The sequence below is a fragment of the Lentzea sp. NPDC004782 genome, from assembly GCF_040609115.1.
GTDB lineage: Bacteria > Actinomycetota > Actinomycetes > Mycobacteriales > Pseudonocardiaceae > Lentzea.
Genome location: NZ_JBEXJN010000027.1, coordinates 56,292 through 112,563, shown reverse-complemented (window position 1 = coordinate 112,563; position 56,272 = coordinate 56,292). Strand labels below are relative to the sequence as shown.

Below are 56,272 nucleotides of genomic sequence, written 5' to 3'. Positions count from 1 at the left end.
CTCGGGCATCCTGACCTCGATCGACGTGGCCCCCGAACACCAACGCGCCGCCCGCGAGGCCTACGCGGCGGCAGGCATCTCGCCCTCGCGCACCCGCCTGATCATGGGCAAGGCGCTGGACGTGCTGCCCCGGCTCACCGACGCGGCCTACGACCTCGTCTTCGTCGACGCCTACAAGCCCGAGTACCCGCAGTACCTCGAACACGGCGTGCGCATGCTCCGACCGGGCGGCGTCATCGCGTTCGACAACGTCCTGTGGCACGGCGCCGTCGTCGACCCCTCCAAACGGGACGAGTCGACCCAGGCGATGCGGGACATCGCGCGCCTGGTGAAGGAGGACGACCGCCTGGTGCCGGTGATCCTGCCGCTGGGCGATGGGCTGCTGGTGGCCGCGCGCAAACCCTGAGTGGGCCGATAAGAATCGACGTTGGACCACCTGAGTGATGCGGTAACAACGCATCACGGCAATTCGACATGCCCTCCGCAGGGTCGGGGATCGCCCATTCCCCGAAAGGGGCTCAGGTGAAACTGAAAACAGTGCTCGCCGCGATGACGGCTGCCTTCACACCGATCATCGGCCTCGTCACACCCGCACTGGCAGACGGCCCATGCTGGGGAAATGGCGACGAAATGGTCGACTCCGCATGCGGCAGGGACACCTACATCATCGATCCCGGAGTCCACACCGAGCTCACTCCACAGAACATCCAAGATGTCGCGAGTCACTACCACGGGCGCGAATTCGACCCCAATTTCATCTGGTACACCCAGTCGACAACGTGAAGAAGGAGGGGCTGATCCCGGTCGCGATCCTGTCCACGGCCGAGTTCAACGCGGTGACGCAGGTCGACCGGACCAGCCTCACCTTCGGGGCGACCGGCCTCGAACAGAGCCTCGTCCGCTGCGGATCACCCGGTGAGGACGTCAACGACGACGGCCGGCGCTTCGAAGGTCAGGACGACGTGAAGCTGACGGGCTGCTGACAGCGAGGCCGTCTCCAGAAGCGCACGCGGGGAGCTTTCGTGCACTCCGAGCGCACGAAAGGGCCCCGCGTGCGTCGAGCGAACTGCTAGTAGGCCCGGACGCCCTTGCCGAGGACCGTGACGCCGCCCGCGGAAACGGTGTAGCGCTCACGGTCCATCGGCGCGTCCACGCCGATCAACGCCCCGTCCGGCACCACGACGTTCTTGTCCAGAATGGCCCGTCGAACCACGGCGCCCTTCCCGATCCGAACCCCGGGCAGCAGCACCGACCCCTGCACCACGGATCCGACCTCGACGACCACATCGGACGAGATCACCGACCCGTGGATCTTTCCGGAGATGATCGAGCCCGGCCCGACCATCGAGTCCTCTGCGGACCCTCCGGCGATGAACTTGGCGGGCGGCAACGGCGGGGTGGCCGTGCGGATGGGCCACAACTGGTTGTAGAGGTTGAAGATGGGATGGACCGAAACGAGGTCCATGTGCGCGTCGTAGTAGGCGTCGATCGTCCCGACGTCACGCCAGTACCCGCGATCCCGGTCGGTGGCACCGGGAACCTCGTTGTCCTGGAAGTCGTAGACGTGGGCCTTACCGCGGTCGACCAGCATGGGGATGATGTCGCCACCCATGTCGTGGTCGGAGTCGGGGTTCAACGCGTCGCCGCGCAGGGCGTCGAGCAGCGCCTCGGTGGTGAAGACGTAGTTGCCCATCGAAGCGAAAGTTACGTCGGGGTCGTCCGGCACGTGCGGCGGCTCGGACGGCTTCTCCAGGAACCGGGTGATCTTCCCGGACGCGTCGGAATCAATGCAGCCGAAGGCCTTGGCCTCGGTGCGCGGCACGCGGATGCCGGCGACGGTCACGGCCGCGCCCGACTCGACGTGCTGCGAGATCATCTGCGACGGGTCCATCCGGTACACGTGGTCGGCACCGAAGATGACCACGTGGTCGGGCTTCTCGTCGTGGACCAGGTTCAGCGACTGGAAGATCGCGTCGGCGGATCCGGTGTACCAGCGGGGGCCCAGGCGTTGCTGGGCCGGCACCGGTGTCACGTACTGACCGAGCACATTGGACAGGCGCCACGTCGTCGAGATGTGACGGTCCAGGGAGTGCGACTTGTACTGCGTCAGCACGCAGAGCTTCGCGAGCCCCGCGTTGACCAGGTTCGACAGCACGAAGTCGACCAGCCGGTAGTTGCCCCCGAAGGGCACAGCCGGTTTCGCGCGGTCGGCCGTCAGTGGCCACAGGCGCTTGCCTTCACCACCGGCAAGCACAATTCCGAGAACGTGCGGCTGCCCCTTCACGGTATGTGACCCTATCTGTGCGATCGAGCTTCAACCAGACGCAAAGTGCTTTGTCCCAACAAGTACCGCCGTGATCTACGGTGGGGGCGTGCGAGTTGCGGTCATGACGCGGGAGTACCCACCTGAGGTCTACGGCGGCGCTGGTGTGCACGTGGGTTTCCTCGTGCCCCATCTCCGCGAGCTCGTCGACGTCGACGTGCACTGCTTCGGAGCACCCCGCGGCGACGCCATCGCGCACAACCCACCGCACAGCCTGGAGCAGGCGAACGCGGCGCTGACCACGCTCGCGGTGGATCTTGAGATGGCCGCGGCGGTCTCCACGGCGAACCTCGTGCACTCGCACACGTGGTACGCCAACATGGGCGGTCACCTGGCCAAACTCCTGCACGGCATACCCCACGTGGTGACGGCTCACTCCTTGGAGCCGCGCCGGCCGTGGAAGGCGGAGCAGCTCGGGGGCGGGTACCGGATCTCGTCGTGGGCCGAGCGGACCGCGTACGAACACGCCGACGCGATCATCGCCGTGAGCGACGGCATGCGCGCCGACGTGCTCGACGCCTACCCCGCGCTGGACCCGGCGAAGGTGCACGTGGTGCGCAACGGCATCGACTCCACGGCGTACCGCCCGGTGACGGAGACGGACGCGCTCGTCGCGTACGGCATCGATCCGGAGAAGCCGATCGTGGCGTTCGTGGGAAGGATCACCCGGCAGAAGGGCGTCGGTCATCTCGTCGCCGCCGCGCACGAGATCGACCCGAGCGCCCAGATCGTGCTGTGCGCCGGCGCTCCGGACACGCCGGAGATCGCCGAGGAGACCCGGCTGGCGGTCGAGGAGCTCGCGCGGAAGCGGTCCGGGGTCTTCTGGATCCAGAAGATGCTGCAGCCCGCCGAGGTGCGGCAGATCCTCAGCCACGCGACGGTGTTCGTCTGCCCGTCGGTCTACGAGCCGCTCGGCATCGTGAACCTGGAGGCGATGGCGTGCGGCACGGCGGTCGTCGCGAGCGACGTCGGCGGCATCCCCGAAGTGGTCGCGCACGGGGAGACCGGGCTGCTCGTGCACTACGACGAACGTGAATTGTCGACTTATCGACACGGCCTCGCCGAGGCAATAAATGAGCTTGTCTCAGATTCTGGACGGGCCCGGCGTCTCGGCGCCGCCGGACGGCAACGCGCTGAACAGGAGTTCTCCTGGTCGACGATGGCCAAGCAGACAGTAGAGGTCTACCGCAGCGTGATTTGAGTCACACACCCTCGGGGCAACCCCAAAGTGTGAACGCCGCCTTTTACCAGTAGTGACGTTGTCGTTTCATCTGGTGAGGGGCGCGAGGACTGTGCGTGGTGCGGTGCTGGGTCTGACGGTCCTCTTGGCAGTGACTGGATGCGCCACAGCCCCGAAGACACAGCAGGCGGCGGTCCAGCTGAGGGTCGACGGACTGAAGGTCGCCGACGCCTCCGACCTGCAGGCACAAGCCGAGGCCCAGTTCGCCTACACGCTGGAGTACGGCTACGTGGCACGGGCGGGCGCGGCGGCGGTCAGCTGCTGGTTCGCCAGAACGGGCGTCGAGTCCGAGGTGGACAAGCGACTCTGGTGCGGACCGGTCCAGGTGCCGGGCACCGGCGCCGGTACCGACTGGGTGCCCGTGCCGCTGAAGGAAGTCACCAAGACAGGTGACGAGGTCCATTACGAAGTGCAGTCGCCGCAGGTGCCGGAGAAGGGCAACCGCAGCACGCCGCTCGGCAAGCTCGTGCGCACCGACGGCCGGGAGTTCGACCCGTCGAAGCAGCAGGACCTCACCGCCGGCCGCGACTTCCTCGCCGTGCTGCCCGACGACGGCAAGCGCTCCAACGCCGACCTCGGGCTCGGCAACGTCGACCTCAAGCTGCGCGACGACCTGCTCAGCACCGCCGTGACCGGCTGGGCGGACCCGGACATCTGGTACACCTCGGAAGGCACCCTGAGCGCCGAACCGGGCTCACGGCTGCGCGTGATGCGGATGAAGGTCGAGAAGCTCTTCGAGACCGACAGCGGATTCCGCCGCACGAACTGGCAGGGTTTCGCCCCGCAGCCGTCCGAGCTCGCGCTGGAGGTGCCCGGCAAGCGCCAGCTGCTGCCCGCCGAACGGCTCCCGGCCAACGGCTCGGTGTTCGTCGTCTACACGGTCCCGGACCCGAAGGAAGGTGCCGAGACGCTCACCCTCGGCTCGCTCGGCGCCAAGTCGCTGGAGCAGCGGGTCGAGATCCCGTCCGGCAAGCGCGCCGACAACCCGCCGCGCGTGCTGCAGCGCGCCGCCGCTCCGGCCCACTTCACCGAGTCGACCCAGAAGCTCCGTCTCGGCGGCAACGCGATCGGCATGAAGATCACCGGCGTGCGGCTCGGCAGGCAGCGCCCGATCAAGTTCGGTGAGAGCCAGTACGACCTCGCCACCATCTCCGCACCGGACAAGGCGCTGCTGGAGGTGCGGATGGAGGCCACCGGCGACCTGCCGGACACCGCGGGTGGCAGCGTGACCAAGGACCTGATCACCGTGACGCTGCCGGACGGCTCGAAGGCCCCGCAGGTCGGTGCCCGCTACGACGGTGGCCCGCTGCCGTTCGCGGTCGTCGTCGAGATCCCGGCGGACACCCGCTCGGTCTCGGTGGGCCTGGTCGAGGGCGTGGTCGAGCTGCCGAGGATCGGCCGCACGCTGATCTCGCCGGTCGACTCGCGCGTCACCCTGGCGTTGGAGTTCTGAACCAGCATGGCGGCCAGCGCGAGCCAGCCGAGCACCACCAGCACGAGCCCGCCCCAGCCCCACTCGCCGTACGCGGTGCTGCCGGACGTGCCGCCGATGCTGCTGCCCACGTAGAACCCGCACAGGTACAGCCCGGACGCGTGGCCGCGCGCGTTGGACGGGGCGCGCGAGCCGACCCAGCTGCTCGCGACGGCGTGCGCGGCGAAGAACCCGGCCGTGACGATCGCCAGGCCCAGCGGCACCCACACCAGGCTCGCGACCGTGCCCAGCGCCACCACCCCGATGGCCACGAGCAGCGCGCGCCCGCGGCCGAGCCGGTCGGCCGTCCTGCCCGCGAACGCCGCCGCGGTGCTGCCGAACGCGTAGAACCCGAACACCAGCGACTCCAGCCACGACGGACCGGTGAGCTGGAAGCCCGCGACGTTGTAGAACGACACGAACGCGCCGACCATCAGCACGGCGACCACGTACAGCGCGAGCAGCACCGGGTCCGTGAGCGCCGCCTTCATCCCGCGCGGCGCCCGCTTCGGCGCGGCGTGGGCGCGCGGCAGGAAGAAGACCACGACGAGCGCGGCCGCGAGCCCGACCACGCCGGTGAGCAGGATCGACCCGCGCCAGCCCAGCCAGTCGACCGTCGTGCCCGACAGCAGGCGGCCGAGCATGCCGCCCACGCTGTTGCCGGCGATCATCGCGCCCATCGCGGCGCCGAGCTTCCCGCGGGGAAGCTCGTCCGCGAGGTAGGCCATCGACGCCGCGGGCACCCCGGCCGCCGCGACGCCCTGCAGCACCCGCAGGCCCAGGAAGACCTCGTAGTTCGGCGCGAACGGCAGCACGACGCCGAGCAGACCCGCGAACAGCACGCCGGCCACGATCACCGGCCGACGCCCCAGGAGTTCGGACAGCATCGCGATCGGCACGACGACCACGGCCAGCGCCAGCGTCGCGGCGGACAGCGCGAGCGACGCACCGCCCGGCCCCAACCGGTATTCCGCGGCGATCTGCGGCAGCACCGGCTGCGGTGCGTACAGCAACGCGAAACACGCGAGGCCGGAGGCGGCGACGGACGCGGTCAACCTGTTCACGCATTCGACGCTAAGCCATACGTCCAATACGGAAATGCGTCAGAATCAATTCGTGGATGAATTGGAGCTGGCCCCGAAGCTGGCGGTGCTGAAAGCGCTTGCCGCCGACGAGCACGTGACCCGTGTCGCAGAGCGCGTCGGGCTGCCGCAGCCGACGGTCAGCCGCTGGCTCGCCGAGATCGGCGAGCAGCTCGGCGCACCGGTCGTCGTGAAGACCGGCCGCCGGGTCCGGCTCACCCGCGCCGGCCGTCTCCTCGCCGACGCCGCGGCACGGTCACTGGCCGCGCTGGAACCCGGTCTGCGCGAGGTCGAGGAGGAGCTGGACCCGGAGAAGGGCCGCGTGGTGCTGGGGTTCCTGCACATGCTCGGCCGGTCGCTGGTGCCGGAACTGGTCCGCGGGTTCCGCGCCGAGCACCCGCACGTGCGGTTCGGGCTGATCCAGAACGCCCGCGCCGCCGTCGTCGAGAAGCTGCGCCAGGGCGAGATCGACCTCGCCCTGGTCGCTCCACCGCCTGAGGGTCCCGAGTTCGGGTCTGCGGTCCTCTTCGAACAGGAGCTGATCGTCGTCGTGCCGTCCACGCACCGGTTGGCCACCACGAAGTCGGTGCGGCTCAAGGACTTGGAGCACGAGGACCTGATCCTGCTGGAACACGGCTACGGCCTGCGGCAGATCACCGACGACATGTTCGCGGCCGCCGGGATCACCCCGCGCACCGCCTTCGAGAGCCAGGAGATCGAGACGGTCCGCGGCCTGGTCGCGGCGGGTCTCGGCGTCGCGCTGCTGACGCGCGCCGAGACCACACCGCCGGCGGGGCTGCGCGAACTACCGCTGACCCCGCGGGCGAGCCGCGTCTTCGGACTGGCGTGGTTGAAGGACCAGCCCCTGCCGCCCGCGGTCCGCGCGTTCCGCGAGCACGCGCTCAGCAATCACGACTTCCAGCGCTGAGTCCCCGACCACGTCCGCAGGTACGACTCGGCACCGCCGAGCATGTCCCGCACGAGCTGGTCACCACCGGCCTGGTGGATCTGCTCGATCCAGTCCGGCAGCAGGCCGACGTGCGCGCCGCCGTCGGTGTTGATGTCCCACACGCGGTCGCCGGTGCGCTGCCGGTCGACGAGCGGACCCGCCGGGTAGGTGCGGAACGGGTAGGTGACGCCGGTGCGCGGTGCCGGGTGCGAGCCCACGCCGTTGAAGTCGCTGCCGAACCCGATGCCCACGTCGTACTTGCGGCGCAACGGTTCGGCCGCGGCCGCCTGGGCGACGTAGGTGGGGGCGTCGTTCTCGTAGCCCGCCACGAAACCGCCGAGCTGGTAGACCTTCTCGGTCCACTGCGCGTCCATCCAGCTGTGGCTCGACAGGATGCCGGGGTAGTGCGCCTGGGCGGCCAAGTCCAGCGTGCGTCCGGCGGCCTTCACGCTCATGTGGTCGATCTCGATCATCATGTGCCGCTTCATCATGCCCTGCACCGCGTACTCGCCCAGCGACGTCAGGCCGCGGACGTTGCAGCGCTTCTGCTCGTCGTACGTCGGCGCGACGACGTTGGCCGGGATCAGCGCGTTCGGCCCGGCCACGCCGATCGGGTTGTCCTGCTGCGGTCCCGCGCACTTCTCGGTCTTCCACCACGTGCCGGTGCGCAGGAACTGGCCGGCGTTGAGCACGCCGCCCTGCACCCCGGAGTCGAACCTGACGCCGCACAGCGCGTTGTCGAACTTGTGGCACAGGAAGGCGCTGCGCACGCCGAGCGCGTAGACCTCGTCCAGGCCGCGGTCGATGTCGCCCTTGCCGCACAACGGGAGGTCGAGCAGCTGGCGACAGCCGAACAGCTCAGAGGTCTCGATGCCCAGCACCACCGCGAGCTTGCCCTGCTCGATCACGTCCCGTGCCTGCTCGGACGAGGTGACGATGCGGAACCAGCCCTTGCCGGGACCGCCGAACTGCCTGTCCACGAAGTCCTGCAGCTCGTAGGTCCGCTTCGCCTGCAGCCGCACCGACGTCATCTCGTCGCACGGCTTGTCCTTGAACGGGTAGATCACGCACAGGGTGGCGTTGCTGGTCAGGTCGGTGACCAGGACGCGCTGCCCGCCGCGCCACGCCCGTTCCAGCCAGGCGTAGTAGTTCTGCTGGTGCGAGACCGTCTTGTAGGACGGCCAGTCCTTGAACGTCGGCCAGCCCACCGGGTCGTGGCCGTCGAAGTCGTTCGTGACGATCGCCTCGAACAACGCGCCGATGCCCGCCGGGTAGTGCTCGGGGCAGTCCTTGAGCGCGGCCTGGGCACCCTGCTCGTCGAACTCCTCGCCGCAGATCAACCGGCCGCCGAACGCCTGGTCGGTCATCAGGTGGTTGTGCGCGTCGACGAACCCGCGCACCCGGCCCTGGCCGTCCGTGCCCTTGAAGGGCTCGCCCGTGACGTTGACCTGCGAGTCCTGCGCGGGCCGGGCCACCGGTTCCCACCAGGGCGTGCTCGCGGTGGCGGGGGTCAGCGCCGCCAGTGTCAGCGAGACGGCGAGAGCCAGGCGAAGTAACACGAGCGCTCCTCTACGACGGTGTGAAGGCGCTCACATCATGCCGTGGAACTTCGCCGTCTCGTATGGCCGATCGTAGGTACTAACGCGAATATTTTTCGGCCAGCTCGACGAGCGTCCGCGCGCCGAAGCCCGTGGCGCCCGCGACGACCTCCTCGTAGACCTTCTCCGAACGCGCGGGGCCCGCGATGTCGAGGTGCGCCCACGGCACGTCGCCCGCGAACTTCTGCAGGAACAGCGCCGCCGTGATGCCGCCGGGGCCGGGCGGGCACTGCCGGTAGTCCGCGATCTCGCTGGTGACGGCCTCGACGTGCTCCTCCAGCAGCGGCATCCGCCACCACTTCTCACCGACACCGGCACCCGCCTCGATGACGGCCGCGGCGATCTCGGCGGACGGCGTTAACACCGCGCCCGTGCGCAGGCCGAGCGACACCTTCATCGCGCCGGTCAGCGTCGCCACGTCCACGAGCAGGTCCGGCTCGAGGTTGCGCACCGCGTACGCCATCGCGTCGGCCAGCACCATGCGACCCTCGGCGTCGGTGTTCTGCACCTCGGTGGTCGCGCCGCCGTAGTGCCGCACGACGTCGCCCGGCCGGTAGGACGAGCCGGAGATGTGGTTCTCCGCACACGCCACGAGCCCCGTGATCCTGATCGGCAGCTGCCTGCGGGCCACGGCCATCAGCGCGGAGATCACCGCGCCGCCGCCCGCCATGTCGGTGCGCATCAGGTGCATGCCGTCGGCGGGCTTCACCGAGATGCCGCCGGTGTCGAACGTGATGCCCTTGCCGACGAACACCAGGTGCGGACCGGTCGTGCCGTACGTCAGCTCCAGCAACCGCGGCGGCCGGGCGCTTCCGCCACCGACCGCCAGGACGCCGCCGAAGCCCTGCTGCTGCAGCCACTTCTCGTCCCGCACGGTCGCGGACAGGCCGTCGATCCTCTCCGCGATCTTGGCGGCGGTGGTCGCGAGCCAGCGCGGGTCCTTGACGTTGGACGGGGTGTTGGCGAGGTCACGGGCCAGCGAGGTGGCGGTGGCGAGCACGTGGGCCTTCAACGCGGCCGAGGTCAGCACCTCTTCGAACCCGGTGTCACCCGTCACCAGTCGCAACGAGCCGACCCGCTTCGGGGCCTGTTCACCGGTCACCTTGAAGCGGTAGCCGCCGAGCGCGGCACCCAGCACGAACGCGCGCATCTTCTCGGCGTCGAAGTCCGGGGTCAGCAGCACATCGGCGGTCTTGGGGGCGTCCTCGCCGCTCAACGCGCGCACCAGGGCCGCACCGGCCGTGCGGTAGTCGCTGTGGGTGCCGGTGCCGACACCGAGCGTCCAGGTCTCGTCGTGGCGGACGGTCTCACCGGCCTTGCCCGTGAGGTCGGAGACGTCGATGCCGTCGCCACCCGGCCCGAGCACCGGTCCGGTGGACGCGAGCACGACCGCCGGAACGTCGCGGCGCGAGGTGGTGGCCACCTCGACGTCCACGAGCTTGGTCGGCACTGACGGAACCGTCGACCCCACGACTGACCCTCCCCTGACGCATTTACGACCGTTCAGTCTTCACCACGGTCGAACGAAGCGATGCCCCGGCCTCCACTGTGGAACACAGCGGAAACCGGGGCTCGGTGCTTCTCGTGCTCCTCGCCGGGTGCCTCAGCCGGCGGCGGCCTTCAGCGCGTCGCCCAAGGCGCTGGCCTCGTCCGCCGACATCTCGACGACAAGGCGCCCACCACCCTCGAGCGGCACGCGCATGACGATGCCGCGTCCCTCCTTGGTGACCTCGAGGGGACCGTCGCCGGTCCGGGGCTTCATGGCCGCCATCGCGTGCTCCCTCCGTCAACATCTTCCCCGTCCGGCCAGGCCGGATCTGCTCCATTCTCCCCTATCGCGACTCAGGGGCGAAACCGAACCGATCTTTTGGCGAGTTCGGGTGACATTTGTTGATCTTGTTTTCATCCTGATCAGTACCCGTTTTCACGACAAGACAACACTTTCGGCGGTGGCGGACTCGGCGTGGAAGACTGTGCCGGGTGCGAGCCCGTTCCGCGCTCTTCGACGTCTACGGCGGCCACCTGCGCGAACGCGGTGGCGCCGCCACCATCGCCGCCCTCGTCCGGCTGCTGGAGCCCCTGGGATTCGCCGCACCGGCCGTGCGCACCGCTGTTTCCCGGACGGTGCGGCAGGGCTGGCTGCAGCCGACCAGGCTGCCCGACGGCCCGGGTTACGCGATGACACCTCGCGGGGAACGGAGGCTCGACGAGGCCGCGGCCCGCATCTACCGCACCCGGCCGTCCACCTGGGACGGTCGCTGGCACGTGGTGGTGCTGGAGGAGATGCCCGGCCGCGACTCGCGCGACCACCTGGCCTCGGAGCTGCAGCTGCTCGGCTACGGCGCGCTCGGCCCTGTGACGTGGATCGCGCCGCGGCCGTCGCCGGAGCTGGCCGACGTGCTGGCCGCGGAAGAGGTGTCCGCACGAACTTTTCACGGTTCACACGACGGTCCGGACGTCGAGCTGGCCGCGAAGGCCTGGGACCTGGCCGAACTGGGACGCGACTACGCCGCCTTCGTCGCGCACTGGCGGCCGCAGGTGTCCGTTGTGGACGAAACCGACGACTCTGCGGCGTTCGCCGCGTCACAGCAGCTGCTGCACGCGTGGCGGAAGTTCCTGTTCCGCGATCCCGGTCTTCCTGCTGAACTGTTGCCACCGGACTGGCCGGGGCACGCGGCAGCGTCGTTCTTCGACGAACAGACACTGCGGCTGGCACCGGGCACGAGTCGGTTCGTCGACGAGTGCCTGCGGCCCGTTCGCAACGTTTCCACTGCTTGATGGAGGTTCAGTGTCCGAGCTCCTCGTCGACGACGCCGATGGTGTGCGCACGTTCACGTTCAACCGCCCCGAGTCGTTCAACGCCTTCACCATCGCGCTGAAGGAGTCGTTCCTCGCGGCGCTGAAGGACGCGGCGGCCGACGAGTCGGTGCGCGCGGTGGTGATCACGGGTGCGGGCCGGGCGTTCTGCGCGGGCCAGGACCTCAAGGAGCACATCGGGTTGCTGCAGGCCGGTGATCCCGCGCCGCTGCAGACCGTGGAGAAGCACTACAACCCCATCGTGCGCGAGCTGATCGGCATGCCGAAGCCGGTGATCGCCGCGGTCAACGGCAGCGCGGCCGGTGCGGGCGCGTCCTTCGCCTACGCCTCGGACCTGCGCATCGCGGGCAGGTCGGCGAAGTTCCTGATGGCGTTCGCGAACGTCGGTCTCACCGCGGACTCCGGCGCGTCGTGGACGTTGCCGCGGCTGATCGGGCACGGCCGCGCGATGGAGATGATGCTGCTCGCGCAGCCGGTCGGCGCCGAGGAGGCGTTGCGGATCGGCATGGTCAACCAGGTCGTGCCGGACGAGGAGCTGCAGGAGACCGCGCACCTGCTGGCCGCCAAGCTCGCCAAGGGCCCGACGACCGCGTACGCGAAGATCAAGGAAGCGCTGGCCGCGGCCGCCGACGGCACGCTGGAAGACGCGCTGGAAGCCGAACGCCGCACCCAGGCCGACTGCGGCGCCACGGAGGACCACCGCGAGGCGGTCGACGCCTTCGTCAACAAGCGCGCCCCGAAGTTCACCGGCCGCTAACCCGGCCCGCTTCGAGCTTGATGAACGGCGCTTTTGTCCACCTCAAGTGGACAAAAGCGCCGTTCATCGTTTTACCGAGGCGCGGAAGCAGGTTGCGATGTGGTCGTCGACCATGCCGGTGGCCTGCATGAGCGCGTAGCACGTGGTGGGGCCGAGGAACTTGAAGCCGCGGCGCTTCAGCTCCTTGGCCATCGCCTTGGACTCCGCGGTGATCGCCGGCACGTCCGCGATCGTCGCGGGCCGCACGTGGTCGGCGGGTGCGAACGACCACAGCAGCTCGTCGAGGTCGATGCCCTCGGAGACGATCACGCGCGCGTTGTGGATCGCCGCGTCGATCTTCATCCGGTTGCGGACGATGCCCGCGTCGGCCATCAGCCTTTCCACGTCGGCGGGCCCGAACTGCGCGACCAGCTCGGGATCGAAGTCGCAGAAGGCCGCGCGGAACGCGGGACGCTTGCGCAGGATCGTGATCCACGACAGTCCGGACTGGAACGCCTCCAACGACATCCGCTCGTACAGGGCCTCGGTGCCGTGCAGCTCCACGCCCCACTCGGTGTCGTGGTAGTCGACGTAGTCCGGCGTGGAGTCACCCCACGGGCAACGGACGATCACCGGTACTCCTCCGCGAACCGGGCGAACCGCTGCAGCGATCGGCGCAGCATCAGCACGAAGAGCGGCTTCACCACCGGGAAGAAGAACGGCACGTCGAGGCGTTCCGTCCACACGAAACGACTGCCGCGCACGGCGAACACACCGGTGCCGCGCACAACGCGCCCGAGGTGGAGAACCTCGACGGCGTGCGGCGGGTCCCAGCGCGTGATCCGCATGCGGTCCGAGACGCCGAACGTGACCGCGTCGATCTCGCTGCCGACCGACTGCCCGTCTCCGGCCACGACCGACACGCGGGTGCCGAACACCCACTCGGACTGGCGTTCCCAGTCGGTCATCGCGCGGAAGATCGTGTCGGGCGGAGCGGCCACCTGGACCATCAGCTCAAGCTCGGTCACTGCTCTCCAGTTCCTCCACGCGCGCCCGCAGCGTCTCGACCTCGGTCGCGAGCCGCTGCAACGCCCAGTCGACCTCACTCATCTTGTAGCCGCGGAACACCTGCTGGAACTTCAGCTCGCGGACGTCCTCCGCGGTGATGTCGTCCGACGGCAGCCGCGTCGGCGAGGCGCCGGGCGGCAACGGGGCGAGCTCCTCGCCGCGCCCGAACACCAACGCCGCGAGCAGGAACACCACTGCCGCGACGGCCACCATCACGATCAGGTAGATCAGGGCGTTGGTCACACGACGATCGTGGCACAGCTCAGGCAGCGGCGAGCGAGCAGACCGAGCCGGACGATCACGGCCCACGTCGCGAAGCTCGCGACGCTCATCGGGAACGACTGCACGAGCCGTTGCGGATCCAGGCCCCAGGTCGCGCCGAGGATGGCCACGTTGCCCAGCACCACGACCAGCAGCGACAACAACGCGACCGACGCCGCGAGCCTGGCGAGCAGCTGCGCGTCGAACCGGCGGGCCAGCACGCGGCCCAGGACGAGCGCCACCAGCGCGATGCCCGCGGAAACCCCGCTGGTCATGTCGTTGGCCTTGGCGACCCACATGTACCAGGACGGCACCGGGCCGCCGAAGTCCTGCCACGGCCCGATGAAGTACATCCGGCCCATCTCCCACAACGCGTGCATCACGGGCAGCACCACGGCGAGCAACGCCAGCGTGCGCGCGCCGTACGCGACGGCCAGCTCCGCCTGGTACTCCCCGGCGATCTCGCGGACCGGGCCGAACTCCTCGACGGCCTTGCGCTGCGCGGCCTCCTCGTCGAGACCGCGGTCGAGGTGGGCCTCGACGGCGTCGCTGAGGCTGTCGCGGGTCTCGGTGAGCAGGTCGCGCACCTGCCTGCGGGAACCCTGCAACCGCGACCCGAGGTCCGTCACGTAGTCGTCGATCAGGCCTGTGCCCACTTGCCGTCACCTCCCAGCACGCCGTCGATGACCGACGTGAACTCGCGCCACGCGCTGCGCTCGGCGCGCAGCGCCCGTTGACCGGCCGAGGTCAGCTTGTACGTGCGGCGCTTGCGCCCGCCGACCGTGCTCCAGTCGCTGACCACGTGCCCGGCGCGCTCCAGCCGTCGCAACGCCGGGTAGACCGTGCCGGTCGGCAGGTCGAGCGCGCCGCCGCTGCCCAGCTGCAACGCCTCGATGATCGCGTATCCGTGCAGCTCCCGGCCGTCGAGCGTGGCCAGCAGCAACGCGTCCAGGTGGCCACGCAGCGCATCGGGCTTCATGAGTAGTCACTCTACTCATGCCGGCGCATCGGGGGAGCCCTGAGATCTCCCCCATATCTCGTCGAAACGGTCGATGAGTAGCTGGGCTACATATAGCCTCCCTACTCATGAACGCCTCCGACCTCGCCCGCGTCCAGTTCGCGACGACGACCTCGTTCCACTTCCTGTTCGTGCTGCTCACGCTCGGGCTGGTGACCCTGCTCGCGATCATGCAGACCCGGTTCACGCTGACCAGAGCACCGGTGCACGAGCGGATGACCAGGTTCTGGGGCCGGATCTACGTGATCAACTACGCGCTGGGGATCGCCACCGGGATCGTGATGGAGTTCCAGTTCGGGCTGAACTGGTCAGGCCTCGCGACCTACGCCGGCGACGTGTTCGGGGCGCCGCTCGCGCTGGAGACGCTGGTCGCGTTCTTCCTGGAGTCCACGTTCCTGGGGCTGTGGATCTTCGGCTGGGGGCGGCTCAACCGCTGGGTGCACCTGGCGTTGCTGTACCTGACCGCATTGACCGCCTACGCGTCCGCGTTCTGGATCATGGCGGCGAACGGGTTCCTGCAGCACCCCGTCGGTTACCGCGTCGACGGGAACGTGTTGCGGCTGGAGGACTTCTCGGCACTGCTGAGCAACCCGACGTTCGGGACCGCGTTGATGCACGTGGTGTTCGCCTCCCTCACGGTCGGCGGGGTGTTCCTGACCGGCGTGTCGGCGTACCACTTCATCAAGCGCACCACCGAGATGGACTTCTTCCGACGGTCGCTGCGAATGGGCGTGATCACGACCGCGCTGGCCACTCCCGCGCTGGTCGGGGCCGGCTTCGCGCAGTTCCCGATCCTCAAGGAGTTCCAGCCCGGCAAGCTCGCGGCCGGACCGGGCCCCGCACTCGGGTTCATGATCATGATCGGGATGACGCTGACGACGGTCAGCTGGCTCACGCTGCCGCTGCTGGTCAAGGATCTGGTCATCCGGATGCGCTTTCCGTTGTACCTCATGGTGATCGGGATTCCACTGCCCTTCGTCGCGGCGATCCTCGGGTGGGTGTTCCGCGAGGTCGGCCGGCAGCCGTGGCTGGTCTACGGGCTGCTGCGCACCGACGAGGCGGTGTCGCATGTGGACTCGTCGCAGATCCTGTTGTCGCTGGTCGTTTTCTCGTCCCTGTTCGTGCTGCTGGCGTGCGTCGACTGGGCGTTGATCGCACGTGCGGTCCGCCGCGGCCCTGACGTCACGCCCGCGCCTGTTTCGCCACTGGTGGTGACGCTGTGATGGAAATGCTCTGGCTGGTCGTGCTCGGTGTGCTCGTCGTCGGCTACTTCGCGTTGGCGGGCTTCGACTACGGCACGGGGTTGCTGCTGCCGTTCCGGCGCCGCGACGAGACGCTGGGCCGGATGACACCGTTCTTCCTGGGCAACGAGGTGTGGCTGGTGGCCGCGATCGGGGTGCTGTTCGCGGCGTTCCCGCGGCTGGAGGGCGAGCTGCTGTCCGGGGCGCATTCGGTGTTCACGCTGGTGCTGGCCGGGTTGGTGCTGTTCATGGCGGCCGTGCAGCTGCGGTTGTGGTCGTGGCTGGTGTTCACGGGAGCGCTGACGGTCTCCGTCGGCTGGGGCCTGTTCCTGGCGCACCTGCTCAACGCGCCGTGGCCGGTCGCGCTGGTGATGCCGGTGCTGTTCGCCTCGCACGGCTGGGTGTTCCAGACCCGGCGGTGGACGCTGTTCCCGTTGACCGGACTGCTCTGCGCACTGCCGATCCCGCTCGCGTTCAGCTCGATCGACGTCAACGGGCTGATGGCGCACGCGAACACGCTCGGCCTGCTCGCGTGGGTCGCGATCCCGATCATCCCGCTGGTGGTGTTGGTGCAGTGGTCGATCGTCGCCATCTCCTCGCGCTGATCCCGGTCCCGTTCCTGGTGCTCGCCCAGGCCGAACTGCTGGCGTCGGTGCTGAGCGGCGGATCCGGTTTTCTCCTGCTGTGCCTGGTGGTCGGCCTGCGGGTGCTGGTGTGGTGGGTGCACCGGGCGACGGCGCATCGTGCCGCCGAACGAACCCGAGCACGACTGCGCGAGGCCTTCCTGCGCAATCCGGGAACCAGGGCGGGCGAGGTCGCGACGCTGGTGACCCGCGGCGTGCACGACGTGACGCCGTACGTCGTCGGGTATCTGCCGCAACAGGTTCTGGCCGTGGTCGTCCCCGTCGCGGTGGTCATCAGGCTGGCGTTCGCCGACCTGACGGCAGCGCTGACGATCCTGCTGACGCTGCCGTTGGTCCCGATCTTCGGTGCCCTGGTCGGCGCGCACACCCGTGAGCGGACGGCTCGCCAGTGGGACGCGCTCGCCACGCTCGGCGGGCACTTCCTGGACGTGGTCAAGGGCATCGGCACGCTGCGGGCGTTCGGGCGGGCACAGGCGCAGTCCACGACGGTCCGCAAGCTCGCCGCGCAGCACGTGGCCGAGACGATGTCGGCGCTGCGGGTGGCGTTCCTGTCGGCGTTCGTGCTCGAACTGGTGGCCACGATGTCGGTCGCGACGGTCGCGGTGCCGGTCGGGCTGAGGCTGCTGACCGGCGGAGTGCCGCTGCACACGGCGTTGCTCGTGCTTTTCCTCGCACCGGAAGCGTTTCTGCCGTTGCGTGCGGCCGGGGCGCAGTACCACGCGAGCGCTCAGGGCCGTGAGGTGCTCGCGAAGGTGCCGCCGCACACCAGCGCCACCGGTGTCGAGCCGCCGGACCTCGCCCACGCCGACATCGTGTTCGAGGACGTGACCGTGCGCAGCCTCAGGAACTTCTCGCTGCACATCGAACCGGGCGAGCGCATCGCGCTGGTCGGGCCGAGCGGTGCGGGCAAGAGCACGGTGCTGGGATTGCTGCTGGGGTTCGTGCGACCGGACGCCGGCCGGGTGCTGGTCGGTGGCGTCGACCTGCGCGAGATCGACCGCACGGCCTGGCTGGAGGCGCTGGCGTGGGTGCCGCAACGACCGACGCTCGTGCCCGCGAACCTGTCGTCCGGTGAGCAGCAACGGGTCGCGCTGGCCAGGGCGCTGGACCGGCGCCACGCCGGGTTGTTCCTGCTGGACGAACCGACCGCGCACCTCGACGCGGAGACGGAAGCGCTGGTGCTCCAGGCGGCGCGCGACTTCACGAAGGGCCGGACCGCGGTGATCGTGGCGCACCGGCCGACGCTGCTGAACGAGGTGAACAGGGTGGTCCAGGTATGAGACTCGCCATCTTCGTCGGCGTCCTCGCCGAACTGGCCGGCGCCGGCCTCACCGCGACGGCGACCTGGTTGATCATGCGGGCCGCCGAGCACCCGCCGATGCAGGCCCTGACCGTGGCGATCGTCGCGGTCCGCACGCTCGCGCTGGCCAAGGGCGCGCTGCGCTACCTCGAACGCCTGACCAGCCACAAAGCCGTGCTCAGCGAGGCCGTCGAGCTGCGCGGCCGGGTCTACGACGACCTGGCCGGCCGCAGGCACGTCCCGTCCGGCACGGCGCTGACCCGCATCGTCACCAACGTCGACCAGCACCTCGACACCAAGCTGCGCGCCACCTTGCCGTGGATCACCGCGGCCGTGGTGAGCGCAGTGGCGGCGGTCTTCTCACTCCCGCTCGCGATCGGGTTGCTGATCAACGTCGCACTGCTCCCGTGGCTCGCCATCCGCAAACCGGAAGACCTCACACCGTTGCGCGCCAAGCTGACCGAACAAACCACGGAACTGGTGCACAGCAAAGAAGAACTGATCGCCTATGGCCTGTTCGACGAAAAGCTCTCCGCAGCGACCGAGACCGCGAAGGCGTTGTCCCGCAAGGAACGCACCCGCGACCTGACCCCGCTCGCGATCGCCGTCCAGTTCGGCACGGCACTGCTCATGCTCACCCAGCACGAACCGGCCTGGCTGATCACGGCCGCGATCGCGACCTTCGAGATCACCGTCCCGCTCGCCGCCCTCACCAGGCCGGCCCCTGAACCGACCGGCGAACCCGAACCGGCCCATGTGCCGAAACCTCCAGTGCTACAAGGCAAAACAGCGATCGTCGGCCCCAGCGGCATCGGCAAGACCACCCTGCTCAACGCCATCGCTCACCGGTTGGAACCGAGCAAGGGCGCACTCGCCGACGCACACGTCTTCCACACCACGGTCCGCACGAACGTCCTGCTGGCCAAACCCGATGCCACCCAGGAGGAACTCGACCGGGCGGCCGAGATCACCGAGCTGGACCTCGACTGGGACCGGGTCGTCGGCGAACGCGGCGGGGAGATCTCCGGCGGTCAACGTCAGCGCCTGATCCTCACCAGGTCAGTGCTGGCCAACCCGGAGGTCCTGCTGCTGGACGAGCCGACGGAAGGACTCGACCCCGAGCAGGCCGACCGCGTGTTGCAGAAGGTCCTGGACAACTGCCAGGGCACCGCACTGGTCGTCACCCACCGCGAAGAGCAGCTAGCGCTCTTCGACCACGTGCACCATCGGGGGCCGGTCCGCGACGAGCACGTCGGTCGAGTCGGGTAGCCACTCGCCGTCGACCTGCACGAACTGCGTCAGCGGTCCGGAGTCGAAATCGACCTGACAGCGAGCCAGGGCCGTGCCCATGATCTGCGACGACATCACGCCGAGCTGCAGCAACGACCGGTTGCGGTGCTTGCGCACGCCCAGGTTCACCTGAGCCAGCGCGGACAGCCCGTAGATCCGGTGCGCGTCCAGCAGCAACCCGATCTCCACTCCGTACCCGGCCGCGAACGGCACCGACTCCAAAAAGGACCGGGTGGCCGCGTACTCGCCGCCGAGCGGTTGCACCACACCGGAGAGCTCCGGCCGCAGCGTGTTCAGCAGCGGTCGCGCCACCAGTTCGGTGACCCGCCCGCCACCGGAGCTCTCCAACCGCAACGGCCGCCGGTAGAAGCCCTTGACCAGGTGCACGTCCGGAACGTCGAGCAGCGGCCCGAGCAACGCCGTGACGAACGCGGTCTCCGGCTCCACCAGGTCGGAGTCGAGGAACACGATCAGGTCACCGGAGGTCGCGGCGAGCGACCGCCACAGCACCTCGCCCTTGCCGGGCAACGGTTCCAGCCACGGCACGACGTCCTCGCGCCGCACCACCCGCGCCCCGGCGGCCGAGGCGACGTCGGCGGTGCGGTCGGTGGACCCGGAGTCCATCACCACCAGCTCGTCGACGAGCGTGCCGAGCAACGGCCGGACGACACCGACGACGTCGCCGACGGTCTCCTCCTCGTTCAACGCGGGCAGCACGACGGAAACGGTCCGGCCGCGCTTCGACGCCACCAGTTCGCCGACCGTCCACGTGGGCTGCTGCCAGGTGTGCGTGGCGAACCAGGCTTCGACGGAGGGCAGCATCAGGCGAGCGCCCGCACGGCTCGGGCCGGCGGACGGGTTCCCGTCACGCTCGCGACCATCTCCACGACCTTCCTCGCCTGCCGCACGTCGGACGCACGAATGGCGCGCACTCCGGACATCGCGGCCACTGTCGCAGTCGCCAGGGTGAAATCCTCATCCCCTGGGGGAATCGTCACCACGTCCAACGTTTCGGTGAGCGACGACAATTCCAGCTCACCGTCGAATTCCACGACATCCGCGCCGTCAGCAATGGTCTGGCCCAGAGCGTCCGCGCTGGTCAGATGCGCAACGACCAGCACGCGATCTTTCGGCAGCTCAGTGACGCGGAATCGGTTCATGCCACTCAGCGTAAAACAGTGAGCTGGCTCACACGTCTTGCTACCGACGAGTAGCCCTCTGCTTTACTCCTCAGTAACAACCCTGTGTGATCTACGTCATGGTCAAGGAGGACCAGCGTGCGACGATCACTTGTTCTGGTACTGGTACTCCTCACATCCCTGCTCGGTGCTCCGGCCGCCGTCGCGGCGCCCGGACACCGGATCTCCTACGAGTCGATCTCCGGCGTCGGCGGCACCACCCTGAAGGCCTTCGTCGTCGAACCGACCGGACAGGGCGACGGCCCCTTCCCGTTGCTCGTCATGCCGTCCAGCTGGGCGGTGCCGAACATCGAGTACGTCGGCGCGGCGGCCAAGCTCGCCAAGGAATCCGGTTACGTCGTGGTCAGCTACACCAGCCGCGGCTTCTGGGACTCCGGCGGCGAGATCGACATGGCCGGTCCGGACACCGTCGGTGACGTCAGCAAAGTCATCGACTGGGCCATCGCCAACGCCCACGCCGACGGCACCGAGGTCGGCGCCGCCGGGATCTCCTACGGCGCCGGGCAGTCGTTGCTGGCGGCGGCCAACGACAGGCGGATCAAGGCCGTGGCCGCGCTGAGCACGTGGACCGACCTGGCCCGCTCGCTCTACCCGAACAGCACCGTGAACAAGCAGGCCGTCGACGTGCTGCTCGCCGCGGGACACGTCACCGGACGTCCCGGTCCCGTGCTCGACGAGGCCGAGGACGCCTACCACGACGGCAGGTTCTCCGAAGTCCTGCCGATCTCCGCGGGCCGCTCGGCCGCCTCGAAGATCGCGCAGATCAACACCAACGGCACCGCGGTGCTGCTCGGCAACGCCTGGAACGACGGCGTCTTCGCGCCGGGCCAGGTCGCGGACTTCTACGCGAAGCTGACCGGTCCCAAGCGGCTCATGCTCTCGCCGGGTGACCACGCCACCGCCGAGCTCTTCGGCGCGGCCGGGCTGCCCAACGAGATCTGGGAGTCGGTCGGCCGCTGGTTCGACCGCTACGTCAAGGGCACGGCCAACGGCATCGACACCGAACAACCGGTGCAGCTCAAGCCCAACAACGGCGGCACGTGGCGGACGTTCGGCGCGTGGCCGTCCAGCGCGGGCGACACGATGCAGCTCGACGGCAAGAAGATCCACGCCGGTTGGAACACCGTGGCCGACAGCGGCACGATCCTGCTCTCCGGCGCACTGCAAGGGTTCCTGAACATCCCGACCGGGGTCTCGCTGCCGTTCGTCGACCGCAATCTCGCGGGCGTGTGGAACGGACCGCAGTACCCGAACGGCGCAACGCTCGCGGGCACGCCGAAGCTCCGGCTGACCGTGACGCCGAGCGCGGAGATCACCACGTTGTTCGCCTACCTGTACGAGGTCGGGCCGCTCGGCCTGGGCTCGCTGATCACGCACGAACCGATGAAGGTGACGGGTGCGGGCCGCACGCAGACGCTCGACGTGGAACTGGAGCCGACCGTGTGGAACATCGGTGCCGGTGACCGGATCGCACTGGTGATCGACACGGTCGACCCGCGCTATGTCACGGAATCGACACGCGGCTCCACCGTCACGTTCGGACCGTCGAGCTTGACGGTGCCGAAGGCGTAAGAATGTCCGGGTGGACTTCACCCGGCAGCAGGTGCTCTTCCACCGGATCCACCAGCACGAGCTGGACCGGCGGGTCGCGGACGCGGCCGAGCTGGCGGTGTTCTCCCTGGGCGTCCAGGACAACACCTCCGGCTCGGCCCTGCTGAGCCTCGCCGCGCGGCTGCACGATCCCTCGGTGGACGAGTTCACCGTCACCTGGTCCGTACGAGGCGCTCCCCACCTGCACCGCGCCGGTGAGCTGAAGGCGTTCGCCCGTGCGCTGTGGCCGTGGAGCGACGCCGACGCACGAGCGCGTGCCGCGCGTCCCAAGGTCGACGACATGGTGGGGTCGTTGCGGCACATCGCCACCGCGATGCGGTCGATCGTCACCAAGCCGATGACCAAGGGCGACGTCAGCAAGGCGCTGACCCCGTTGGCACCCAAGCAGACCGTCGAACCGTGCCGCGGCTGCGGAACCGAGCACGTCAGCGACCCGATCTTCCGCCTCGGCGCGCTCCCGGCCGGTCTCCGGATCATCCCCGAGGAGAAGACCGTGACGTTCGAACGGATCCACGGCTGGCCGGGCGTGCCGCGCAAGACCGCCGGTTTCCACGAGCTGGTGCACCGGTACCTGAGCCTGCACGGACCGGCCGGACCGTCCGAAGTGGCCAGTTACTTCGGCACGACCACCCGCGAGGTCAAGAAGCGGTGGCCGGCCGAAGGCCTGGTCGAGGTGACCGTCGAGGGCCAGAAGGCGTGGCTGCCGGAGGACGTGGAGGTCGTCGACGCCGAACCGCCGGACGTGCGGTTGCTGCCGCCCACCGACCCGTACCTGCAGGCACGTGACCGGGACCTGCTGCTGCCGGACAAGGCGGCGCAGAAGGACGTCTTCCGCATCCTCGGCCGGCGCGGGGCGATCCTGGTGGACGGCGAGATCGCGGGCTCCTGGCAGGGCAGGGTGGTCTCCGGCAAGCGGTTCGAGGTGACGGCCACGCCGTACCGCCCGTTGCCGGATCTCCTGCCGGAGGCCCAGATCCTGGCTCAGGCCAAGGGACTAGCCGACGCAAGCGTCAAGAGCAACTGACACGTCGTCGGTCACCACGAGCGACCTCAACGCGGCGTGCGAGACGAAACCCTTGTCCCGCAACTCGGTCAGCCACTCGACGAGTCCCTTGTAGTGGTTGTCCACGTCCAGCAGCACGACCGGCTTGGCGTGCATGCCCAGCACGTGCGACGTCCACACCTCGAAGAACTCCTCGGCTGTCCCGATGCCGCCGGGCAGGGTGAGGAACGCGTCCGCCTTGTCGTCCATCATCTTCTTGCGCTCGCGCATGGTGTCGACCACGTGCAGCTCGGTCGACTCCCGGTCGGCGATCTCCCTGGTGGCGAGCCCCTTGGGGATCACCCCGTAGGTGTGCGCCCCACCGGCACGGGCTTCCCGTGCCACCGCACCCATCATCGACGTCTGCCCGCCGCCCCACACGAGGTTCCAGCCGCGTGCCGCGATCTGGCGCCCCACCTCGGCGGCGAGGTCGATGTAGCTCTGCGGAACGGTCGACAGGCTGCCGCAGTACACAGCTACGTACATCAGTGCGCGTCCGCCCATGCCTGGTGCGCGTCCTTGACCACGCGCACCGCGTCTTCGATGTCGTCGGTGAGGTGCAGCAGCGCGAGGTCCTTCTCGCCCACCTTGCCGCCCTCCAGCACCGAGTTCTTGATCCAGTCGTAGAGGCCCTGCCAGTAGTGCGTGCCGAACAGCACGACCGGGAACTTCGTGACCTTCTTCGTCTGCACCAGCGTCAGCGCCTCGAACAGCTCGTCGAGCGTGCCGAACCCACCCGGCAGGCAGATGAAGGCCTGCGAGTACTTGATGAACATCGTCTTGCGCACGAAGAAGTAGCGGAAGTTCACGCCGAGGTCGACCCACGGGTTGAGCCCCTGCTCGAACGGCAGCTCGATGCCGAGCCCGATCGAGAACCCGCCGGCCTCCGAGCACCCGCGGTTGACCGCCTCCATCGCACCCGGCCCGCCACCGGTGATCGCCGCGAACCCGGCCTGGGCCAGCGCCGCGCCGAGGTCGCGCCCGATCTGGTACTCGGGGTGGTCCCTGCCGGTGCGGGCGGAACCGAACACCGTCACCGCGCTGGGCACCTCGGCGAGCGCCCCGAACCCCTCGACGAACTCGGCCTGGATCCGCAGCACCCGCCACGGATCCGTGTGCACCCAGTCAGAAGGCCCGCGCGAGTCCAGCAGGCGTTGGTCAGTGGTGGTGAGCTCGTCCCGGCGTCCTCTGCGCAGCACGACCGGCCCGCGCATCTTCTCCTGGGGACGCTCGTCCACCACGCCGTTCTTGTCTTCCGTCATCACTGAGATGGTAGTGATCAGGCAAGCAGAAATCGCTTAAGCACGTCGAAACAACCGGTGATCTGACGGACCGGGACGTGCTCCTCCTGCGTGTGCGCGAGCGTCGGATCACCCGGTCCGAAGTTGACGGCGGGCATGCCGAGCGCCGCGAACCGCGCCACGTCCGTCCACCCGAGCTTGGCCACCGGCGTACCTCCCGCGGCCTGCACGAGCTCCTGCGCGGCGGGCGCGTTCAGTCCGGGCAGCGCGCCGGCGGCGAAGTCCGTGACGGTGACGTCGAAGCCCTCGAAGACCTCGCGCAGGTGCTGTTCAGCCTGTGCCACCGTGCGATCCGGCGCGAACCGGTGGTTGACGGTCAGCACCGCCTCGTCCGGCACCACGTTGCCCGCGACGCCACCGCTGATCTTCACGGCCTGCAGGCCCTCGTGGTAGCGGCAGCCGTCGATCTCGGGCTGACGCGGTTCGTAGGTCTCCAGCCTGCGCAACGCCTCGCCCATGCCGTGGATGGCGTTGCGGCCCATCCACGCCCTGGCGGTGTGGGCGCGCTTTCCGGTGGTCCTGATCTCGATCCGCATCGTGCCCTGGCACCCGGCCTCGACCGTGCCGTTGGACGGTTCGCACACGATCGCGAGGTCGCCCAGCAGCCAGTCCCTGAGCTCGCGCTCGATCCGGGTGAGCCCGTTGCGTTCGGCCTCGATCTCCTCGCAGTCGTAGAAGACGAACGTCAGGTCGTGGCGCGCGTTCTGGCTGAGGGCCGCGATCGCGAGCATGACCGCGTCGCCGCCCTTCATGTCGACCGTGCCGCAACCGTGCAGGATCTCGCCCTCGCGGCGGCTGGGGAAGTTCTGGTTGACGGGCACGGTGTCCAGGTGCCCGGCCAGCACCACGCGGCGCTGCACGCCGAGGTTCGTGCGGGCCAGCACCGCGTTCCCCGATCGGGTGATCTCCAGGTGGGGCGCGTGCAGCTGCAGCGACCGTTCCACGAGGTCCGCGATCTCCGCCTCCTCCCCGGACACGCTGCGCACATCCACCAGCGCGGTCGTCAGGTCGATCGGGTCGGCGAGGAGATCAAGGGTGTCGGACACGGCGTTCACCCTACTCAGCCGGCTTGGGCACTGGGCCGTTCAGCCGATACCGTGCGCTGCGTGATCAAACGCACACTGCTCGTGATCACTCTGCTGCTGATGGCGACCGGTTGCGGCGAGGCACCGGCCGCGTGCGACCGGCAGTGCGGTGAGATCAGGGCCCTCTTCGCGGCCCCGTGCGGCTCCCAGCACAGCGGCACCCCCGCCGACTGCGCGGGCTGGGTGAGCCGTGTCAGCACCATGACCCGCAGGCTCGACGAGGCGTTGCAGGGCAAGCGCGTCCAGGAGGACGTCAGTGCGGTCCTGCCCCGGCTGATGACGGCGGTGGGCGACTTCGAGGCGCACCGGTGCGGTGAGGTGAAGGTCGACAACGTCGCCAGCACCGACGCCCGTCAGTCGAAGTGCAACGAGGCGCTCATCGCCACCAGGGGTGACCTGGGATCGCTGTACTTCTCCGCGGACGTCCCGGACTGATCCCACCCCGCGAGCGGACTAAGCTGGGTGCCCGTGAGCACCGCATACGGCATCGGCCTGGCCACAGTGACCCCGGACGGCAGCGTCCTCGACACCTGGTACCCGTCCCCAGCCCTCGGTGAGACGACGGACCTGGGCACGTCCCGCGTGTCGTCCGCGGAGATCGCGGAGGCGCTGGGCGAGTCGGCCGCCAAGCTGCTCGGTGAGGACCTCGAACGCGGCGTCGAGGTCGTCGGTGTGCGCGTCGCGACCGACCTCACCGCGGCCCCCGCCGACACCTACGACGTCTGGCTGCGGCTGCACCTGCTGAGCCACCGCCTGGTCAAGCCGCACGGCGCCAACCTGGACGGCATCTTCGGCCTGCTCACCAACGTCGTGTGGACGAACCACGGCCCGTGCGCGGTCGACGGCTTCGAACAGACCCGCACCCGCCTGCGCGTCCGCGGCCCGGTGACCGTCTACGGCGTCGACAAGTTCCCGCGCATGGTCGACTACGTGGTCCCGTCCGGTGTCCGCATCGCCGACGCCGACCGCGTCCGCCTCGGCGCCCACCTCGCCGCCGGCACCACCGTGATGCACGAGGGCTTCGTCAACTTCAACGCCGGCACGCTCGGCAGCTCCATGGTCGAGGGCCGCATCTCCGGCGGTGTCGTCGTGGGCGACGGTTCGGACGTCGGCGGCGGCGCCTCGATCATGGGCACCCTCTCCGGTGGCGGCAAGCAGGTCATCAGCGTCGGCGAGCGGTGCCTGCTGGGCGCCAACGCCGGTCTGGGCATCTCGCTCGGCGACGACTGCGTGGTCGAGGCGGGCCTCTACATCACCGCGGGCACGAAGGTGACGCTGCCGGACGGCGAGGTCGTCAAGGCCCTGAGTCTGTCCGGCCAGTCGAACCTCCTGTTCATCCGCGACTCCGTGACCGGCACGGTCCTCGTCAAACCGCGCAACGGCACCGGCGTCGAACTGAACGCCGCGCTGCACGCGAACGACTGAGGGGGAAACTCACTTGTCCGGGGCCCGGTCTGCTGAGGCAGGCTGGGCCCTTGCCAACTCAGGGAGGTGCACGTGCTGAAACAGCGACTCGAGTTGAACGCTCGCGCCGCGATCGAGCGTGCCCTGGAGGGGGCGCAGTCGGAGGACTCCTTCGTGGAGTTCAAGACCCAGTGGCCGATCGACCACGGCAAGGCCGCACGCCAGATCGCCGCGCTGTGCAACGCCGCGCGCGGGTCGGAGGCGATGTGGATCGTCGGCGTCGACGAGAAGGGCCGTTACGTCAAGGGCGCGCCGGCGGAGGAGCTGTCGAGCTGGTGGCCCAAGGTGGAGAGCCACTTCGACGGTGTCGCGCCGGGACTCACCACGGTCGCGTTCGACTGGGCGCCAAGACGAACCGTCGTCGTGCTGTCGCTGCAGACGGACAACGCGCCGTACGTCTTCGTCACGAAGAAGGAGCCCTACAGCCGGGAAATTCCTTGGCGCTCAGGCGAACGCACGAGATCCGCTCGCCGGGGCGAGGTCCTGGAGCTGCTGGTGCCCAAGCTGGACATGCCGGGCTGGGAGTTCGTCAGCGCCCGCGCCACGCTCAGCCAGCACTCGCCGACGCTGCGGTTCGAGGGTGATCTCTACCTGGAGACGAACCAGCCGCTGTCGCTGCCGCACCACCGATGCCACTCGTACGCGACGTACGGGCTCGACAGCGAGACGGTCGACCTGGCGTTCAGCTTCCGCACGAACACCCGTGACGTGCGCGCCGTCGAGCGGGTCGTCCGGGTCGCGGAACCGGCCGTGCTCCACGTCAGCGCGGACGCCGACGTGGAGCTGGACGCGTTCTCCGACCTCTGGGACCTGCACTGGCACCTGGTGCTCGGCCTCGGGCTGAGCGGCGACTCGATCAGCACGAGCGTCCGGCTCACGACGGACGCGGTGCCGCCGAACCAGTTCACCCGCCGGGTGTGGTCGGCTCTCAAGCCCTGAAGATCAGGCGCTGAGGCGTTCCGCGGCTGCCGCGATCCGCTCGTCCGTCGCCGTGAGGGCGATCCGCACGTGCTGGGCGCCTGCCGGTCCGTAGAACGTGCCGGGAGCCGCGAGGATCCCGCGGTCGGCCAGCCAGGAGATCGTCTCCCAGGCGTCCTCACCGCGCGACGACCACAGGTACAGCCCCGCCTCGGAGTGCGACACCGTGAACCCGGCCGCCTCCAGCGCGGGCTTGAGCACCTCGCGCCGGGCGAGGTACCGGGCACGTTGCTCGGCGACGTGCTCGTCGTCCTCCAGGGCCGCCCGCATGGCCTCCTGCACCGGCCGCGGCACGATCATCCCGGAGTGCTTGCGCAGCTCCAGCAGCTCCGCGACCAGCTCCGGGTCGCCGGTGACGAACCCGGCCCGGTAGCCCGCGAGCGACGACGACTTCGACAGCGAATGCACGGCGAGAACGCCGTCGAAGGAGTCCACAACGGACGGATGCAGCACCGACACCGGCGAGGCTTCCCACGGCAGCGCCAGGTAGCACTCGTCGGAGGCCACCACCGCGCCGACCGCACGGGCCGCGGCGACGGCGTCCCGCAGCTGCTCGGCGGACAGCACGCGCCCGGTCGGGTTCGACGGCGAGTTGAGCCACACCAGCTTCGTGCCGGCGGGCGGCAGCTCACCGTCGGCCAGGCGCACGACCTCGGCACCGGCGAGCAGCGCGCCCACCTCGTAGGTCGGGTACGCCACGGACGGCACGGCCACGACGTCGCCGGGACCGACGCCGAGCAGCGTCGGCAGCCACGCCACCAGCTCCTTGGAGCCGATCGTGGGCAGCACGGCCTGCTCCGACAGCCCGACGACGCCGTAGCGGCGCTCCACGGCCGCCACGAAGGCCGCACGCAGCTCAGGGGTGCCGTGGGTGGTCGGGTAGCCGGGGATGTCGGCGACGGACGACAGCGCGGACTGGATCACCGCGGGAACCGGGTCGACGGGCGTGCCGACGGACAGGTCGACCACGCCACCGGGGTGCGTGCGCGCCTTGGCGGCGTGGTCGGACAGCGAGTCCCACGGGAAGTCCGGCAGGGCCGGACCTCGGCGGTTGATGATCAATGCCCCTCAGCCTGCGGCTCGAGCGCCTTCACGAACTCCGGGTCGGCGCTGACCTTGCCGACCTTCGACGCGCCACCGGGCGAGCCGAGCTCGTTGAAGAAGTCCGCGTTCGCCTTGGTGTAGTCCTTCCACTCGTCGGGGACGTCGTCCTCGTAGTAGATGGCTTCCACCGGGCACACGGGCTCGCACGCGCCACAGTCCACGCACTCGTCGGGGTGGATGTAGAGCATCCGGTCGCCTTCGTAGATGCAGTCGACGGGGCACTCTTCGATGCACGCCTTGTCGAGCACGTCCACGCACGGCTGGGCGATCACATAGGTCACTGCGCTCTCCAACTTCCTCTGGTCCACACCGCGCAAGCCGGAGAGTACGCGGCACGTTCGAGTATCACCCGGTCAGGCTTGCCTTAGCTGCACGGTGTTCCACGTCACTCCATCTGCTGGGACTGGCTTGGGACAGGATGAACGCGTGCACACCGTGGATCACCTGGAATCGCTCTGCGCGCGAGCATGGCCCGCCCTGACCGAAGTTCCGCTTGGAAACTGGTCGATGCGCGCCGCCGACGGGTTCACCGGCCGCGCGAACAGCACGCTGACCTGCGGTGATCCCGGAATGCCGATCGCGGACGCGTTGGCCGCCGCCGAAGGGTTCGCGCGGGAGCACGGCATCAAACCCACCGTGCACGTCGTGAACGGGTCGAGCTGCGAACCAGCGATCCGCGACGCCGGCTGGATCGTCGATCTCGATCACCCCGGTGGCGCGGAGTCGCTGGTGATGACCGGCCCGCTGGAGAAGTTCGCCGACGGCGAAGCGGACAGCCGCGATCTTCCCGGATGGTGGGAGCTCACGGCCGGATCCGAGGTTTCCGCGGCACAACGGCACGTGCTCGGGACCGGTGAAGCCGTCTGCTTCGGGAGTCTCAGCCAGGACGGCACCGTGGTCGCGGCCGTGCGGGGTGCCGTCGTCGAGGACGTGCTGCACGTCGCCCGCCTCGCCGTGCGGCCGTCGCACCGCCGCAAGGGCCTGGCGCGGCGGCTGATGGGCGAACTGGCGGGCTGGGGCCTGAAGCAGGGCGCCACGACGTGCGTGCTGCAGGTGGCCGAGCACAACTCGGCGGCGATCGGGCTCTACACCCAGCTCGGCTGCACCGAGCACCACCGCTACCGCTACTGGGTGCCCGCGGTCTCGTAGCGGCCGGGCCGGTTGGCCGCGTTGCGCGCCATCACGGCCCCCAGCGCCACCGCACCGGTCAGCGCACCGCCCGCGAGCATCAGCAGACCGCGCCAGTCCTGCAGCAGCACGACCGTCTCCCTGGTGCTGCCGGGCTCGGCGTAACCGAAGATCATGATCGTCAGGAACCACGTGATCAGCGGCAGCGCGGCGGTGAAGACGTGTTCGGAGACCGAGGCCGCCCACTGCACCAGCAGCGGTGTCGTGAGGGCGGCCGCCGCGATCATGATCGGGAACGGGAAGTCGCCCAGCTTCGGCAGCAGCGTCCCGTCGAAGCGCAGCGGCAGGAACATGGTTTCCAGCACGGCGAGCGCTGCTGCCTCGACGCACAGAAGCAGCAGCAGGAGCACTCGCACGCTACCGGTCACCCAGTCCTCCGAACAGATCCGTGGCCGCGCCGTCCGCGGAGCCCTTGGCCAGCACGTAGAACTCGGCACCGACCAGCGGCTGCGCGATGTTGTTGGACAACGCGTACCCGCCGTCCCACACACTGACCTGCGTCGAGTGTGCACGCAACGCGCGGCGCTTGGCCGTCAGGTGCTCGGACACGTCCACAACCGTTGTGATCTCTTCATCCGGCGTCACCGGCAGCTCGCCCGGCTCGGGCAGCCGGAACGCCTCCGGAACGTTCTCCAGCGCGGCCACACCGGCGTTCGTGGCGTCGCGGGACGTCACCGCGTAGAAGACCCGCTCGACGTCCGAGACCTGGGCGCACGCGGCCACGGTGATCTCGTGCGCACGAATGTGGTCCGGGTGGCCGTAGCCGCCGAACGCGTCGTAGCTCACCACGACCTGCGGCTTGACCTCGCGCAGGATCTCGACCAGCTGGGCGGTCTGCTCGTCCAGCGAGCCCTGGATGAACGCGCGCGGGTGGGCGTTGGACGGCACGTCGACCATGCCGGAGTCGCGCCACCTGCCGATGCCGCCGAGGAACCTGTGGTCCGTCACGCCGAGCGCGGCGCACGCTGATCTCAACTCGCCCACGCGGTACCCGCCCAGCTGGTCGGCGGCGTCGGCGGCCAGGTGCGCCAGCGCGGGCGGGATGATCTCGCCCTCTTCCCCCAGCGTGCAGGTGACGACAGTGACGTGCGCGCCCGCTGAGGCGTAGCGCGCGATGGTGCCGCCCGTCCAGAGACTCTCGTCGTCCGGGTGGGCGTGCACGAAGAGCAACCGTGGTGGGGCAGTCAGCGTCACCGGAAAAGAGTAAAGGCTGTGTGAGCAGCGCACGCTCCGGAGGTCGTTTTGTCGATGAAGGGCGCCTTCATCCACTTCAGGCGGATGAAGGCGCCCTTCATCGAGAGCCCTAGACGAGTGAGCGTTCCTCGGCGAAGTGGCACGCGGACAGCGTTCCGTCCGGCCCACCCCGCAGTTCCAGCTTCGGTTCTTCGGTGGCGCAGACGTCCTGGGCCTTCCAGCACCGGGTCCGGAACCGGCAGCCCGACGGCGGGTTGACCGGCGACGGCACGTCACCGGTCAGCACGATCCGCTGACGCTTGCGCTCCTGCTTGGGGTCAGGCATCGGCACCGCCGACAGCAACGCCTGCGTGTACGGGTGCATCGGCCTGGTGTAGATGGCCTCGCGCTCGCCCATCTCGATGATCTTGCCGAGGTACATCACCGCGACGCGGTCCGAGATGTGCCGCACCACCGACAGGTCGTGCGCCACGAACAGGTACGCCAGCCCGAGCCGTTCCTGCAGCTCCTCCAACAGGTTCACGACACCGGCCTGCACCGAGACGTCCAAAGCGGACACCGGTTCGTCCAGCACCAGGAACCGCGGGTTCAGCGCCAGAGCACGGGCGATGCCGATGCGCTGCCGTTGACCGCCGGAGAACTCGTGCGGGTAGCGGTTGCGGTGCTCGGGGTTGAGGCCGACGAGCTCCATCAGCTCGTTGACCCTCCGCTGCACGCCACCTTCGACACCGTGGATCCGCAACGGTTCCGCGATGATGTCGTTGACCTGCCACTTGGGGTTCAGCGACGCGTACGGGTCCTGGAAGACGATCTGGATGTCCTTGCGCAACGGCCGCAACTGCTTGCTGCTCATGACCGTGAGTTCACGGCCCTCGAACTTCACCGAGCCCGAGGTCGGCTTGTGCAGCTGCAGGATCGCGCGCCCGGTCGTGGACTTGCCGCAGCCCGACTCGCCGACCAGACCGAGCGTCTCGCCGGCGTGCAGCGCGAACGACACGCCCGACACGGCCTGCACCGTGCCGATGCTGCGCGGGATGATTCCCTTGCCCCGCACGGGGAACTCCTTGACGAGGTCGGTGACCTCCAGCAACGGCGCGGTCACTTCGCCTCCTCATCGGACAGTTCGGGAACCGGGGTTGCGTGCACCGCAGTCACTTCGAGCGAGTTGTCGGGCTCGGCCGCGGCGAACACCGCCGGGTTCTCCACCGTGCCGATCTCGTCGTGCAGGAACAACCGCTGCGGCTGGTCGATCGTCGCCAGGTGCTCCCAGCGGTGGCACCGCGTCGTGTGGTTCGGGGCGCCGGCCTCCTCCAGCAGCGGTTCCCACTCGTGGCACACGTCGGCGACGAGCGGGCACCGGGGCGAGAACGAGCAGCCGGTCGGCAGGTTCACCAGCGACGGCGGCGCGCCCTTGATCGGGGTGAGCCGCTTGCCCAGCGTGGCCGGGTTCGGCACCGAGCCCAGAAGTCCCACCGTGTAAGGCATTCGCGGGCGTTCGAAGACGTCGTCGACCGGACCGGACTCGACCACGGTGCCGCCGTACATCACCTGCACGCGGTTGACCATGCCCGCGACCACGCCGAGGTCGTGCGTGATCATGATGATCGCCGCGTCGGTCTCGGACTGGATGCGCAGCATGGTGTCGAGGATCTGCGCCTGCACCGTCACGTCGAGCGCGGTGGTCGGTTCGTCGGCGATGATCACGCTGGGGTCGTTGATGATCGCCATCGCGATGACCACGCGCTGCCGCATGCCGCCGGAGAACTCGTGCGGGTACTGGGCCGCGCGCTTGTCCGGCTGCGGGATGCCGACCAGCTCCAGCGCCTCGACCGCCTTGGCCCACGCCGCCTTCTTGGAGACGTCGTGGTGCGCGCGGTAGGTCTCGGCGAGCTGCCACCCCACGGTGTAGACGGGGTTCAGCGACGTCATCGGGTCCTGGAAGATCATCGAGATGTGCTTGCTGCGGAACGGCTGCATCTGCTTGTAGGTGCGGCCGTTCAGCTCCTCGCCGCGGTAGCGGATCGAGCCTTCGACGATCGCGTTCTTGGGCAGCAGGCCCATGATCGCCATGGAGGACACGGACTTGCCGGAGCCCGACTCGCCGACGATGCCCAGCACGTCGCCGGAGTTGAGGTCGAACGAGACGTCGCGCACCGCCCGGACGTCGCCGTCGTCGGTCGGGAACGTGACCGACAGGTTCCTGACCGAGAGCAGCGGTGCGGTGGTGCCGCCGGAGGGCAGGAAGTCCTCCGACAGTTCGGAAACACTCGTCATCAGGCACGCACCTTCGTCTGCCTCGGGTCGAACGCGTCGCGCAGACCGTCACCGATGAAGTTGACGGCCAGGGAGAGCGACACGAGCACGATGAACGGACCCCAGAACAGCCACGGACGGGTCAGGAACTGCCCGTAGTTCTCCAGCACGATCACGCCGAGCGAGGTGTCCGGGGGCTGAACTCCCAGTCCCAGGAACGAAAGCGCGGCCTCGGTGAGCACCGCGGTCGCGACCGCCAGCGTGGCGTTGACCGTGATGCTGCCGATCATGTTCGGTACCAGGTGCTTGAAGATGATCCGCGACGTGGTGGCGCCGCACGCCCGTGCCGCCTCGATGAACTCCCGCTGTGCCAAGGAAAGCGTCTCGCCGCGGGTGATGCGGGCGATCTGCATCCACGCGAACGCCGAGAGCACGAGGGCGACGACGTACCAGCTGCCGGAGAACCCCTTGACCACGATCGCGGCGACCGCGATCTGCGGGATGATCAGCAGCAGGTCGACCAGGCGCATCAGCGCCGTGTCCACGAACCCGCGCAGATATCCGGCCAGCGCACCGAAAACGACGCCGATCGCGGTCGCCAGCGCGGCCACGATCAACGCGATCTGCAGCGAGTAACCGGTGCCGCGCATCAGCAGCGCCAGCATGTCCTTGCCGACCTGCGTGGTGCCGAGCGGGTGCACACCGCTCATCGGCTGGTACGACTTGCTGGACACGTCCTCGAAGTCGTAGGTCCAGATCAGTGGGCCGACGAACGCGAACAGGACGAGGAAGACGAACACGCCGAGGCTCACCATGGCGAGCCGGTGGCGCAGGAAGCGCCGCAGGACGAGCTGCCCCTGCGTGCGCGTCTTGGTGGCGTCGAACTCGTGCGAGTCGGACCGGGGAGCGCTGTTCACCACGCCGCCCTCGGACGCCAAGTTGATGTTAGCCAAGGCGAATCCTGGGGTCGAGGATGCCGTACACGATGTCGGCGATCAGGTTGAACAGCACGATCAGCGTCGCGGTGACCGCGAGCCAGCCCATCAGCATCGGCGGGTCGAACTGCCGCACCGAGCTCACCAGCAGCGTACCCATGCCCGCCCAGCCGAACACCGTCTCGGTGATGATCGCGCCGGACAGCACGGCACCGAAGTTCAGCGAGAACAGCGTGGCGACCGGGATGAGCGCGTTGCGGAACGCGTGCTTGAAGATGACCCGGCTCTGCGAGATGCCCTTCGCCCGCGCGGTGCGCACGAAGTCCGAGTGCAGGATCTCCAGCATCGAAGCGCGTTCGAACCGGCTGTACGCGGCGAAGCTGATCAGCATCAACGCGATCGTCGGCAGCAGGAACGTGCCGGTGTACTTGAAGATCACGTCACCGAAGCTGCCGCTGAAGCCACCCGGCCGCGGACCCGCGGTGGTGAGCCAGCGCTGCAGCCCCATCGACTCCAGCACGTTGTTGAACTGGATGCCGTAGTTCTTCACGATGACCGCGACGCAGAAGATCGGCATCGAGAACATCAGGAACGCGGTGCTGGTGGCGAGGTAGTCGAAGAGCGAGTACTGCCGCACCGCGGCGAGCACGCCGACCGCGACACCGAGGGTGAGCGCGAGCAGTTCCGCGCCGATGACGAGCCGTCCGGTCGTCCACAGCGCATCGGTGACGGCCGGGAAGACCGCGGTCTTGGCCTGGCCGAGGGCGATGCTCTGCCCCCAGTCACCGGACACGAAGTGGGTGAGCCAGTTCCAGTAGCGGACCACGACCGGCTTGTCGAGGCCGAGCGAGACCTCGGCGGCCTTGATGTCGGCTTCGGTGACGTTGGGCCGGAATCGCATTTCCGCCAAGGGGTTGCCGGCGGTGGCGACGAGGACGTAACAGGCGAAGCTGCCGATCAGCAGGATGGGTATGGAGATCAGCAGGCGCCGGATGATGTAGCGGATCACGACGAGCTCCTAGGGGAAACCCGGCTCGGGCGGGGCCGGACTCGTGGTCCGGCCCCGCCCGATCAGGCGTTAGTGCACTTTCAGGGCGCACTTCAGGCACTTCAGACGAGCACGGTCACTTGGTCTGCCACTCGTTGGCGTCCCACAGCGCACCGAAGTAGCTCTGGAAGTACACGCGGTCGAGTCCCTTGAAGGCCCACATGTTCGGCATCTGGAACAGCGGCAGCGAGAGGTACTGGCCGGCGAACGCCTCGTCCGCTTCGCTGAAGTACTTCAGCGAGTCGGAGATCGACGTCTGGGTGACGGCCTTCTTCAGCGCCTCGTCGGTCTTCGGAACGCTCCAGTTGGACCAGTTCTGGCCACCACCGGTCTCGTAGATCGACTTCTTCGGGCTCTTGAACGGCGAGCTGGACCACGCGAACAGCGCGACGTCGTAGTCACCCTTGCTCACGCGCTCGTCGAGGAAGTTCGCGTCGGTGTCGTCCTTGACCTCGATGCCGGCTTCCTTGCACTGGCCCTGGATCAGCTCGACGGTCTGCTTGCGCCGCGGGATGTCGGTGTGGCTGATCCGGAAGGAGGCGCGCACGCCGTCCTTCGCGAACACGCCGTCGGCACCCTGCGTCCAGCCCGCGTCGCCGAGGATCTTCTTCGCCGCGGCCGGGTCGCCCTTGGCCTTGTCGGCGTAGTTGTCCTTGTAGCCCTCGTCCTTCGGGAAGAACATGAGGCTGCCCAGCGGCTTGGCGTCGGACTGCACCTCGGTGATGAGCTTGTCGATGATGTCCTGCCGCTTGACGCACATGAAGAACGCCTTGCGGATCTCCTCCTTGGCCAGCACCGGGTTCTTCATCTGCAGGTCCAGGTGCTCGAACGACAGGCCGGGACCGGAGCCGAACGTGACGCCCTGAGCGCTCAGGCTCTTGAGCTTCGTCGCCGCGTTCGCGTCGGGCTGGGCCATGGAGTTGACGGCGACCTCACCGTTCTCCAGCGCCTGCGCCTGCGCGACGGGGTCCGGGATCGCCTTCAGGATGATCTTCTTGGGACCACCGGGCTTGCCGGCCCACTGGGGGTTGCGCTCCAGCGTCACCGACTGGTTCGGCTCGAAGCCGGTCATGACGTAGGGGCCCGCACCCGGCATGAGGTCCTTGCTGAAGCCGTTCCACTTCTCGTTCCAGAAGTCCGCGACCTTCTGGAGGTCAGCGGCGGGGCTGTCCTTCGTGATCTTGGTGATGTCGGCGACGCCCGTCGCCTTCTCCACGATGTGCGCGGGGAGGACGTCCGTGTTGAACATGTCCTCGTAGTCCGGGTACGGCTCGGAGAACGTTCCGACGAACGTCTGGTCGTCCTTGCACTGACCGGTCGCCAGCTCGTATCCGGTGGTGCTGGCCGGCTTGAAGTACTTGCTGCCGTCAGGCTTCTTCGCCTGGTTGCTCTGCGTCAGCCAGGCCAGGTAGAAGTCGTCGCAGTCCCAGGCCTGGCCGTCGGACCACTTGACGCCCTTCTTCAGCTTCCAGGTCACGACCTGCGGAGACTTCGAGGTGACCTCGACCGACTCCATGACGTCCTTGTTCAGGATGACCTTGTTGTTGCCGTTGATGATGTGCGCACCCGGCTGCACGAGAACCAGCGCGAACGTGTTGTAGGACTGGTTCGCGTCCTCGGTCGCGTTGTTGTACGAGGTGAACGGTTTGTCCGTCGACACCACGACCTGTTCGCTCTCCTTGGTGTCCGGCGCGGTGTACCCGTCCGCGGACTCACCGCGGGCCGTCGCCATCCCCGCGATGCTGTTGTCGCCACCGTCGGAGTTGCTGTTCCCGCCACCGCCACCGCAGGCACCCAGCACGAGAGCCGCGCTGGAAATCAGCGCGATCGCCGGAAGTGCTTTGGTTCTCCTCATCGACACGTGCCCTCCTAGCACTGGGCGGCAGCGGCCGGATCGGCATGCACACCCATGACCGAGATGTGCCTTACGCGCCCCGAACCGGCACATCGTGGGCAGCACGGTAAGAACCCGTTGAGGCGGCGGTCACTACCTGGGAGGGCGATCGTGACCCAATGGAGACACCTTGTAGCGCGCCGCAATGGCCCGATTACCGGGCGAATGCGTTCGTTGACCGGGCACCTGGAATTCTGTCAACGACGGCGGCCGAAAGTAGCAACGAGGAAACTTCCGCGCAACAGGTTTTTCCGACGAGGGCTACTTGTCGAGCCGCCGCCATCCGGGTGCCCCGCTCAGCACGCCGGCCAAGGGCGCCCCGGTGTCCACTCCGGAAACCGTTGGCAGCACACCAAGAAGGTCGACCACCTGGAACAACGGCAACGCGACCGCCTGCGCCTGGATCTGCGGCTCGATCCGCGCGAGCGCGTCGCTCAGCAGCACCTTGCCGTTGAGCGCGGCGTCGATGTCGGCCTGGATCGCCGGGTCGCAGAAGCCGGCCGGGTTCTGCGGACTCGGCGTCCCCCCGTCCGGCGCGTCACCGGCACACCCGTAGGTGCTCGCGAGCCCGGCCGCCGAGTCGCCGGCGTCGACGCGCGGCACGACCGCGATGTCGACGTCCTTGCCGAGCAGCTGCTTGCTGAAGAGGTCCTCGGCGTTCGGGGTGACGACCTCGGCGGAGATGCCGCGGTCCTCCAGCTGCACCTTGACCCGGTTCGCGATGCCGACGTACGGCTCGACCTTCTCCGGCGCCGCGATCCTCAGCTTGAGCGGCTTGCCGGCCTTCTCCCAGATGTTCTGCGCGTTGCGGGCGTACCCGGCCTCGGTCAGCTGCTGGTCGCTGGCCGCGGCGTTGAGCGTGTTGCCCTGGATCGTCGCCTGGTACCCGGTGCGGCTCGGCGGCACCACGTACGAGTCGGCCCGGTACTGCGCACTCGGCCCGCTCTGCGTGCCGGACGCGATCAGCGCGTCGCGGTCCAGCGCGTTCAGGACCGCCTTGCGGGTCTTGAGATCCTTGAGCTGCTCGGTCTCCGGACGAAGCAGCACCTGCACGACCTCGTTGCGCGGCACGGGTTTCGTGGTCAGGTTCTGAACCGCCTTGAGCAGGTTCACGTCCGCCGCGTCGGCCCGCAGCAGCGCCGCCTGGTTGTCGCCTTTGGACAGTGACTCGGCCATGGCGCTGTGCGTGGCACGGCGGATCACCACCCGGTCCAGCGTGGTCGGCGCCTCCCAGTACCGGTCGCTGCGCTCCAGCACGACCTCCCCGCGCGGCTCGTCCAGGCTGCGCACCTGGAACGGCCCGGCCGTGGCGGGGAAGTTGCCGGACAGCACGTTCGACCAGGTGCCGGGCGCGTCCTTGAGGAGGTGCGCCGGCAGGAGGTTCGCGAAGAGGCTGCGCCAGCCGGGGAACGGCTTGCCGAACGCCACCTCGACGACCTTGCCGCCCTCACGCGCGCTCACGTTGTTGATGAGCCGGTAACCCGCCGGGTCCACGACACCGGGCTCCACGCGCATACGCTGCCACAGGTAGTAGAAGTCCTCGGCGGCGATCGGAGCGCTGTCCGACCAGCTCGCGTCCTTGCGGATGGTGTACGTGACCGTGAACGGCTCGGCCTTGGTGACCTTCGCGCTCACCATGAGGTTGCGGTCGAGCTGCGGCGCGCCATCAGGTCCGGGGCGGAAGACGCTGGGCAGCAGGAGGGAGCTCAGCGCCGTGGTGATGGGACTCTGCGCCGCGAGCGCGTGCGGGTTGTAACCACCCGCCACGTCGTCCACGCCGACCACGATCTCGGTGACCTTCGGCCCCGTGGTGGTGATGACCGGCGCCTCGGTCTTCGCGACCAACGGCGGAGGCGGCGTGTTCGTGCACGCCGCGGTGCCGCACAGCACGGCTGCGGCAAGCACTCCCCCGAGTCGCCTCATGGTCCTCACATTGCCAGAAGGGTGGTGACGGCGTCCGGGCAACCCAGGTTTTGTCACCCGAACCACTTGGTGGACGTGGCTGGGTGGGACCGGGTTGCTCGGCACCCTGGGTAGTACGGCTCACCTGGTCGGGTGGTTCGGGGTGGGGGTCACCGGTTCTGGCCGGTTGAAACACCTTCGCCGCGGCAAGTACCCAGCCACCCCACCTTCCACCCCTGCGGGTGACCGCCACGCGGGGACCCTCCGTGCACCAGGAGCACACGAAAGCTCCCCGCGTGCACTAACCAAGCCACACCCACCCACCACGACGCTCGCACGTCCACCGCTCCCCACACCGGCACACCCCCTCACCGCACCCCAGTGACTGCCACGCGGGGACCCTCCGTGCACCAGGAGCACACGAAAGCTCCCCGCGTGCACTAACCAAGCCACGCCCACCCGCCACGGCGTCGGCGTTCAGGCCCTTCTCCCCGTCCCGGACACGACGAAGGGCGGCCGGGCCACCAGGCCCAGCCGCCCCGTCAGGCGTTCGGCTGCGGAAACTCAGCCGCGCTGCTTCAGGCGCGAACGCTCGCGGCCGCGCAGGTTGGCGTCGAGCGTGACCTTGCGGACGCGGACGACCTCGGGTGCGACCTCCACGCACTCGTCGGAGGCGCAGAACTCCAGCGCCTCCTCCAGGGAGAGCTTGCGCGGACGGGCCAGGGTCTCCATCACGTCGGCCGTGGAGGAGCGCATGTTGGTGAGCTTCTTCTCGCGGCAGACGTTCACGTCGAGGTCCTCGGCGCGCGGGTTCTCGCCCACGACCATGCCCTCGTAGGTGTCGGCGCCGGGCTCCACGAAGAACGTGCCGCGGTCGGCCAGCTGGATCATGGCGTAGGCGGTGATGGAGCCCGCGCGGTCGGCGACCAGGGAGCCGTTGTGGCGGGTGCGGATCTCGCCCGCCCACGGGCCGTAGCCCTCGGACACGGCGTTGGCGATGCCGGTGCCGCGGGTCTCGGTGAGGAACTCCGTGCGGAAGCCGATCAGGCCGCGCGACGGGACCACGTAGTCGAGCTTGATGCGGCCCGTGCCGTGGCCCGACATGTTCTCCATGCGGCCCTTGCGGTTGGCGAGCAGCTGGGTGACGGCGCCGAGGTGCTCCTCGGGGCAGTCGACGGAGAGGCGCTCGAACGGCTCGTGGACCTTGCCGTCGACGGTGCGGGTGACCACCTGGGGCTTGCCCACGGTGAGCTCGAAGCCCTCGCGGCGCATCTGCTCGACCAGGATGGCCAGCGCCAGCTCGCCGCGGCCCTGGACCTCCCAGGTGTCCGGGCGCTCGGTCGGCAGGACGCGCACGGACACGTTGCCGACCAGCTCGGAGTCCAGGCGGGACTTCAGCAGGCGGGCGGTGAGCTTGGTGCCGCCGTTGCGACCGGCCAGCGGCGAGGTGTTCACACCGACGGTCATCGAGATGGCGGGCTCGTCGACGGTGATGCGCGGCAGGGCCTCGGGCGCGTCGGCGTCGGCCAGCGTGTCACCGATCGTGATGTCCGGGATGCCGGCGATGGCGACCAGGTCACCCGCGCGGGCGACCTCGGCCGGCATGCGCTCCAGGGCCTCGGTGATCAGCAGCTCGGTGATGCGGACCTTCTGCGGCTCGCCGTCGGCGCGGCACCACGCCACGGTCTCGCCCTTGCGCAGCGTGCCGCGGTGGATGCGGCACAGCGCGATGCGGCCGAGGAACGTCGAGGCGTCGAGGTTCGTGACCAGCGCCTGCAGCGGGCCGTCGACGTCCACGGTCGGGGCGGGGATGTGCTCGAGCAGCACCTGGAACAGGGTGTCGAGGTTCTCCTCGTCCGGCAGGCCGCCGTCCTCCGGCTGGTTCAGCGACGCACGACCGGCGCGCGCCGAGGCGTAGACGACCGGCAGGTCCAGCACGGACTCGTCGGCGCCGACCTCGGTGGCCAGGTCGAGCAGCAGGTCGTGGGCCTCCTCGACGACCTCGGAGATCCGGGCGTCGGGGCGGTCGACCTTGTTGACCAGCAGGATCACCGGCAGACCGGCGGCCAGCGTCTTGCGCAGCACGAACCGGGTCTGGGGCAGCGGGCCCTCGGAGGCGTCGACGAGCAGGACGACACCGTCGACCATCGACAGCGCGCGCTCGACCTCACCGCCGAAGTCGGCGTGGCCGGGCGTGTCGACGACGTTGATGATCACGTCGCCGTCCGGCGTGTGCCTGCGCACAGCCGTGTTCTTGGCGAGGATCGTGATGCCCTTCTCACGCTCGAGCTCGCCCGAGTCCATGACCCGGTCCACGAGCTCGGCACGCGCGGAGAAGGCGCCGGACTGGCGCAGCATGGCGTCGACCAGGGTGGTCTTGCCGTGGTCGACGTGCGCGACGATCGCGACATTTCGCAGGTCAGTGCGCGTCTGAAGGGCAGACGCGGTGGCCGTGGGCACGCAGAACTCCTAGAGCTTCGAAGGCGTTGGAGGGGCTCGCGCCGGACACGTCGATGCGCACAGCCGTACACCAGAGTACCGGCCGCGTCGGCATTACCACACAAGAGTGCCTAGTGAAGTGAGCCTCACCTACTCTAGTGACACGGTGTCGGAGTGGGGGAACCCAGTGGGCAAGAAGCTCAAGAAGAAGTGCTGCCGGTCGAAACCCCAGTGCAAGCGCTGCCCGGTCCCCTTCCTGCTCAAGGAACGGGACAAGGCGCGCAAGAAGGCGGCGAAGAAGGCCGCCAAGGCCGCGAAGAAGGCCCTGAAGGCAGCTTGAGGCCTCGCGAGTACCTCGACAAAGCACTCGACCTGCTCCAGCAGCACTCGATGGAGAGCGCGAGGGCCGACTGGCCCGCGCTACGTGAGCAAGCTCACCTCGCCACCACCGGCGCGACCAGCCCCGAGGACACCTACGACGCGATTCGCCAGGTGATCGCCGCGCTGGGCAACCCGCACACCCACCTGATCACGTCCGTCCGCGCGCGCCGGCCACCGGCGCCCACCACCCCGACAGGCCGGATGATCGGCTCCGTCGCGTTGCTGCGGCTTCCCGCCACCGCCGCGGCGAACCGCTCGAACTACGTCACGGCAGGTCTCGGCATCATGCGCGACCTCATCGCGCGACGACCGTCCGGTTGGGTGGTCGACCTGCGGGACAACGGGGGCGGCGACATGTACCCGATGCTCACCGTGGTGTCACCGCTGCTCGGTGAGGGCAGAACAGGCGCGTTCGTCGAACCGGACGGCAGCAGGACCGAGTGGGGCATCCGGCGCGGACACGTCTACGTGGGCCGACGCCGGACCTTCGCGTTCCGGAGGGTGCCACGAGCGGTGAACCGGCCGGTGGCCGTGCTGGTCAACGGGAAGACCGCCAGCTCCGGCGAGGCCGTGCTCGTGTCGTTCCTAGGAGCACCGAACGCGCGCAGTTTCGGTGCGCCCACCGCCGGTCGCGCGACGGCGAACCAGTCGTTCCCGCTGCCCGACGGGGCGCGGCTCGCGATCACGTCCGCGCACATGGCCGACCGCACGGGGAGGACGTACGGCAACACCCCGATCGCCCCGCAGACGCTCGTCGACGGCGGCGACGTGCTCGGCGCGGCGATCGAGTGGCTCGACTCCAGGCGCTAACCCTGCAGCACGGCCTCGTTCAGCTTCATGAGCTCCGGCGCCGTCCGCGTCGCCTCGAACTCGCAGATCTCGTACTTCACCAGCTTCTGCTCCGCCCACGGGTCCGTGGCGAGCAGCGCTTCGAGCTTGCCGCGGGGCATGGGCCGCGCGATGATCACGCCGCCGGTCCTCGGCACCTGAGGCCCTGAGGCGAGGAACAGCCCTCGCTCGTACTGCTTCTCGACCCACTCGCGGTGGTCGGGGAGGGCGTAGTCGATCTGTTCCAGTGGCGCGACGTACTTCAGCAGCACGATGAACATCCTTCAACGGTAGTCCTATACTGGTGATCGTGCGCACTCTGAACACCTTCTGGTGGGCCGCTTTCAGGCGGCCGGAGTAGCAGTGCGCTGACGCACCCACAGGCCGCCCGGGACGGGCGGCTTTTTTGTGCGTTTCGTCCGGGCGGTCCTTCACGAAAGGACCAACGACATGATCCGGCTCTCCGCCATCACGCCCTCCGGCCAGGTCCACTTGGGCAACTACCTGGGCGCGCTGCGGACGTGGGCACGCGAGGGCACGTCGGACGACGTGTACTTCATCAGCGACCTGCACGCGATGACGTCGTCGCACAACCCTCAACGTCTGCGATCCCTGACGCGCGAGCAGTTCGCCGTGCTGATCGCGAGCGGGATCGCCCCGGAGAGCACCTGCGTCCAGAGCGACCTGATCCGCGAACTGGGGGCGCTCAACTGGGTTCTGGAGTGCACCTGCACGTACGGCGAGGCCGCGCGCATGATCCAGTTCAAGGAGAAGTCGCTCGGCCGCGACTCCGTGCGCCTGAGCCTGCTCACCTATCCGGTGCTGATGGCCGCGGACATCCTGTTGCAGGGCACGGCGGAGGTCCCGGTCGGCGAGGACCAGCTCCAGCACGTGGAACTGGCCCGCGCGCTCGCCCGCCGCTTCAACCACGCGTACGGCGAGGCGTTCATCGTCCCGACGGCCGTCGTGCCGAAAGTGGGTGCACGCATCAAGGATCTGTCGGACCCGACGCGCAAAATGGACAAGTCCGCACAGAACTCCGCGGGGGTCGTGTTCGTCCTCGACGAGCCGGACCTGGTGCGCCGCAAGGTCCGGCGCGCGGTGTCGTCGACCGAGGGCATCGCGAACCTGACCGAGATCCTCACCTCGTGCACCGGCAAGGAACCGGAGGACTACACGAGCAGGTTCGCCGACCTCAAGAACGTCGTGGCCGAAGCGGTGATCGAGGAGCTCCGCCCGGTGCGCGACCGCACGCTGGAGCTCCTCGCCGATCCGGCGGAGCTGGACCGCATCCGCAAGGCGGGCGCGGAAAGGGCGCGCGACCGCGCCCAGCACCGCCTGAACGCGGCCCTGCGCCTCTCCGGCCTCAGTTGAGGAGTCGCTGAAGGGCCGGGACCAGCACCCGGTCGGCGGGCAGCCAGTCCACCCCGGGCAGCTCGTCGGCGGTGAACCACCGGACAGCGTTGTGCTCCAACGCTTCCGGCTCACCGCCGCCGAGCTCAGCCGCGTGGATCCGCAGGATCACGTCCTTCTTCAACGGCACGTCCGGCCCGACCTGCGCACCGACCACCACGGACACGCCGAGCTCTTCCACGCACTCACGCACCAACGCGTCTTCCGGCTTCTCGTCGGCCTCGACCCGTCCGCCGGGCAGTTCCCACTGCCCGGCATGGCTTTCCGGGTAGGACCGCTGCTGGGCCAGCAACCGTCCATCCCGGACGATCGCGGCCCCGACGACCACCCGTGCCGCGCTCAGCTCGTGACACCGCCGCGCCAGCAGCGCGGACCGCTTCTCCAGCACCCGCAACGCCATCCCGCGCCCGACCGTGACGTCCGCGAACCGCCCGACCACCCCGCCGACGGTCGTCCAGCTGACCCGGTCGATCACCATCGTCCCGGCCCCGGTGACCACGAGATCCGTGTGCAGCTCCAGGAAGTCCCCGGCCGCCGACACACCGGACAGGTCAGCCCGCGTGACCGTCAGCTCGACCCCGAACGGCCCGGTGAGCACGTCCCCGAGGCACAACAGGGCACCGGGCACCTTCACCCCGAACCCGGTGATCAGCGCGGTGTCCAGCAGGGCACCGGCAACAACGGCAACAGGCGCGTCGACCAGCGCCGACGCTCGCAACTCTGGCACTGAGGTTGCCTACCAGGACGGCCAGCGGATCTCCAAACGCGCACCGCCGGCAGGCGACTCGGCGGCCCGCACCGACCCGCCCCGCCGTTGCACGAGATGCGCCACCAGCGCGAGCCCGAGCCCGAACCCGCCGGACGCCCGTCCGCGGTCCTCCTCGACGCGGTGGAACCGGTCGAACACCTTCGTCCGGTGCTCGACGGGGATCCCGTGCCCGTCGTCGTCCACGAGCAACCGCACGTCCCGCCCCACCGGCACCAACGTCAGCGTGATCGTCGAGTACGCGTACCGCGCCGCGTTGCGCATCAGGTTGTCCAGCACCAGCTCGACCTCGGACCTGGTGGCCGCCACCAGGCACGCCGACGGCGGCGCGTTCAGCCGCACCAGCAACTCGGTGTCGAGCCGGGCGATCGCCGCCTCGGCTTCCAGCACCAGGTCCACCGCCTCGGCCCGAGGCGGCGCCGAGGTGTCCGCCCGGGCCAGGATCAGCAAGGAGTCCACCAGCGCGCTGAGCCTGATCGACTCCTCGACCACCGACTCCAGCACCTCGATCGAGAAGTCCGGATCGGGATGCGCCACCGCGACCTCGGCCTGCGCCCGCACCGACGCCACCGGCGACCTCAGCTCGTGCGCCGCATCCCCGGTGAAGCGCCGCAACCGGTCCGACGCCTCGTCCCGCCGCGCCAGCAACGCGTTGAGCGCCTCGGCCAGCGCCTGCAGCTCGTCCCGCGACGGCGGCACCGGCAACCGCTCCCCGTGCGGCAGCTCCCCGGCGGCCACCCGCATCCGTTCCACGGGCCGCAGCGACGACCGCACCGACAACCAGGTGGCGATCCCCACGAACCCGGCCACCAGCACCGCCGCCACCGCCAGCCACCGCGTCCCCAGCGTGTTGGCCTTCTCGTACCCGAGCAACGTGCTGCCGTACACCTCGAGCCGCGGCGTGCCGTCCGCGGTGAACACCACCCGGCCCCGCCACCGCTGCGCGGAGGCCCCTTCCAGCCGCAGCACCGGTTCCCCGGCCTTCAACGTCCGGATGTCCTGCGCCGTCAACGGAAGCGGCGGCTTGCCGTCCACCGGCACCCCGGACACGTCCAGCACCCGCGGCGGCGCCTTGGCCAGCTCCTGGTCCACCGCGGTGATCTGGATGAGCCCGATCAACGCCGGCGCCAGCCCCGTGAACGCCAGCAGGCACAACAACGCCACCCCGGTCGCCACCACGGTGATCCGGAAGCGCAACGTGCGCCGGAACCACCAGCGGCGAGGACTCACCTGTTCCCCAGCGCGCTGTCGAGGTCCGGAGTGGACGCGATGTACCCGTGCCCCCGCACGGTCCGCACGACCTCCCCCGCCCCGACCGCCTCCAGCTTGCGCCTGAGGTACCCCACGTACACCTCGACCGCGTTCCGCGTGGCCGCCTGCTCGTCCCCCCAGACGGTCCGCAGCAGCTCGTCCTTGGTCACCACCGACCCGGCCCGCGACGCCAGCACGTCGAGCACCGCGTACTCCCGAGGACTCAGCGACACGTCCTGCCCGGCCCAGCTGACCTCCCGCAACCCCCGGTCGATGACCAGCTCCCCCAGCGTCAGCCTCCGCCGCGCCCCGCCCCCGCGCCGCAGCAGCGCCCGAACCTGCGCCACCAGCACCACGAAGCTGAACGGCTTCACCAGGTACCCGTCGGCCCCGAGATCCAGCCCGTCCGCCTGGTCGATCTCCCCGTCCTTCGCCGACACCATCAACACCGGCGTCCGCACGCCGTCGGCCCGCATGCGCTGCAACACCCGGTACCCGGACAGCCCGGGCAGCATGATGTCCAGCAGCACCACGTCGAACGCCCCGGTCAACGCCACCCGCAACGCGGTCGGCCCGTCGGAGGCCGTGACGACCTCCATCCCCTCAGCCGCCAGCCCGCGCTCCAACGCCCGGCGCACGCCGACTTCGTCGTCCACGACCAGCACTCGAGGCTTCACACCGCACAGCATGCCGCGCTCTCAGCCACGCCGCCCGCAAGATCTCAGCCGACTCTCAGCAACGCTGCGAAAACCGCCACCGGCAGGCACAAAACCGCTGGTGGAACTAGTCTCAGCACCATCTCAGCAACCCACCACCAAGCTGGACCCACAAGCCCTTGGAGGAGGGGACAGAAGAATGAACAAGCGAAAGGTGACCCTGGCCGCGGCAGCGGCCGGCGTGCTCACCGGTGCGGCAGGTCTCAGCCTGCTCGCCATGCCCGCAGGCGCAGGCCAGCCACCATCCCTGCCGACCGTCTCCCCGGAAACCCTGGTGGAGCAGGTCCTGACCGCGAAGCCGGGCGCGTTCGGCGGCACCGTGGAGGTCGACAACAAGCTCGGTCTCCCGGCCATCGCCGAGATCCCGCAGCTCGCCGACGGCAAGCACAGCGCGCGGATCTGGACGGACGGCAACGGCAAGTTCAGGCTCGCGCTGCCGAACGGCCAGTCCGAGCAGACCGTCGTGAACGACGGCACCACCTTGTGGTCGTGGAACTCGGCGGACAACGAGGTGACGAAGTCCGAGGGCTTCGACAAGCTCGGTTCCGGCAAGCCGGACTCCGCCGAGCAGAAGGCGGCCGACCCGGCCTCCGCGGCCAAGGAGATCATCGGCAAGACCAAGGAGTTCAGCGACATCACGGTCGACGGCACGGCCCGCGTGGCCAACCGCGCGGCCTACGAGCTGGTGCTGACTCCGAAGGCCACCGAGAAGACCCTGGTCCGCGAGGTCCGGATCGCGGTCGACTCCGAGCTGAAGATGCCGCTGCGGGTCGCGGTCCTCACCAACGGCACCGCGGAACCGGCGGCCACCGTCGGCTTCAGCGAGATCAACGCGGGGCCGCAGGACGCGAAGCTGTTCCAGTTCACGCCGCCGGCCGGCGCCAAGGTCACCACGCCCGAGGCCAAGGAGAACGAGAAGCGGCAGCACCCGATGCCGGAGCTGGGTCTGGAGCAGGCGCTGCAGGGTGAGAACCCGCAGATCTTCGGCAGCGGCTGGGACACGGTCGTCGGGGCGAGGATCCCGGCGGAGGCCATGACCAAGGTGCCGGCGGAGGCTCAGGGGCTGGTCGACCGGTTCACGAAGAAGGTCAGCGGCAGCTGGGGCACCGGCAAGCTGTTCACCACCAAGGTCGCCACGATCCTGATCGCGGACGACGGCCGCGTGGTCGCGGGTGCCGTGCCCGAGCAGGTGCTGTTCGACACGATCGGACAGGTGAAGTGACCACCTCGACCAGCGCGCCGGTGACGACGGAGAAGTCCACCGCCGTCGCCGCGCGGACCAGGGGTCTGCGCAAGGAGTACGGGAGCACGGTCGCCGTCGACCGCGTCGACCTGGAGCTGCCGGAGGGGGCCGTGCTCGGCATGCTCGGCCCCAACGGGTCGGGCAAGACGACCACGATCCGGATGCTGCTCGGGTTGGTGCGACCGACGCAGGGGGAGATCGAGCTGCTCGGCAAGCCCCTTCCGGACGGGGCGGAACAGTCGCTTCCGCACGTGGGCGCGCTGGTCGAGGGTCCGGGGTTCCACCCGTTCCTGAGCGGGCGGGAGAACCTCGTCAGGTGTGCCGCGTTCGAACCGCTCCTGCACAAGCGCGACATCAAGCAGGCGGTCGAGGACGCGCTCGAACGCGTCGGGCTCGCCCAGGCGGCCCACCGCAGGTACCGGGGGTACTCGCTCGGCATGAAGCAACGTCTCGGCCTGGCCGCGGCGTTGCTCGTGCCGCGCAAGCTGGTCGTGCTGGACGAGCCGACCAACGGCCTCGACCCGGCGGGCACGCGCGAGATCCGCAGGATCATCGCCGAGCTGCACCGGCAGGGCACGACCGTGCTGGTCTCCAGCCACCTGCTGAGCGAGGTCGAGGCGACCTGCACGCACGTCGCCGTCCTGCACCGCGGAACCGTGGTGGCGCAAGGAGAGCTGACCGAGCTGCTGCAGGCGGGCGGCTCGGCGCTCCAGGTGATCACCCCGGACGTCGAGACCGCGCTGAGCGCACTGCGCAGCGCCAAGATCTCCGCCCGGCCGCTCGGTGAGGGCCTGCGGGTCGAGCTCGCCGGGACGTCCGCCCCGCAGGTGATCGAGACGCTGGTGAAGGCCGGTGTCGGCGTCTACGAGGCGACGCGGTGGAAGACCGGCCTGGAGGAGCTGTTCGCGCGGCTCACCGAGGCCGAGGAGGCGGAGCGCGGTATGTCCTCTGTGGACACACTGGACGGAGGGCCGCGATGATCGCGCGTCAGTTCGGTTCCGAGGTGCGGTGGATGCTGCGGCGGCCGCGGACCATCATCGGGTTGTTCGGCCTGGTCCTGGTGCCGATCATCATCAGCTTCGGCATCTGGGCCGCGGGCGACAGCGGCGGCGGGCCGGGGCTGGCCGCGATCCTGCAGGGCAACGGCCTGGTCGTGCCGATCTTCACGTTGTTCCTGTCGCTCAACCTGCTGCTGCCGCTGGTGGCGTCGATCTGGGCGGCGGACGGCCTCGCGGGCGAGGCGCAGCACGGCACGTTGCGCGGACTGCTGGTCGCGCCGGTGTCACGGGTGCGGCTGCTGTTCGTGAAGCTGTTCGGGCTCACCGCGATGTCGCTCTTCGCCGTCACGCTGATGGCGGTCGTGGGCATCATCGCCGGCACCGCGTTCCTGGGCACCAGCGGCATGGTGACGCTCACCGGGACGACGTTGAGCACCGGTGAAGGCCTGCTGCGCATCGCGTTGTTCATCGTGCTGGTGACGTTCCAGATGGTGTCGATCGGCGCGGTCGCCCTCGCCGTCAGCGCGACCACCGAGCACCCGCTGGTGGTGCAGGCGGCGACGATGACGACGATCATCGTGTTCCAGGTGCTGGGGCAGTTCTCCTCGCTGCACTGGCTGCACCCGTTCCTGATCACGACCGGCTTCCCCGGTCTGGTCGACGTGATGCGCGATCCGATGCCGACCGACCAGATCTGGAACAGCACGCTGCTCGCGGGCTGCTACCTGCTGATCGGCACGGGACTGGCGGCGATCCGCCTGGTCACGAAGGACAGCTAGTTCTCGATGAACGGCGCATTCGTCCACGTGAGGCGGACGAATGCGCCGTTCATCGATTTCACCGGAAACCGCCCTCGCTGTTGATCACCTGGCCGGTGATCCACTCGGCGTCGTCGGTGCAGAGCCAGGAGACCAGCCGGGCGGCGTCGTCCGGCTCGCCCCAGCGCCCGAGCGGCATCCGTTCCCGCACCCACGCCCTCGTTTCCTCGTTCGCGTAGCCGGTGTCGGTCGGGCCGGGGTTCACGGCGTTGATCGTGATCCCCTGCCTGATCAGGTGGTGCGACAGCGTCGACATGATGCCCACCAACGCGCCCTTCGACGCCGCGTACGCGACCTCGTTCGGCATCGGCCCCAGGTTCTGCCCGGAGGTCATGAACACGACCCGCCCGCCACGCGCGCCGTCGTGCTGACGCGCAAACGCTTGCATCAGCAGGATCGACGACCGCGTGTTCACCGCGTAATGCCGGTCGAGCATGGCCGCGTCCAGCTTGCCCAACGGCCCGTCCGACCCGCTGAGCGCGTGGTTGCACACGAGCACGTCGACGCGCCCGTACGCCTCGACCGCGGCGGCCACGAGCTGGTCCGGTGCGTCCGGCTCGGTCAGGTCAAGGCCGACGTGCCGCACGCGACCACCGATGCCCGCGATGACGTCGTCGATCGAGTCGGCACCCCACGGTTGCGAAGCGTCGTGCGACACGTGGTGCTGCACGAACAGATCCGCGCCCAACGACGCCAGCCGGGACGCGATCGCATACCCGATGCCCTGCCACCTGCTCACGCCCGTGACGAGTGCGACTCGTCCTTCAAGAGATCCCATAGGACCCCCAGCTAACCGATTCGGGCAACGCCGTCCAAGTCAATTTGGAGCCGCACGCGGTCACCCACCGACACCGGCCCGACGGCCTCGTACTCGTCGCCGTCGATCTCCACGAGCAACCGCACGTGATCACGCCGATGCACGCGCTCCAGCACAGTGCCCTCCAACGGCCCGGAGTCGTCCACCCGCAACGCCGTGGCCCGCAACCCGACCCGCGCGACGTCCAGCCCGACGAACGAACCGGGCACGAACTTGTTGCACCCCAGGAACTTCGCGGTCTCCACGTCGACCGGCGACGACCACACCTCGGCCGGCGGCCCGACCTGCACGATCCGGCCGCGCGACATGATCGCCACCCGATCGGCCAGCGTGAACGCCTCGTCGTGGTCGTGCGTCACGACCAGCGCGGTCGTCGCGGCCTCGCGCAGCAACCGCGCCAGGTCGACCGCGAGCTGCTCCCGCAACGCCCGGTCCAGCGCCGACAGCGGTTCGTCCAGCAGCAACAACCGCGGCGAAGGAGCCAGCGCGCGTGCCAGCGCCACCCGTTGCTGCTCCCCGCCGGACAGCTGCGTCACGCGCCGGTCCGCATACCCCTGCAGTCCGACGAGCTCCAGCAACGACAGCACCCGCTTCTCGCGTTCCTCGCGGTCCACCCGGTGCATCCGCAGCCCGAAAGCCACGTTCCCGGCCACCGAACGGTGCGGGAACAGCTGCCCGTCCTGGAAGACGAGCCCGAACTCGCGCCGGTGCACCGGAACGCCCGCCAGGTCCGCCGCATCCCACCGCACCGAACCGGAGGAAGGCTTCTCCAACCCGGCGATCGTGCGCAGCAGCGTCGACTTCCCGCAGCCCGAAGGCCCCAGCAGAGCCACGACCTCGCCGTCCGCCACCGACAGCGACACGTCCGACACCGCGGCCGTCTGTCCATATCGGACAGTGATCGAGTCGAGCTCCAGCGCCATCAGAACTCCCCGCTGCTCGGCACGCGCAACCGCTCGATCAGCAGCACGCACCCGACCGTGACGACCATCAGCAGCGCGCACGCCGCGTAGGCCATCTGGCTGTTCAACTCCCCCGGCCGCGCCATCAACCGCGCGATCACCACCGGCAACGTCGGCGCGTCCGGCCGCGCCAGGAAGCTCGTCGCCCCGAACTCCCCCAGCGCCACCACGTACCCGAACCCGGCCGCCGCCACCAGCGACCGTCCGACCAGCGGCAGGTCCACCTCGCGCCACACCCGCGGCGGCGAGGCGCCCAGCGTCGCCGCCGCCTGCCGCAGCCGTTCGTCCACGGCCCGCAACACCGGCAACACCATCCGCACGATCAACGGCGTCACCACCAGGGCCTGCGCCAACGGCACCAGCAGCGGCGAAGTCCGGAAGTCGCCCGGCAACGCGTCCATCGTCACCAGGTACCCGAAACCGACCGTCACCGCCGACACACCCAACGGCAGCATCAGCGCCGTGTCCAGCACCTCGGCGACCCTGCCGCCCGACCGCCTCAACCCGACCAGCACCACCGCCGAGAACACCCCGACCACCAACGCCACCAGCGTCGCGTCGAACGCCGTCCGCACCGAGTTCACCGCCGCGTCGAGCCCGGTCACCGCCAGCGTTCCGCGATCACCGCGCGACGCCAGCGCCGCGTACCCCGCGAAGCTCCAACCGTCCCGAGTGGACAGCGAGCGCGCCAGCAACCCGACGACCGGCGTCAGCAGCGCCACCACGACGGCAAGAGCAGCAAGAACGACGTACCACTCGCCACCGGAGGGCCGCCGCGCCAGCTCCTCCCTGCCGCGCAACGACAACGCGGTCTCCCGGCGGCGCCGGGCCAGCGCTCCCAGCACGAGCACCGCCAGCACCGCGGCGAACTGCAGCAACGACAGCGCCGCCGCACCGGACAGGTCGAACAGCTCGACCGTCCGCAGGTAGATCTCGGTCTCCAGGGTCCGGTACCGCGACCCGCCCAGCACCAGCACGACACCGAAACTGGTGGCGCAGAACAGGAACACGACCGCCGCCGCGGACCCGATCGCGGGCGCCAACGCCGGCAGCACGACCGAGACGAACGCTCGCGGCCGAGAAGCCCCGAGCGCCCGAGCCGCGTCCTCGGCCCGTCGATCCGTGTGCGCCCACAGCCCGCCCACGGTCCGCGCGACCACCGCGACGTTGAAGAACGCGTTGGCCAGCACGATCGGGAGCACCCCGCCGTCCGGCCAGAACGTCCGGAACGCCAGACCCACCACCACGGTCGGCAGCACGAACGGCACCATCACGGCCGCGCGCACGATCCCGAGGCCCCGCAGCCGGCACCGGGCCAGCACGAACGCCACCGGCAGCCCGGCGGCCACCGCGACCAGGGTCGACGCGGCGGCCTGGCCGAGGGTGAAGCCGACGAGCTGCCAGGTCTCGGCCGAGAACATCGCCTCGGCGACACCGCCCTCGCGGAAGCCCAGCGAGACGATGGCCAGAACCGGCCAGGCGAAGAAGAGCGCGAGGAAGGCCAGCGGCAGCGAGGAAGCCGCCGACCAGCCGGAACGCGCCGAGATCAGCCCTGCACGAGCTTGCGCCACTGCTCGACCCAGGCTTCGCGGTTGTCCTTCACCTTGTCCGCGGGCAGGGTCTGCGGGTTCGGCGGCAGCGGGGCGTCCTTGGCCCACGACGCGGGCAGCGCGACGCCCTCACGTGACGGGTAGACGTACATCTGCTCGGCGACCTGGGCCTGGAACTTCTCGCCCAGCAGGAAGTCGAGCACCTTCTGCGCGTCAGCGGGGTTCCTGGCCCCGGCCAGCACGCCCGCGTACTCGACCTGCCGGTAGCAGGTGTCCAGCACGGCCTTCGTCTTCCCGCCCTCGGCCGACGGCGACGAGGCGTAGGACACCACGATCGGCCGCGTGCCCTTGGTGGCGGAGAACTCCTGGTTGTAGGCCTCTTCCCAGCCGCTCACGACCTTGACGCCGTTGGCCTTGAGCTTGGTCCAGTACTCCTGCCAGCCGTTCTCGCCGAACTTCGCGATCGTGCCGAGCAGGAACGCGAGCCCCGGCGAGGACGTGGCGGGGTTCTCCACGACCAGCTTGTCCTTGAACTTGGGGTCGACGAGGTCCTCGTACGAGGCCGGCTCCGCGCCGCCGAGCTTCGCGGGGTCGATGTTCAGGCACACGTCACCGACGTCCACGGCGTGCAGACGCCCGGTGTCGTCGACCTCGTACCGCTGCGCGCCCTTCGAGGCCTCCGGCGAGGCGTACGCGGCGAACACGCCCTCGGACAGCGCCCGCGAGGCGAACGTCGAGTCGACGCCGAACGCGAGGTCGCCGATCGGGTTGGCCTTGGTGAGCACCAGCTTGTTCGTCAGCTCGCCCGCGTCACCGTTCGCGATCTGCTTGACCGTGATCCCCGAGGACTTCTGGAACTCGTCCAGCACCTCCGGCTTCACGACGAACGAGTCGTGGGTCACCAGCGTGACCTCGTGCGTCTGCGGCGCGGTCGACGTACCGGCCGAACAACCGGTCAGCGCCAAAGCGGCGGCGACAGCGAAAATCCTTCTCACGTCAAATCTCTCCCTACGCCGGTATGACCCGGATCAGGTGGACGGTCGAGGGCTTGCGAGCCCTCCTCTCAGCCCGGCGCTTCACCGGACTCCCGTGGCAAACGCGCAGCTTACGTGACGTGGTGGGACGATCAGGACATGGCCGAGCTGTTGAGCGACGATCAGTTGAAGGACCTGCTGCCCAAGCTGCCCGACTGGACCGCCCAGGACGGGGTGCTGGTCAGGACCGTGGAGCTGGAGAGCTTCGCGCAGGCGATCATGGTCGTGAACCGGGTCGCGGAGATCGCGGAGAACGACAACCACCACCCGGACGTCGACATCCGGTACAAGACCCTCACCTTCCGCCTGAGCACCCACTACAAGGGAGGAATCACCGCGCTCGACGTATCTCTCGCCGAGGAAATCGACGGAGTCCTGGACGCGCTGGCCTGATTCGGTCAGGATGTGCGCTGCCGCCGCCCGCGGATATGGAGAGGGAACCCCCTCATGCGGTTGCGCACACCTCTGTTCGTCGTGGCGCTGGCAGGCAGTCTTCTGATCGCACCGGCGGCGGCTCAGGCCGTGCCGTGCGCCCTGACGGACACGATGATCAAGGCCAGCTTCGCCTGGCTCGACAAGGGCACCGATCTCAAGGCGAACAACTGGTCCAACGCGAACTTCCACGTCGGCAACCTCGCCCAGGTGCGGACGACGGGCATCAGCAACCACAAGACGTGGCCGTGGGTGCAGGCGAACAAGTACCTGCTGCCCCTCGACCCGGCGAACCCGTACGCCCCGGACCCGCAGTCCAGCGGCGAGGCCTACCTCGACGTGTCGTACTTCCACCCGCAGCCGGAAGTGCTCCAGCCGCTGCGGGACAACCTGTACGCCCAGGCCAAGACCGGGAAGTACGACTACTGGAAGTCACCGGACGCGCTGAACATGTCCCTGCCGTCGTTCACCCGCATCGCCGTGGCGGATCTGAACCAGGACCTGCTCGACTACTCGTACAAGTCCTACCGCTCACTCAAGCACCGCACGTTCAACGAGGTCACGGGCCTGTGGAGCCTGAACGTGCAGACCAACGGCTGGGCCGTGCAGGGCCTCGCCAAGGCGATCCTGGCGCTGCCGAAGGACAACCCGTACCGGGCCGACTACGCCAGGACGCTGCGCAGGTCCGCGCACACCCTGCGGTACCTGCAGCACCACGACGGTTTCTGGGGCGCCACCGGCAAGGACTCCGCGGCCACCGCGATGATCACCTACGCGTTCGCGGCGGGCATCAACGCGGGCGTGCTCGACAAGGACACCTACCTGCCGTACGTGCAGAAGGGCTGGCAGGCGCTCCTCACCGCGCTGGACACCGACGGCATGCTCGGCTGGGTCGCGGCCCGCAACTCGTGGAAGCCCGCCTCAGCCGGCGACACCGCTGGGTTCGCTGTGGGCAGCTTCCTCATCGCCGGGCAGCAGCTCGTCCCGCTGACGCCGGGTTGCTAGGCCGATCGCCACGAGCGTGAGCATCCCGGCCGCCGGGTAGCCCCAGCCGAGCACCACGAAGTACCAGGGCCGCGGGAAGTCCCAGATGTTCGGCTGGGCCAGCAGCAGGAACGAGATCAGGTAGCCGCCGGTCAGCAGCACCCACAGACCGGCGGTGATCTTGCACAGGAGGTGTCCGCCCTCGTAGATCAGCCACAGCAGGGCGGGCACCATCCACACCCAGTGGTGACTCCACGAGATCGGCGACACCAGCAGTCCGAGCATCTGCACGCTGATGATCAACGCCAGCACGTCCTTGGTCCTGCTGACCGCGAACCACGTCAGCGCGGCCGCGACCAGCACGGCGACCAGGTAGATCGGCCCGGTCTTGACGTCGTACCCGA

The 56,272-nt window shown here is 69.2% G+C and carries 60 protein-coding genes and 1 riboswitch (2 of these 61 only partly in view); of the genes, 25 read left to right on the top strand and 35 right to left on the bottom strand.

Annotated features, from left to right (window positions below; translation table 11 throughout):
* From ABZV40_RS25125 to ABZV40_RS25115, 3 genes are all read left to right on the top strand, one after another.
* Positions 1-406 carry the 3' portion of an O-methyltransferase gene (locus ABZV40_RS25125; RefSeq protein ID WP_355446076.1) on the top strand. Its footprint begins 227 nt before the window's first position, so only the last 406 of its 633 coding nucleotides appear in the window; the start codon falls outside the window, past its left edge; the stop codon is at positions 404-406.
* Between the two features lie 116 nt (positions 407-522).
* Positions 523-783: a hypothetical protein gene (locus ABZV40_RS25120; RefSeq protein ID WP_355446074.1), complete on the top strand. Its 261-nt coding sequence runs from the start codon at positions 523-525 to the stop codon at positions 781-783.
* Entirely contained in the window at positions 780-983 is a 204-nt protein-coding gene (locus tag ABZV40_RS25115; RefSeq protein WP_355446071.1) for a hypothetical protein, read from the top strand. Before ABZV40_RS25120 ends, ABZV40_RS25115 begins: the two co-directional genes overlap by 4 nt.
* An 86-nt stretch (positions 984-1,069) precedes the next feature.
* Here the strand turns inward: ABZV40_RS25115 and glgC are convergent, their stop codons facing one another.
* Entirely contained in the window at positions 1,070-2,284 is a 1,215-nt protein-coding gene (glgC, locus tag ABZV40_RS25110) for a glucose-1-phosphate adenylyltransferase (RefSeq protein ID WP_355446068.1), read from the bottom strand.
* Between the two features lie 88 nt (positions 2,285-2,372).
* Between glgC and glgA the strand changes: the two genes are divergently transcribed.
* Entirely contained in the window at positions 2,373-3,524 is a 1,152-nt protein-coding gene (glgA, locus tag ABZV40_RS25105) for a glycogen synthase (protein ID WP_355446065.1), read from the top strand.
* 1,329 nt (positions 3,525-4,853) lie between these two features.
* On the opposite strand, the gene ABZV40_RS25100 is transcribed toward glgA, so the two are convergent.
* Positions 4,854-6,098: an MFS transporter gene (locus tag ABZV40_RS25100; RefSeq protein ID WP_355446063.1), complete on the bottom strand. Its 1,245-nt coding sequence runs from the start codon at positions 6,096-6,098 to the stop codon at positions 4,854-4,856.
* Between the two features lie 52 nt (positions 6,099-6,150).
* On the opposite strand from ABZV40_RS25100, the gene ABZV40_RS25095 reads away from it, so the two are divergent.
* On the top strand, positions 6,151-7,044 hold the full coding sequence (locus ABZV40_RS25095; RefSeq protein ID WP_355446060.1) for a LysR family transcriptional regulator: 894 nt from the start codon (positions 6,151-6,153) through the stop codon (positions 7,042-7,044).
* Here ABZV40_RS25095 and ABZV40_RS25090 read toward each other — a convergent pair.
* From ABZV40_RS25090 to ABZV40_RS25080, 3 genes are all read right to left on the bottom strand, one after another.
* Positions 7,026-8,624, bottom strand: a complete 1,599-nt coding sequence (locus tag ABZV40_RS25090; RefSeq protein WP_355446057.1) for a hypothetical protein — start codon at positions 8,622-8,624, stop codon at positions 7,026-7,028. The genes ABZV40_RS25095 and ABZV40_RS25090 overlap by 19 nt on opposite strands.
* A 79-nt stretch (positions 8,625-8,703) precedes the next feature.
* Entirely contained in the window at positions 8,704-10,113 is a 1,410-nt protein-coding gene (locus tag ABZV40_RS25085) for a leucyl aminopeptidase family protein (RefSeq protein ID WP_355446055.1), read from the bottom strand.
* A gap of 153 nt (positions 10,114-10,266) precedes the next feature.
* On the bottom strand, positions 10,267-10,434 hold the full coding sequence (locus ABZV40_RS25080) for a DUF3117 domain-containing protein (protein ID WP_065914675.1): 168 nt from the start codon (positions 10,432-10,434) through the stop codon (positions 10,267-10,269).
* A gap of 209 nt (positions 10,435-10,643) precedes the next feature.
* Here ABZV40_RS25080 and ABZV40_RS25075 point away from each other — a divergent pair, with 209 nt between their 5' ends.
* A complete protein-coding gene (locus tag ABZV40_RS25075) occupies positions 10,644-11,441 on the top strand; it encodes a PaaX family transcriptional regulator C-terminal domain-containing protein (RefSeq protein WP_355446052.1) in 798 nt (265 codons plus the stop codon).
* 10 nt (positions 11,442-11,451) lie between these two features.
* Entirely contained in the window at positions 11,452-12,237 is a 786-nt protein-coding gene (locus ABZV40_RS25070) for an enoyl-CoA hydratase-related protein (RefSeq protein WP_355446049.1), read from the top strand.
* A gap of 63 nt (positions 12,238-12,300) precedes the next feature.
* Here ABZV40_RS25070 and ABZV40_RS25065 read toward each other — a convergent pair whose 3' ends face one another.
* From ABZV40_RS25065 to ABZV40_RS25045, 5 genes are read right to left on the bottom strand one after another with little or no spacing between them, the layout of a single operon-like run.
* Positions 12,301-12,846, bottom strand: a complete 546-nt coding sequence (locus ABZV40_RS25065; RefSeq protein ID WP_355446167.1) for a DNA-3-methyladenine glycosylase I — start codon at positions 12,844-12,846, stop codon at positions 12,301-12,303.
* Positions 12,846-13,244 carry an SRPBCC family protein gene (locus ABZV40_RS25060; protein WP_355446046.1) on the bottom strand — a complete coding sequence of 133 codons (399 nt, stop codon included), beginning with the start codon at positions 13,242-13,244 and terminating at the stop codon, positions 12,846-12,848. The genes ABZV40_RS25065 and ABZV40_RS25060 overlap by 1 nt, the downstream gene beginning before the upstream one ends.
* A complete protein-coding gene (locus tag ABZV40_RS25055; RefSeq protein WP_355446043.1) occupies positions 13,231-13,527 on the bottom strand; it encodes a DivIVA domain-containing protein in 297 nt (98 codons plus the stop codon). The genes ABZV40_RS25060 and ABZV40_RS25055 overlap by 14 nt, the downstream gene beginning before the upstream one ends.
* Positions 13,524-14,201 carry a permease prefix domain 1-containing protein gene (locus ABZV40_RS25050; RefSeq protein ID WP_355446040.1) on the bottom strand — a complete coding sequence of 226 codons (678 nt, stop codon included), beginning with the start codon at positions 14,199-14,201 and terminating at the stop codon, positions 13,524-13,526. Before ABZV40_RS25050 ends, ABZV40_RS25055 begins: the two co-directional genes overlap by 4 nt.
* A complete protein-coding gene (locus ABZV40_RS25045; protein ID WP_355446037.1) occupies positions 14,186-14,524 on the bottom strand; it encodes a helix-turn-helix transcriptional regulator in 339 nt (112 codons plus the stop codon). Before ABZV40_RS25045 ends, ABZV40_RS25050 begins: the two co-directional genes overlap by 16 nt.
* A gap of 107 nt (positions 14,525-14,631) precedes the next feature.
* Between ABZV40_RS25045 and ABZV40_RS25040 the strand changes: the two genes are divergently transcribed.
* The 4 genes from ABZV40_RS25040 to ABZV40_RS25025 are packed head-to-tail and all read left to right on the top strand — an operon-like array spanning position 14,632 to position 19,017.
* Entirely contained in the window at positions 14,632-15,786 is a 1,155-nt protein-coding gene (locus tag ABZV40_RS25040) for a cytochrome ubiquinol oxidase subunit I (RefSeq protein WP_355446034.1), read from the top strand.
* Positions 15,786-16,409, top strand: coding sequence for a cytochrome d ubiquinol oxidase subunit II (locus ABZV40_RS25035; protein WP_355446031.1), 624 nt, complete (start codon positions 15,786-15,788; stop codon positions 16,407-16,409). Before ABZV40_RS25040 ends, ABZV40_RS25035 begins: the two co-directional genes overlap by 1 nt.
* Positions 16,379-17,728 (top strand): ATP-binding cassette domain-containing protein, encoded by a 1,350-nt coding sequence (locus ABZV40_RS25030; RefSeq protein WP_355446029.1) that lies wholly within the window; start codon positions 16,379-16,381, stop codon positions 17,726-17,728. The genes ABZV40_RS25035 and ABZV40_RS25030 overlap by 31 nt, the downstream gene beginning before the upstream one ends.
* Positions 17,725-19,017, top strand: coding sequence for an ATP-binding cassette domain-containing protein (locus tag ABZV40_RS25025; RefSeq protein ID WP_355446026.1), 1,293 nt, complete (start codon positions 17,725-17,727; stop codon positions 19,015-19,017). The genes ABZV40_RS25030 and ABZV40_RS25025 overlap by 4 nt, the downstream gene beginning before the upstream one ends.
* Here the strand turns inward: ABZV40_RS25025 and ABZV40_RS25020 are convergent.
* On the bottom strand, positions 18,949-19,860 hold the full coding sequence (locus ABZV40_RS25020) for a glucosyl-3-phosphoglycerate synthase (RefSeq protein ID WP_355446023.1): 912 nt from the start codon (positions 19,858-19,860) through the stop codon (positions 18,949-18,951). The genes ABZV40_RS25025 and ABZV40_RS25020 overlap by 69 nt on opposite strands.
* Entirely contained in the window at positions 19,860-20,198 is a 339-nt protein-coding gene (locus ABZV40_RS25015) for a hypothetical protein (RefSeq protein WP_355446021.1), read from the bottom strand. Before ABZV40_RS25015 ends, ABZV40_RS25020 begins: the two co-directional genes overlap by 1 nt.
* Positions 20,199-20,315: 117 nt before the next feature.
* On the opposite strand from ABZV40_RS25015, the gene ABZV40_RS25010 reads away from it, so the two are divergent.
* Positions 20,316-21,809, top strand: a complete 1,494-nt coding sequence (locus ABZV40_RS25010) for a CocE/NonD family hydrolase (protein WP_355446019.1) — start codon at positions 20,316-20,318, stop codon at positions 21,807-21,809.
* 10 nt (positions 21,810-21,819) lie between these two features.
* Positions 21,820-22,872: a winged helix DNA-binding domain-containing protein gene (locus tag ABZV40_RS25005; RefSeq protein WP_355446016.1), complete on the top strand. Its 1,053-nt coding sequence runs from the start codon at positions 21,820-21,822 to the stop codon at positions 22,870-22,872.
* Here the strand turns inward: ABZV40_RS25005 and ABZV40_RS25000 are convergent.
* From ABZV40_RS25000 to dapE, 3 genes are read right to left on the bottom strand one after another with little or no spacing between them, the layout of a single operon-like run.
* On the bottom strand, positions 22,843-23,376 hold the full coding sequence (locus ABZV40_RS25000) for a TIGR00730 family Rossman fold protein (RefSeq protein WP_355446014.1): 534 nt from the start codon (positions 23,374-23,376) through the stop codon (positions 22,843-22,845). The two genes, ABZV40_RS25005 and ABZV40_RS25000, sit on opposite strands and share 30 nt — an antisense overlap.
* On the bottom strand, positions 23,376-24,152 hold the full coding sequence (locus tag ABZV40_RS24995; protein ID WP_355446011.1) for a TIGR00730 family Rossman fold protein: 777 nt from the start codon (positions 24,150-24,152) through the stop codon (positions 23,376-23,378). Before ABZV40_RS24995 ends, ABZV40_RS25000 begins: the two co-directional genes overlap by 1 nt.
* Before the next feature lie 17 nt (positions 24,153-24,169).
* Positions 24,170-25,237, bottom strand: coding sequence for a succinyl-diaminopimelate desuccinylase (gene dapE / locus ABZV40_RS24990; RefSeq protein WP_355446009.1), 1,068 nt, complete (start codon positions 25,235-25,237; stop codon positions 24,170-24,172).
* 60 nt (positions 25,238-25,297) lie between these two features.
* Between dapE and ABZV40_RS24985 the strand changes: the two genes are divergently transcribed.
* From ABZV40_RS24985 to ABZV40_RS24975, 3 genes are all read left to right on the top strand, one after another.
* Positions 25,298-25,711: a hypothetical protein gene (locus tag ABZV40_RS24985; protein ID WP_355446006.1), complete on the top strand. Its 414-nt coding sequence runs from the start codon at positions 25,298-25,300 to the stop codon at positions 25,709-25,711.
* Between the two features lie 27 nt (positions 25,712-25,738).
* Positions 25,739-26,701, top strand: coding sequence for a 2,3,4,5-tetrahydropyridine-2,6-dicarboxylate N-succinyltransferase (gene dapD / locus ABZV40_RS24980; protein WP_355446003.1), 963 nt, complete (start codon positions 25,739-25,741; stop codon positions 26,699-26,701).
* A gap of 72 nt (positions 26,702-26,773) precedes the next feature.
* Positions 26,774-27,679, top strand: coding sequence for a hypothetical protein (locus tag ABZV40_RS24975; RefSeq protein WP_355446000.1), 906 nt, complete (start codon positions 26,774-26,776; stop codon positions 27,677-27,679).
* A gap of 3 nt (positions 27,680-27,682) precedes the next feature.
* Here ABZV40_RS24975 and dapC read toward each other — a convergent pair whose 3' ends face one another.
* Both dapC and fdxA read right to left on the bottom strand, forming a co-directional pair.
* The gene (gene dapC, locus ABZV40_RS24970; RefSeq protein WP_355445997.1) at positions 27,683-28,780 is read right to left on the bottom strand and encodes a succinyldiaminopimelate transaminase; all 1,098 of its coding nucleotides are present in this window, start codon (positions 28,778-28,780) and stop codon (positions 27,683-27,685) included.
* Positions 28,777-29,103 carry a ferredoxin gene (gene fdxA / locus ABZV40_RS24965; protein WP_355445994.1) on the bottom strand — a complete coding sequence of 109 codons (327 nt, stop codon included), beginning with the start codon at positions 29,101-29,103 and terminating at the stop codon, positions 28,777-28,779. Before fdxA ends, dapC begins: the two co-directional genes overlap by 4 nt.
* Before the next feature lie 145 nt (positions 29,104-29,248).
* On the opposite strand from fdxA, the gene ABZV40_RS24960 reads away from it, so the two are divergent.
* On the top strand, positions 29,249-29,971 hold the full coding sequence (locus ABZV40_RS24960; RefSeq protein WP_355445991.1) for a GNAT family N-acetyltransferase: 723 nt from the start codon (positions 29,249-29,251) through the stop codon (positions 29,969-29,971).
* Here the strand turns inward: ABZV40_RS24960 and ABZV40_RS24955 are convergent.
* The 9 genes from ABZV40_RS24955 to typA form a co-directional block, all read right to left on the bottom strand.
* Positions 29,947-30,378 (bottom strand): hypothetical protein, encoded by a 432-nt coding sequence (locus ABZV40_RS24955; protein ID WP_355445988.1) that lies wholly within the window; start codon positions 30,376-30,378, stop codon positions 29,947-29,949. The genes ABZV40_RS24960 and ABZV40_RS24955 overlap by 25 nt on opposite strands.
* Positions 30,368-31,204 carry an N-acetyl-1-D-myo-inositol-2-amino-2-deoxy-alpha-D-glucopyranoside deacetylase gene (mshB, locus tag ABZV40_RS24950; RefSeq protein ID WP_355445985.1) on the bottom strand — a complete coding sequence of 279 codons (837 nt, stop codon included), beginning with the start codon at positions 31,202-31,204 and terminating at the stop codon, positions 30,368-30,370. The genes ABZV40_RS24955 and mshB overlap by 11 nt, the downstream gene beginning before the upstream one ends.
* Before the next feature lie 109 nt (positions 31,205-31,313).
* Entirely contained in the window at positions 31,314-32,306 is a 993-nt protein-coding gene (locus ABZV40_RS24945; protein WP_355445982.1) for a dipeptide ABC transporter ATP-binding protein, read from the bottom strand.
* Positions 32,303-33,478 carry an ABC transporter ATP-binding protein gene (locus ABZV40_RS24940; RefSeq protein ID WP_355445979.1) on the bottom strand — a complete coding sequence of 392 codons (1,176 nt, stop codon included), beginning with the start codon at positions 33,476-33,478 and terminating at the stop codon, positions 32,303-32,305. Before ABZV40_RS24940 ends, ABZV40_RS24945 begins: the two co-directional genes overlap by 4 nt.
* The gene (locus tag ABZV40_RS24935) at positions 33,478-34,377 is read right to left on the bottom strand and encodes an ABC transporter permease (protein WP_355446164.1); all 900 of its coding nucleotides are present in this window, start codon (positions 34,375-34,377) and stop codon (positions 33,478-33,480) included. Before ABZV40_RS24935 ends, ABZV40_RS24940 begins: the two co-directional genes overlap by 1 nt.
* Before the next feature lie 25 nt (positions 34,378-34,402).
* A complete protein-coding gene (locus ABZV40_RS24930) occupies positions 34,403-35,401 on the bottom strand; it encodes an ABC transporter permease (protein ID WP_355445976.1) in 999 nt (332 codons plus the stop codon).
* A 115-nt stretch (positions 35,402-35,516) separates the two neighbouring features.
* Positions 35,517-37,295: an ABC transporter family substrate-binding protein gene (locus tag ABZV40_RS24925; RefSeq protein WP_355445973.1), complete on the bottom strand. Its 1,779-nt coding sequence runs from the start codon at positions 37,293-37,295 to the stop codon at positions 35,517-35,519.
* Positions 37,296-37,595: 300 nt separating this feature from the next.
* Positions 37,596-39,257, bottom strand: a complete 1,662-nt coding sequence (locus tag ABZV40_RS24920; protein WP_355445970.1) for an ABC transporter family substrate-binding protein — start codon at positions 39,255-39,257, stop codon at positions 37,596-37,598.
* A 543-nt stretch (positions 39,258-39,800) separates the two neighbouring features.
* Positions 39,801-41,696: a translational GTPase TypA gene (gene typA / locus ABZV40_RS24915; RefSeq protein ID WP_355445967.1), complete on the bottom strand. Its 1,896-nt coding sequence runs from the start codon at positions 41,694-41,696 to the stop codon at positions 39,801-39,803.
* Positions 41,697-41,862: 166 nt separating this feature from the next.
* Between typA and ABZV40_RS24910 the strand changes: the two genes are divergently transcribed.
* Together ABZV40_RS24910 and ABZV40_RS24905 are read left to right on the top strand one after the other, a co-directional pair.
* Complete coding sequence (locus ABZV40_RS24910; RefSeq protein ID WP_204765351.1) at positions 41,863-42,015, top strand: hypothetical protein; 153 nt, start codon at positions 41,863-41,865, stop codon at positions 42,013-42,015.
* Positions 42,012-42,866 (top strand): S41 family peptidase, encoded by an 855-nt coding sequence (locus tag ABZV40_RS24905; RefSeq protein ID WP_355445964.1) that lies wholly within the window; start codon positions 42,012-42,014, stop codon positions 42,864-42,866. Before ABZV40_RS24910 ends, ABZV40_RS24905 begins: the two co-directional genes overlap by 4 nt.
* Here the strand turns inward: ABZV40_RS24905 and ABZV40_RS24900 are convergent.
* Positions 42,863-43,165, bottom strand: a complete 303-nt coding sequence (locus tag ABZV40_RS24900) for a YciI family protein (protein ID WP_355445961.1) — start codon at positions 43,163-43,165, stop codon at positions 42,863-42,865. The two genes, ABZV40_RS24905 and ABZV40_RS24900, sit on opposite strands and share 4 nt — an antisense overlap.
* A 169-nt stretch (positions 43,166-43,334) precedes the next feature.
* Here ABZV40_RS24900 and trpS point away from each other — a divergent pair, with 169 nt between their 5' ends.
* Entirely contained in the window at positions 43,335-44,258 is a 924-nt protein-coding gene (trpS, locus tag ABZV40_RS24895; protein ID WP_355445958.1) for a tryptophan--tRNA ligase, read from the top strand.
* On the opposite strand, the gene ABZV40_RS24890 is transcribed toward trpS, so the two are convergent.
* From ABZV40_RS24890 to ABZV40_RS24880, 3 genes are read right to left on the bottom strand one after another with little or no spacing between them, the layout of a single operon-like run.
* Positions 44,251-45,024 (bottom strand): (deoxy)nucleoside triphosphate pyrophosphohydrolase, encoded by a 774-nt coding sequence (locus ABZV40_RS24890; protein WP_355445955.1) that lies wholly within the window; start codon positions 45,022-45,024, stop codon positions 44,251-44,253. The genes trpS and ABZV40_RS24890 overlap by 8 nt on opposite strands.
* A gap of 9 nt (positions 45,025-45,033) precedes the next feature.
* Entirely contained in the window at positions 45,034-46,293 is a 1,260-nt protein-coding gene (locus tag ABZV40_RS24885; protein WP_355445952.1) for an ATP-binding protein, read from the bottom strand.
* A complete protein-coding gene (locus ABZV40_RS24880) occupies positions 46,290-47,003 on the bottom strand; it encodes a response regulator transcription factor (protein WP_355445949.1) in 714 nt (237 codons plus the stop codon). The genes ABZV40_RS24885 and ABZV40_RS24880 overlap by 4 nt, the downstream gene beginning before the upstream one ends.
* 166 nt (positions 47,004-47,169) lie before the next feature.
* Between ABZV40_RS24880 and ABZV40_RS24875 the strand changes: the two genes are divergently transcribed.
* From ABZV40_RS24875 to ABZV40_RS24865, 3 genes are read left to right on the top strand one after another with little or no spacing between them, the layout of a single operon-like run.
* Positions 47,170-48,252: a hypothetical protein gene (locus tag ABZV40_RS24875; RefSeq protein ID WP_355445946.1), complete on the top strand. Its 1,083-nt coding sequence runs from the start codon at positions 47,170-47,172 to the stop codon at positions 48,250-48,252.
* Complete coding sequence (locus ABZV40_RS24870; protein ID WP_355445943.1) at positions 48,249-49,253, top strand: ABC transporter ATP-binding protein; 1,005 nt, start codon at positions 48,249-48,251, stop codon at positions 49,251-49,253. The genes ABZV40_RS24875 and ABZV40_RS24870 overlap by 4 nt, the downstream gene beginning before the upstream one ends.
* Complete coding sequence (locus ABZV40_RS24865; protein WP_355445940.1) at positions 49,250-50,050, top strand: ABC transporter permease subunit; 801 nt, start codon at positions 49,250-49,252, stop codon at positions 50,048-50,050. The genes ABZV40_RS24870 and ABZV40_RS24865 overlap by 4 nt, the downstream gene beginning before the upstream one ends.
* Positions 50,051-50,108: 58 nt before the next feature.
* On the opposite strand, the gene ABZV40_RS24860 is transcribed toward ABZV40_RS24865, so the two are convergent.
* From ABZV40_RS24860 to ABZV40_RS24845, 4 genes are read right to left on the bottom strand one after another with little or no spacing between them, the layout of a single operon-like run.
* Positions 50,109-50,867, bottom strand: a complete 759-nt coding sequence (locus ABZV40_RS24860) for an SDR family oxidoreductase (protein WP_355445938.1) — start codon at positions 50,865-50,867, stop codon at positions 50,109-50,111.
* Positions 50,868-50,878: 11 nt separating this feature from the next.
* Positions 50,879-51,829 (bottom strand): ABC transporter ATP-binding protein, encoded by a 951-nt coding sequence (locus ABZV40_RS24855; RefSeq protein WP_355445935.1) that lies wholly within the window; start codon positions 51,827-51,829, stop codon positions 50,879-50,881.
* On the bottom strand, positions 51,829-53,418 hold the full coding sequence (locus tag ABZV40_RS24850; RefSeq protein WP_355446161.1) for an iron ABC transporter permease: 1,590 nt from the start codon (positions 53,416-53,418) through the stop codon (positions 51,829-51,831). The genes ABZV40_RS24855 and ABZV40_RS24850 overlap by 1 nt, the downstream gene beginning before the upstream one ends.
* Entirely contained in the window at positions 53,415-54,404 is a 990-nt protein-coding gene (locus ABZV40_RS24845) for a thiamine ABC transporter substrate-binding protein (protein ID WP_355446158.1), read from the bottom strand. Before ABZV40_RS24845 ends, ABZV40_RS24850 begins: the two co-directional genes overlap by 4 nt.
* Before the next feature lie 2 nt (positions 54,405-54,406).
* A riboswitch (TPP riboswitch) is annotated at positions 54,407-54,519 on the bottom strand.
* Positions 54,520-54,551: 32 nt separating this feature from the next.
* On the opposite strand from ABZV40_RS24845, the gene ABZV40_RS24840 reads away from it, so the two are divergent.
* The gene (locus tag ABZV40_RS24840) at positions 54,552-54,845 is read left to right on the top strand and encodes a 4a-hydroxytetrahydrobiopterin dehydratase (protein WP_355445932.1); all 294 of its coding nucleotides are present in this window, start codon (positions 54,552-54,554) and stop codon (positions 54,843-54,845) included.
* Between the two features lie 54 nt (positions 54,846-54,899).
* Positions 54,900-55,889, top strand: coding sequence for a glycoside hydrolase family 88 protein (locus tag ABZV40_RS24835; protein ID WP_355445929.1), 990 nt, complete (start codon positions 54,900-54,902; stop codon positions 55,887-55,889).
* Here ABZV40_RS24835 and ABZV40_RS24830 read toward each other — a convergent pair.
* A protein-coding gene (locus tag ABZV40_RS24830) for a mannosyltransferase (RefSeq protein ID WP_355445926.1) crosses the window boundary here: on the bottom strand, positions 55,806-56,272 show its end. Its footprint extends 748 nt past the window's final position; 467 of the gene's 1,215 nt are visible here — the last part of the coding sequence; the start codon falls outside the window, past its right edge; its stop codon occupies positions 55,806-55,808. The genes ABZV40_RS24835 and ABZV40_RS24830 overlap by 84 nt on opposite strands.

Coding starts and splice junctions, on each gene's coding strand:
- ABZV40_RS25080 (WP_065914675.1), bottom strand. CDS start 10,434: ATGGCGGCCATGAAGCCCCGGACCGGCGACGGTCCCCTCGAGGTCACC.
- ABZV40_RS25045 (WP_355446037.1), bottom strand. CDS start 14,524: ATGAAGCCCGATGCGCTGCGTGGCCACCTGGACGCGTTGCTGCTGGCC.
- ABZV40_RS25040 (WP_355446034.1), top strand. CDS start 14,632: ATGAACGCCTCCGACCTCGCCCGCGTCCAGTTCGCGACGACGACCTCG.
- ABZV40_RS25035 (WP_355446031.1), top strand. CDS start 15,786: ATGGAAATGCTCTGGCTGGTCGTGCTCGGTGTGCTCGTCGTCGGCTAC.
- ABZV40_RS25025 (WP_355446026.1), top strand. CDS start 17,725: ATGAGACTCGCCATCTTCGTCGGCGTCCTCGCCGAACTGGCCGGCGCC.
- ABZV40_RS25020 (WP_355446023.1), bottom strand. CDS start 19,860: ATGCTGCCCTCCGTCGAAGCCTGGTTCGCCACGCACACCTGGCAGCAG.
- ABZV40_RS25015 (WP_355446021.1), bottom strand. CDS start 20,198: ATGAACCGATTCCGCGTCACTGAGCTGCCGAAAGATCGCGTGCTGGTC.
- ABZV40_RS25000 (WP_355446014.1), bottom strand. CDS start 23,376: ATGTACGTAGCTGTGTACTGCGGCAGCCTGTCGACCGTTCCGCAGAGC.
- ABZV40_RS24995 (WP_355446011.1), bottom strand. CDS start 24,152: ATGACGGAAGACAAGAACGGCGTGGTGGACGAGCGTCCCCAGGAGAAG.
- ABZV40_RS24940 (WP_355445979.1), bottom strand. CDS start 33,478: ATGACGAGTGTTTCCGAACTGTCGGAGGACTTCCTGCCCTCCGGCGGC.
- ABZV40_RS24925 (WP_355445973.1), bottom strand. CDS start 37,295: ATGAGGAGAACCAAAGCACTTCCGGCGATCGCGCTGATTTCCAGCGCG.
- ABZV40_RS24920 (WP_355445970.1), bottom strand. CDS start 39,257: ATGAGGCGACTCGGGGGAGTGCTTGCCGCAGCCGTGCTGTGCGGCACC.
- ABZV40_RS24900 (WP_355445961.1), bottom strand. CDS start 43,165: ATGTTCATCGTGCTGCTGAAGTACGTCGCGCCACTGGAACAGATCGAC.
- trpS (WP_355445958.1), top strand. CDS start 43,335: ATGATCCGGCTCTCCGCCATCACGCCCTCCGGCCAGGTCCACTTGGGC.
- ABZV40_RS24880 (WP_355445949.1), bottom strand. CDS start 47,003: ATGCTGTGCGGTGTGAAGCCTCGAGTGCTGGTCGTGGACGACGAAGTC.
- ABZV40_RS24875 (WP_355445946.1), top strand. CDS start 47,170: ATGAACAAGCGAAAGGTGACCCTGGCCGCGGCAGCGGCCGGCGTGCTC.
- ABZV40_RS24865 (WP_355445940.1), top strand. CDS start 49,250: ATGATCGCGCGTCAGTTCGGTTCCGAGGTGCGGTGGATGCTGCGGCGG.
- ABZV40_RS24860 (WP_355445938.1), bottom strand. CDS start 50,867: ATGGGATCTCTTGAAGGACGAGTCGCACTCGTCACGGGCGTGAGCAGG.
- ABZV40_RS24855 (WP_355445935.1), bottom strand. CDS start 51,829: ATGGCGCTGGAGCTCGACTCGATCACTGTCCGATATGGACAGACGGCC.
- ABZV40_RS24840 (WP_355445932.1), top strand. CDS start 54,552: ATGGCCGAGCTGTTGAGCGACGATCAGTTGAAGGACCTGCTGCCCAAG.
- ABZV40_RS24835 (WP_355445929.1), top strand. CDS start 54,900: ATGCGGTTGCGCACACCTCTGTTCGTCGTGGCGCTGGCAGGCAGTCTT.